The organism is Rhizobium sp. USDA 3886, assembly GCF_056279785.1.
Genome location: NZ_JBWCDC010000001.1, coordinates 3,162,844 through 3,219,790 on the forward strand (window position 1 = coordinate 3,162,844; position 56,947 = coordinate 3,219,790).

Annotated in this window: 51 protein-coding genes, 1 tRNA gene and 4 pseudogenes (1 of these 56 cut by a window edge); 26 read left to right on the top strand and 30 right to left on the bottom strand. The window is 59.4% G+C overall.

Translation table 11 applies throughout. The annotated features are described in order from the left end of the window. Nucleotides 1-184 precede the first annotated feature (184 nt). The 6 genes from ACZ9BX_RS16095 to rsfS all read right to left on the bottom strand — a co-directional run bounded on the left by ACZ9BX_RS16095 (nt 185) and on the right by rsfS (nt 5,941). Nucleotides 185-718, bottom strand: a complete 534-nt coding sequence (locus tag ACZ9BX_RS16095) for an RNA pyrophosphohydrolase (protein ID WP_476218863.1) — start codon at nt 716-718, stop codon at nt 185-187. A gap of 11 nt (nt 719-729) precedes the next feature. After that, nucleotides 730-1,923, bottom strand: a complete 1,194-nt coding sequence (locus tag ACZ9BX_RS16100) for a divergent polysaccharide deacetylase family protein (RefSeq protein WP_132562096.1) — start codon at nt 1,921-1,923, stop codon at nt 730-732. Between the two features lie 79 nt (nt 1,924-2,002). Next, the gene (locus ACZ9BX_RS16105; protein WP_027512208.1) at nt 2,003-3,325 is read right to left on the bottom strand and encodes a S41 family peptidase; all 1,323 of its coding nucleotides are present in this window, start codon (nt 3,323-3,325) and stop codon (nt 2,003-2,005) included. Next, complete coding sequence (locus ACZ9BX_RS16110) at nt 3,315-4,727, bottom strand: murein hydrolase activator EnvC family protein (protein WP_476220042.1); 1,413 nt, start codon at nt 4,725-4,727, stop codon at nt 3,315-3,317. Before ACZ9BX_RS16110 ends, ACZ9BX_RS16105 begins: the two co-directional genes overlap by 11 nt. A 141-nt stretch (nt 4,728-4,868) precedes the next feature. Next, nucleotides 4,869-5,351: a 23S rRNA (pseudouridine(1915)-N(3))-methyltransferase RlmH gene (gene rlmH, locus ACZ9BX_RS16115; protein WP_476218864.1), complete on the bottom strand. Its 483-nt coding sequence runs from the start codon at nt 5,349-5,351 to the stop codon at nt 4,869-4,871. 116 nt (nt 5,352-5,467) lie between these two features. Further along, the gene (rsfS, locus tag ACZ9BX_RS16120; protein WP_086997271.1) at nt 5,468-5,941 is read right to left on the bottom strand and encodes a ribosome silencing factor; all 474 of its coding nucleotides are present in this window, start codon (nt 5,939-5,941) and stop codon (nt 5,468-5,470) included. Between the two features lie 174 nt (nt 5,942-6,115). Here rsfS and ACZ9BX_RS16125 point away from each other — a divergent pair, with 174 nt between their 5' ends. Then, nucleotides 6,116-6,493 (top strand): winged helix-turn-helix domain-containing protein, encoded by a 378-nt coding sequence (locus ACZ9BX_RS16125; protein ID WP_086997268.1) that lies wholly within the window; start codon nt 6,116-6,118, stop codon nt 6,491-6,493. Here the strand turns inward: ACZ9BX_RS16125 and modC are convergent, their stop codons facing one another. The 5 genes from modC to ACZ9BX_RS16150 all read right to left on the bottom strand — a co-directional run bounded on the left by modC (nt 6,494) and on the right by ACZ9BX_RS16150 (nt 10,517). Continuing rightward, entirely contained in the window at nt 6,494-7,558 is a 1,065-nt protein-coding gene (gene modC, locus ACZ9BX_RS16130; RefSeq protein ID WP_476218865.1) for a molybdenum ABC transporter ATP-binding protein, read from the bottom strand. Further along, entirely contained in the window at nt 7,558-8,256 is a 699-nt protein-coding gene (gene modB / locus ACZ9BX_RS16135) for a molybdate ABC transporter permease subunit (RefSeq protein ID WP_476218866.1), read from the bottom strand. Before modB ends, modC begins: the two co-directional genes overlap by 1 nt. 50 nt (nt 8,257-8,306) lie before the next feature. Further along, entirely contained in the window at nt 8,307-9,098 is a 792-nt protein-coding gene (gene modA / locus ACZ9BX_RS16140; protein ID WP_476218867.1) for a molybdate ABC transporter substrate-binding protein, read from the bottom strand. Between the two features lie 232 nt (nt 9,099-9,330). Further along, nucleotides 9,331-9,747 (bottom strand): GlcG/HbpS family heme-binding protein, encoded by a 417-nt coding sequence (locus tag ACZ9BX_RS16145; RefSeq protein WP_476218868.1) that lies wholly within the window; start codon nt 9,745-9,747, stop codon nt 9,331-9,333. A gap of 71 nt (nt 9,748-9,818) precedes the next feature. After that, nucleotides 9,819-10,517 carry a type 1 glutamine amidotransferase domain-containing protein gene (locus tag ACZ9BX_RS16150; RefSeq protein WP_476218869.1) on the bottom strand — a complete coding sequence of 233 codons (699 nt, stop codon included), beginning with the start codon at nt 10,515-10,517 and terminating at the stop codon, nt 9,819-9,821. 167 nt (nt 10,518-10,684) lie between these two features. Here ACZ9BX_RS16150 and ACZ9BX_RS16155 point away from each other — a divergent pair, with 167 nt between their 5' ends. Together ACZ9BX_RS16155 and ACZ9BX_RS16160 are read left to right on the top strand one after the other, a co-directional pair. Beyond that, nucleotides 10,685-11,596: a LysR family transcriptional regulator gene (locus ACZ9BX_RS16155; RefSeq protein WP_476220044.1), complete on the top strand. Its 912-nt coding sequence runs from the start codon at nt 10,685-10,687 to the stop codon at nt 11,594-11,596. A gap of 275 nt (nt 11,597-11,871) precedes the next feature. Next, the gene (locus ACZ9BX_RS16160) at nt 11,872-14,034 is read left to right on the top strand and encodes an adenylate/guanylate cyclase domain-containing protein (RefSeq protein ID WP_476218870.1); all 2,163 of its coding nucleotides are present in this window, start codon (nt 11,872-11,874) and stop codon (nt 14,032-14,034) included. A gap of 39 nt (nt 14,035-14,073) precedes the next feature. On the opposite strand, the gene ACZ9BX_RS16165 is transcribed toward ACZ9BX_RS16160, so the two are convergent. Together ACZ9BX_RS16165 and ACZ9BX_RS16170 are read right to left on the bottom strand one after the other, a co-directional pair. Continuing rightward, complete coding sequence (locus ACZ9BX_RS16165; RefSeq protein ID WP_476218872.1) at nt 14,074-14,586, bottom strand: YHS domain-containing (seleno)protein; 513 nt, start codon at nt 14,584-14,586, stop codon at nt 14,074-14,076. A gap of 14 nt (nt 14,587-14,600) precedes the next feature. Then, on the bottom strand, nt 14,601-15,188 hold the full coding sequence (locus ACZ9BX_RS16170; RefSeq protein WP_476218874.1) for an ankyrin repeat domain-containing protein: 588 nt from the start codon (nt 15,186-15,188) through the stop codon (nt 14,601-14,603). A 400-nt stretch (nt 15,189-15,588) separates the two neighbouring features. On the opposite strand from ACZ9BX_RS16170, the gene ACZ9BX_RS16175 reads away from it, so the two are divergent. Continuing rightward, a complete protein-coding gene (locus ACZ9BX_RS16175; protein WP_476218875.1) occupies nt 15,589-17,445 on the top strand; it encodes a TPR end-of-group domain-containing protein in 1,857 nt (618 codons plus the stop codon). Nucleotides 17,446-18,252: 807 nt separating this feature from the next. Then, the gene (locus ACZ9BX_RS16180) at nt 18,253-19,977 is read left to right on the top strand and encodes an adenylate/guanylate cyclase domain-containing protein (RefSeq protein ID WP_476218877.1); all 1,725 of its coding nucleotides are present in this window, start codon (nt 18,253-18,255) and stop codon (nt 19,975-19,977) included. 204 nt (nt 19,978-20,181) lie between these two features. On the opposite strand, the pseudogene ACZ9BX_RS16185 reads toward ACZ9BX_RS16180, so the two are convergent. The 8 genes and pseudogenes from ACZ9BX_RS16185 to obgE form a co-directional block, all read right to left on the bottom strand. Then, nucleotides 20,182-20,476: pseudogene (locus ACZ9BX_RS16185) on the bottom strand (tyrosine-type recombinase/integrase); the annotation flags it as partial. Nucleotides 20,477-20,488: 12 nt separating this feature from the next. Beyond that, nucleotides 20,489-21,352 carry a ferritin-like domain-containing protein gene (locus tag ACZ9BX_RS16190; RefSeq protein ID WP_476218878.1) on the bottom strand — a complete coding sequence of 288 codons (864 nt, stop codon included), beginning with the start codon at nt 21,350-21,352 and terminating at the stop codon, nt 20,489-20,491. Nucleotides 21,353-21,510: 158 nt separating this feature from the next. Next, nucleotides 21,511-22,233 (bottom strand): RNA polymerase sigma factor, encoded by a 723-nt coding sequence (locus ACZ9BX_RS16195; protein WP_476218880.1) that lies wholly within the window; start codon nt 22,231-22,233, stop codon nt 21,511-21,513. A gap of 477 nt (nt 22,234-22,710) precedes the next feature. Then, nucleotides 22,711-22,836, bottom strand: a pseudogene (locus tag ACZ9BX_RS16200) (AAA family ATPase); the annotation flags it as partial. Nucleotides 22,837-23,309: 473 nt separating this feature from the next. Beyond that, entirely contained in the window at nt 23,310-23,957 is a 648-nt protein-coding gene (locus ACZ9BX_RS16205; RefSeq protein ID WP_476218882.1) for a nicotinate-nucleotide adenylyltransferase, read from the bottom strand. After that, on the bottom strand, nt 23,932-25,215 hold the full coding sequence (locus ACZ9BX_RS16210) for a glutamate-5-semialdehyde dehydrogenase (RefSeq protein ID WP_476218884.1): 1,284 nt from the start codon (nt 25,213-25,215) through the stop codon (nt 23,932-23,934). Before ACZ9BX_RS16210 ends, ACZ9BX_RS16205 begins: the two co-directional genes overlap by 26 nt. After that, nucleotides 25,208-26,377, bottom strand: a complete 1,170-nt coding sequence (proB, locus tag ACZ9BX_RS16215) for a glutamate 5-kinase (RefSeq protein ID WP_476218886.1) — start codon at nt 26,375-26,377, stop codon at nt 25,208-25,210. The genes ACZ9BX_RS16210 and proB overlap by 8 nt, the downstream gene beginning before the upstream one ends. Continuing rightward, nucleotides 26,364-27,443 (bottom strand): GTPase ObgE, encoded by a 1,080-nt coding sequence (gene obgE, locus ACZ9BX_RS16220; RefSeq protein ID WP_476218888.1) that lies wholly within the window; start codon nt 27,441-27,443, stop codon nt 26,364-26,366. Before obgE ends, proB begins: the two co-directional genes overlap by 14 nt. A gap of 83 nt (nt 27,444-27,526) precedes the next feature. On the opposite strand from obgE, the gene ACZ9BX_RS16225 reads away from it, so the two are divergent. Continuing rightward, the gene (locus ACZ9BX_RS16225; RefSeq protein ID WP_476218890.1) at nt 27,527-28,390 is read left to right on the top strand and encodes an endonuclease/exonuclease/phosphatase family protein; all 864 of its coding nucleotides are present in this window, start codon (nt 27,527-27,529) and stop codon (nt 28,388-28,390) included. A gap of 40 nt (nt 28,391-28,430) precedes the next feature. Here the strand turns inward: ACZ9BX_RS16225 and ACZ9BX_RS16230 are convergent, their stop codons facing one another. The 4 genes from ACZ9BX_RS16230 to rplU all read right to left on the bottom strand — a co-directional run bounded on the left by ACZ9BX_RS16230 (nt 28,431) and on the right by rplU (nt 30,396). Then, nucleotides 28,431-29,018: a GNAT family N-acetyltransferase gene (locus tag ACZ9BX_RS16230; protein ID WP_476218892.1), complete on the bottom strand. Its 588-nt coding sequence runs from the start codon at nt 29,016-29,018 to the stop codon at nt 28,431-28,433. After that, on the bottom strand, nt 29,018-29,650 hold the full coding sequence (locus tag ACZ9BX_RS16235) for a GNAT family N-acetyltransferase (protein ID WP_027513706.1): 633 nt from the start codon (nt 29,648-29,650) through the stop codon (nt 29,018-29,020). The genes ACZ9BX_RS16230 and ACZ9BX_RS16235 overlap by 1 nt, the downstream gene beginning before the upstream one ends. Nucleotides 29,651-29,774: 124 nt before the next feature. Then, on the bottom strand, nt 29,775-30,044 hold the full coding sequence (gene rpmA, locus ACZ9BX_RS16240) for a 50S ribosomal protein L27 (protein ID WP_027513707.1): 270 nt from the start codon (nt 30,042-30,044) through the stop codon (nt 29,775-29,777). Nucleotides 30,045-30,078: 34 nt separating this feature from the next. Then, a complete protein-coding gene (gene rplU, locus ACZ9BX_RS16245; protein WP_027513708.1) occupies nt 30,079-30,396 on the bottom strand; it encodes a 50S ribosomal protein L21 in 318 nt (105 codons plus the stop codon). Nucleotides 30,397-30,698: 302 nt separating this feature from the next. Between rplU and ACZ9BX_RS16250 the strand changes: the two genes are divergently transcribed. Then, nucleotides 30,699-30,788: transfer RNA gene (locus tag ACZ9BX_RS16250), tRNA-Ser, on the top strand. Between the two features lie 434 nt (nt 30,789-31,222). Continuing rightward, on the top strand, nt 31,223-32,149 hold the full coding sequence (locus ACZ9BX_RS16255; protein ID WP_476218896.1) for an HD-GYP domain-containing protein: 927 nt from the start codon (nt 31,223-31,225) through the stop codon (nt 32,147-32,149). A 316-nt stretch (nt 32,150-32,465) separates the two neighbouring features. On the opposite strand, the pseudogene ACZ9BX_RS16260 reads toward ACZ9BX_RS16255, so the two are convergent. Beyond that, a pseudogene (locus tag ACZ9BX_RS16260) lies at nt 32,466-32,602 on the bottom strand (IS481 family transposase); the annotation flags it as partial. 577 nt (nt 32,603-33,179) lie between these two features. Between ACZ9BX_RS16260 and ACZ9BX_RS16265 the strand changes: the two are divergent. Together ACZ9BX_RS16265 and ACZ9BX_RS16270 are read left to right on the top strand one after the other, a co-directional pair. Next, nucleotides 33,180-34,127 carry a complex I NDUFA9 subunit family protein gene (locus ACZ9BX_RS16265; RefSeq protein ID WP_476218898.1) on the top strand — a complete coding sequence of 316 codons (948 nt, stop codon included), beginning with the start codon at nt 33,180-33,182 and terminating at the stop codon, nt 34,125-34,127. A gap of 6 nt (nt 34,128-34,133) precedes the next feature. Continuing rightward, a pseudogene (locus tag ACZ9BX_RS16270) lies at nt 34,134-34,436 on the top strand (NAD-dependent formate dehydrogenase); the annotation flags it as partial. Nucleotides 34,437-34,484: 48 nt separating this feature from the next. Here the strand turns inward: ACZ9BX_RS16270 and ACZ9BX_RS16275 are convergent. From ACZ9BX_RS16275 to ACZ9BX_RS16285, 3 genes are all read right to left on the bottom strand, one after another. Next, a complete protein-coding gene (locus tag ACZ9BX_RS16275; RefSeq protein WP_476218900.1) occupies nt 34,485-35,309 on the bottom strand; it encodes an alpha/beta hydrolase in 825 nt (274 codons plus the stop codon). 459 nt (nt 35,310-35,768) lie between these two features. Then, on the bottom strand, nt 35,769-37,205 hold the full coding sequence (locus ACZ9BX_RS16280) for a DUF6880 family protein (RefSeq protein WP_476218902.1): 1,437 nt from the start codon (nt 37,203-37,205) through the stop codon (nt 35,769-35,771). Nucleotides 37,206-37,384: 179 nt separating this feature from the next. Further along, complete coding sequence (locus ACZ9BX_RS16285) at nt 37,385-38,122, bottom strand: NYN domain-containing protein (protein ID WP_476220045.1); 738 nt, start codon at nt 38,120-38,122, stop codon at nt 37,385-37,387. 397 nt (nt 38,123-38,519) lie between these two features. On the opposite strand from ACZ9BX_RS16285, the gene ACZ9BX_RS16290 reads away from it, so the two are divergent. The 3 genes from ACZ9BX_RS16290 (at nt 38,520) to ACZ9BX_RS16300 (ending at nt 42,150) form a co-directional block, all read left to right on the top strand. Then, a complete protein-coding gene (locus ACZ9BX_RS16290) occupies nt 38,520-39,431 on the top strand; it encodes a nucleotidyltransferase and HEPN domain-containing protein (protein ID WP_476218904.1) in 912 nt (303 codons plus the stop codon). A 210-nt stretch (nt 39,432-39,641) separates the two neighbouring features. After that, on the top strand, nt 39,642-40,622 hold the full coding sequence (gene galE, locus ACZ9BX_RS16295; RefSeq protein ID WP_476218906.1) for a UDP-glucose 4-epimerase GalE: 981 nt from the start codon (nt 39,642-39,644) through the stop codon (nt 40,620-40,622). Nucleotides 40,623-40,632: 10 nt separating this feature from the next. Continuing rightward, a complete protein-coding gene (locus tag ACZ9BX_RS16300) occupies nt 40,633-42,150 on the top strand; it encodes an alkaline phosphatase family protein (protein WP_476218908.1) in 1,518 nt (505 codons plus the stop codon). A gap of 4 nt (nt 42,151-42,154) precedes the next feature. Here the strand turns inward: ACZ9BX_RS16300 and ACZ9BX_RS16305 are convergent, their stop codons facing one another. Beyond that, nucleotides 42,155-42,664 carry a DUF1993 domain-containing protein gene (locus tag ACZ9BX_RS16305; RefSeq protein WP_476218910.1) on the bottom strand — a complete coding sequence of 170 codons (510 nt, stop codon included), beginning with the start codon at nt 42,662-42,664 and terminating at the stop codon, nt 42,155-42,157. On the opposite strand from ACZ9BX_RS16305, the gene ACZ9BX_RS16310 reads away from it, so the two are divergent. The 13 genes from ACZ9BX_RS16310 to ACZ9BX_RS16370 form a co-directional block, all read left to right on the top strand. Continuing rightward, nucleotides 42,657-42,980: a hypothetical protein gene (locus ACZ9BX_RS16310; RefSeq protein ID WP_476218911.1), complete on the top strand. Its 324-nt coding sequence runs from the start codon at nt 42,657-42,659 to the stop codon at nt 42,978-42,980. The genes ACZ9BX_RS16305 and ACZ9BX_RS16310 overlap by 8 nt on opposite strands. Before the next feature lies 1 nt (nt 42,981). Further along, complete coding sequence (locus tag ACZ9BX_RS16315; protein WP_476218912.1) at nt 42,982-43,911, top strand: sugar ABC transporter substrate-binding protein; 930 nt, start codon at nt 42,982-42,984, stop codon at nt 43,909-43,911. A gap of 77 nt (nt 43,912-43,988) precedes the next feature. Further along, nucleotides 43,989-45,530: a sugar ABC transporter ATP-binding protein gene (locus ACZ9BX_RS16320; RefSeq protein ID WP_476218913.1), complete on the top strand. Its 1,542-nt coding sequence runs from the start codon at nt 43,989-43,991 to the stop codon at nt 45,528-45,530. A gap of 36 nt (nt 45,531-45,566) precedes the next feature. Then, nucleotides 45,567-46,592, top strand: coding sequence for an ABC transporter permease (locus ACZ9BX_RS16325; protein WP_087002729.1), 1,026 nt, complete (start codon nt 45,567-45,569; stop codon nt 46,590-46,592). Nucleotides 46,593-46,742: 150 nt separating this feature from the next. Continuing rightward, nucleotides 46,743-47,801 (top strand): dipeptidase, encoded by a 1,059-nt coding sequence (locus ACZ9BX_RS16330; protein ID WP_476218915.1) that lies wholly within the window; start codon nt 46,743-46,745, stop codon nt 47,799-47,801. Nucleotides 47,802-47,847: 46 nt separating this feature from the next. Further along, a complete protein-coding gene (locus ACZ9BX_RS16335; RefSeq protein WP_476218916.1) occupies nt 47,848-49,491 on the top strand; it encodes an ABC transporter substrate-binding protein in 1,644 nt (547 codons plus the stop codon). Between the two features lie 18 nt (nt 49,492-49,509). Further along, a complete protein-coding gene (locus tag ACZ9BX_RS16340; RefSeq protein WP_476218918.1) occupies nt 49,510-50,577 on the top strand; it encodes an ABC transporter permease in 1,068 nt (355 codons plus the stop codon). Beyond that, nucleotides 50,574-51,509 (top strand): ABC transporter permease, encoded by a 936-nt coding sequence (locus ACZ9BX_RS16345; protein WP_132562186.1) that lies wholly within the window; start codon nt 50,574-50,576, stop codon nt 51,507-51,509. Before ACZ9BX_RS16340 ends, ACZ9BX_RS16345 begins: the two co-directional genes overlap by 4 nt. Beyond that, nucleotides 51,506-52,339 carry an ABC transporter ATP-binding protein gene (locus ACZ9BX_RS16350; RefSeq protein WP_476218919.1) on the top strand — a complete coding sequence of 278 codons (834 nt, stop codon included), beginning with the start codon at nt 51,506-51,508 and terminating at the stop codon, nt 52,337-52,339. Before ACZ9BX_RS16345 ends, ACZ9BX_RS16350 begins: the two co-directional genes overlap by 4 nt. Then, nucleotides 52,336-53,085, top strand: coding sequence for an ABC transporter ATP-binding protein (locus ACZ9BX_RS16355; protein ID WP_476218920.1), 750 nt, complete (start codon nt 52,336-52,338; stop codon nt 53,083-53,085). The genes ACZ9BX_RS16350 and ACZ9BX_RS16355 overlap by 4 nt, the downstream gene beginning before the upstream one ends. A 160-nt stretch (nt 53,086-53,245) precedes the next feature. Continuing rightward, a complete protein-coding gene (locus tag ACZ9BX_RS16360; protein WP_027512034.1) occupies nt 53,246-53,434 on the top strand; it encodes a hypothetical protein in 189 nt (62 codons plus the stop codon). A 137-nt stretch (nt 53,435-53,571) separates the two neighbouring features. Next, entirely contained in the window at nt 53,572-53,736 is a 165-nt protein-coding gene (locus ACZ9BX_RS16365) for a hypothetical protein (RefSeq protein ID WP_476218921.1), read from the top strand. Nucleotides 53,737-54,172: 436 nt separating this feature from the next. After that, nucleotides 54,173-56,947, top strand: the 5' portion of a protein-coding gene (locus ACZ9BX_RS16370; protein WP_476218923.1) for a glycoside hydrolase family 94 protein. It continues 5,742 nt past the right edge of the window; only the first 2,775 of its 8,517 coding nucleotides appear in the window; it begins with the start codon at nt 54,173-54,175; the stop codon falls past the right edge of the window.

The window sequence follows — 56,947 nt, forward strand, 5'->3', positions numbered from 1 at the left end:
AAAAGGGAGGCGTCGGGAGGCGAAGCAGGACTGCCGTTGAAGGGCTTACCGGTGGCTATCCTGTTTTCTTCAAATTTCCGAGCTTGAACAGGAAAGGCCAAAATCATCGACGGTAAGCCTTGGGCGTCCTCGGTTGTTCGGGGACCGGCAAATTGGATCTGGACCCGAGAGACTGCTGCCGCCGTCAGTCCGCCGCTCGCAGGTCGGCCAAGTGGCTGAATTCCGATACGACCCGGTCGTAGACGCCGCGTTTGAAGGGCACGATCAGCCCAGGCAGCTCGTGCATGGATTTCCACTCCCAGGCATCAAACTCTGGCTCGTGGCCGCCGGGCGGCGGGTTGATGGCGATTTCGCTTTCGTCGCCTTCGAAGCGAAAGGCGAACCAGCGTTGCGTCTGGCCGCGAAACTTCCCCTTGAGGCCGATGCCGATCAGCTGCGGCGGCAGATCATAGTTGATCCAATCCCTGGCCTCTGCGAGCAAGGTCACCGTTCTGATGCCGGTTTCCTCGTACAGTTCGCGGTATGCGGCTTCGAGCGGATCTTCGCCCTTGTCGATACCGCCTTGCGGCATCTGCCATAGCTGAGGCGAGCCATCATATTCGGAATTGCCATCCGGAATGCGCCGCCCCGCCCACACGAGCCCATTGCGGTTGAGGATCATCACACCGACGCAGGGACGGTAAGGAAGGTCTTCGGCTTTGACTATCGCCTGATTCACGTGGGTGCTCCTCAAGGATTTTTAGGGTCTGTAGCAAGAGCAGCAACACCGACGATCTCAATGCCGCGCATGCCCGCCTCTTCGCTCCATTTGGAAATTGCGTCAATACTCTCGTCGAAAGCCGACGCAACGCCAATTGCCTGGCCGTTCCGCTTGGCAATGCGCTCGAGCTCGTCAAGCTTCTTCAGGATTGAATTGACATCAACCTGACCGTCGAGCTGCAGATCCGCAAAGGCATAGGGAAGCTCTGTTCCCTTCGCCACAGCTTCCGTCTTTGATTGCGCGGAAGAACCGTCGTCGAGAAACAGCAAGCCGCGCTTGCTGATATCGCGCATCACCGGCTCCATGGCATCGGGATTTGAGAGGAAGCGTCCGCCCAGGTAGTTCATGATTCCCGTATAATTGGTGATTTCGGCCATCGCGCGATGCAGGTTTTCGATGTTCTTTCCCGGTGACTTCGAAATCAGCAGCGTTTCCGGGCCGGGATTGTTCGCCGGGTAATCGAAGGGCTCCAGTGGAACTTGCATGAGGATCTCATGACCGTCGCGGCGCGCTTCCTGCATCCAGCGCTGCAGGCTGTTGCCGCTCGCGGCGAATGCGAGGGTGACTTCCTCCGGAAGTTTCTTGATGGCGCGCTGCGTACCCGTCTGACTGAGACCGAGACCGCTGACCACGATCGCCACACGGGTGCCGCGTGCGCCGGACCATGGACGCGCATACTGATCCATCGGGCGACGGCCATCCGGCCCGATGATGGGTAGGCGGCCAAAAGGGCCGTCCTCCAGAAGGCTCTCATTCGGCATCGCTGCCATGCGCGGATCCTGGCCGACCTGCATGGCGTCCACTAGAACCGGGCCGTTGTCATCGCGTGGCCGCGGGCTGTATTTGGTCACAACAGAGCCGTCCCCGGTCACCATCTGCTCGACATTCGCACCCGAATGCGGATCGGAGCGAGGCATGCCATTTGCGGCCTGGCTCTGCGTCGGGAGTTTCTGGACGGCATCCGTTGGAGGTGACGCCGCTGGATCGGCCAGAGGCGGCTTTGTCCGCTGAAGGCCATCGTCACTGAGCATCGTGTAGAGAGAAAAGCCGCCGATCGTGATCAGGCAGAGGCTAGCGGCAATCCGGCCGATCCGCAGGACATTCGGCCGCTTTCGGCCAGCCTTGCGGTTCTGGCCCAATGGTGCATGCAAATCCGTTCCCAATTTCCTCGCCCGCTCCAAAACCGGGAAGCAGCAAAAAATCAGGCCGGATCAAAAATCCGGCCTGATGACCTATGAAAGTTTACTTGGCGGAAACCGCCTTGTCCGGATTCGGGGGGAAGGCCGGGTCGGTCTTCTTGCCGCGAAGCAGGTCGAGCGCAAAATTCAACTGCACGTCGTTCTTCGGATCCGGGGGAACATAGGCAACAGAACCGGAGCCTTCATCGGTCTCGCTCTGACCCTTGATATGGCCGCGCAGGCTGGATTCGCCCTCGGTTGCCATCTTGTCCTTCAGATCGTCCGGCAGCGGCTCTTCGACCTTGATGTCCGGCGTAATGCCGGTGCCCTGAATCGAGCGGCCCGACGGTGTGTAGTAGAGCGCGGTTGTCAAGCGGAGTGCGCCGTTTTCGCCAAGCGGAATGATCGTCTGGACGGAGCCCTTGCCGAAGGACCGCGTGCCGAGAACAGTCGCGCGGCGCAGATCCTGCAGGGCACCGGCGACGATTTCCGAAGCGGAGGCCGAGCCGCCGTTGACGAGCACGATCACCGGCTTGCCATCCGTGAGATCACCCGGGCCGGCATTGAAGCGGCGGGTTTCGTCCGGATTGCGGCCGCGGGTCGAGACCACCTCGCCGCGCTGCAGCAGAGCGTCAGAAACCTTGATTGCCTGATCAAGCAGACCGCCGGGGTTGAGGCGCAGGTCGAGTACGTAGCCCTTCAGCTTGTCGGCAGGAACCGTCGCCTTGATCTTGGCGATCGCCCTTTCGAGGTCCGGGTAGGTCTTTTCGGTGAACGAGATGACCCGGAGATAGCCGACATCATCCTCGACACGAGACTTGACGGCCTGTACGGCGACGATGTCGCGAACGATCGTCAATTCGATCGGCTTATCCGCACCTTTGCGGATGAGCGTGAGCTTGATCGGGGTGTTGACGGCGCCCCGCATCTTTTCGACAGCTTCTTCGAGCTTCAATCCACGGACGGACTGGCCGTCGATCTCGGAAATATAATCGCCCGCAAGAACGCCTGCCTTGGCGGCGGGCGTATCGTCGATCGGCGTGATAACCTTGACGAGTTCGTCTTCCATCGTCACTTCGATGCCGAGACCGCCGAACTCACCTTTCGTCTGGGTGCTCATGTCCTCGGCATCCTTGGCATTCATATAGCTCGAATGCGGATCGAGGGACGAAAGCATGCCATTGATGGCATTTTCGATGAGTTTGTCTTCCGCCGGCGGCGTGACGTATTGGGCGCGGACGCGCTCGAAGACGTCGCCAAACACGGAGAGTTCCTTGTAGGTGGATGCTCCGGCCGCTTCGGCCGGCACCCCAGCTGCATAAATAACGCCCATGGCGGTCGCACCCATCAATGCGCCGACCAGAACAAGAGAAGCCCTACGAATCATTGCGTGCCTTTCCAGTGTCTTTGGCGGACCACCACGGTCGGGAATCGACCGGTTTTCCGTCTTTTCGAAATTCAATGTAAAGCGTTGGGCGGTTGGTTTCCAGCGCCAATGCTGTCGCGCTCGCGACTCTTTTTGCACCCATCACCGCAAGCGGCTCACCGGCAAAAACGAATTTTCCCTGGCGGGTGCTGATCAGGTCCATTCCAGAGAGAACCAAGTGGTATCCGCCGCCTGCATCGAGGATGATCATCTGGCCATAGCTGCGGAAGGCGCCGGCAAAAACCACCAGTCCGTCTGCCGGCGCGGTCACCACAGTATCCGGATTGGTGGCCAGCGTCATTCCCATGGCCTCGTGTCCAGTGCCATCGGCGTCGCCAAATTGGCGCAGAATATCGCCCGCCACGGGCAGCTCCAATTTCGCCTTCAATTCTCCGAACGGATATGCGGGCGCAATGCGGTTTTTATCAGGCACGCCGCTCTCGGCCAGGGCCCTAGCCTGAGCTCGCTGCTCGTCCGTGAGGAGTTTCCGGTTCTCTTCCTCACGGCGGGCTGCTTCAGCGGCCTCGCGTACAGAGGAAATCTCGGATTCCATCGAAGTCACAAGGCCTTCGAGCGTTGTCGCCTTGGCCGCCAGCTCCTCAGAGCGTCTCTTCTCCGCTTCGAGATCCGTAGCATTGCTACGGCTCAATTTATCATTTTCGGCGAGGAGCAGATCCATATGCCGCTCTTCCTCGATGCTGTTCGTCATCGTAGCGGTAAGATTTGCCTTTTCCTCGGCACTTGCTGCCTGCAAGGCTGCGAGATTGGCCAGATCTCCGGCAAGCTTATCAGTCTCCCTGCGCATGCCGGGCACGACGGCACCTAGCAGGATTGCGCTGCGCACCGAGGCAAGCGCATCGTCCGGTGTCACAAGGAGAGCGGGCGGCGGATTGCGGCCCATGCGCTGAAGGGCGGCGAGCACTTCAGCAAGCAGGCCGCGGCGCTCATGAAGCGAGCGGTGGATAGCGTCTTCCTTGACACCGAGATCGGCGAGCTTCTTCTCGCTTTCGAGGATCTGCGTTTCGAGCGTCTTGCGCCGTGCGGCGGAATCGATCAGCGCCTGGCGGATACTCGTGCTGCTTTTGTCCAGATTCGCAATGCTCTTCTGCAGCGCGATCACTTTATCTGACGAAAGATTGATCGTTCTTGATAAGGCCTCGAGTTGGGTGCGGGTCTCGTCACGTTTTTTTGCGAGTTCTGCGGCCGGGTCTGGCAACGGCTTAATCGCATCGGCGGGCTGTTCAGGTGCTCCGGCCGCCGCCGGCGCCGGTGTGTTCTGGGCGAAGGCGCCTGCTCCGCCAAAATCGAACTGGACGAAAATCGCCGTCACGCAGAAGCCAGCCGCGAATGCGGGTAGGATCAGTCGCTTTCGCTTGCGGGCAGTTCTCGTCATGCGGGTTCAGGGGTAACTTTCAAATCGCGCGGAGACTAGGCTGATTTGGCGTCATTTGCCAGAAAGATTGGTGGATAGGGCCGCACGTGGCAAAACACGGCTGCGTGACCATCAGGCACGGTGATAGGGGTGACCGGAGAGGATAGTGACGGCACGGTAGAGCTGTTCGGCGATGAGCGTTCTCACCAACTGATGCGGCCAAGTCATCTTGCCGAGGCACAGCGTCATGTCGGCACGGTCGTAAAGCGCGGGATCAAGGCCGTCGGCACCGCCGATGGCAATTATCAGATCCCGTTTTCCCTGGTCGCGATAGTTGCCGAGGACGTTTGCAAAGGCTTCGCTATCCAACGCCTTGCCGCGCTCATCGAGAAGAAGGAGAACACTGCCTTCGGCCAGCGTCTTTTGCAGCATGGCGGCCTCCTCCCGTTTGCGCGTTTCTGCATTCGAGGCGCGGCTCTCGGCAACCTCGGCCACGCGTGAGAATTCGAGACCAACCACGGGACCAGCCTTGGCAAAACGGTCAAAATAGCGGGCCGCAAGATCCTTCTCGGGGCCGGATTTGAGCCGCCCCACTGCAAAAAGACCAACCCGCATTCACCCGCTCCCGTCATGCGCCGCGAAGGCACAGTACCGGCTCTCTCGGCCGGGCTCTCATGTTTCCGGCCTGTTCAAATGCCGCGTCTCAGACGCCGGACAACCCGGACCGCCTATCAGTGCCGCGTTTCTTCGTCCATATCCGGCGCTGCCCACATCTTTTCGATGTTGTAAAACTCGCGGATTTCGGGGCGGAAGACGTGCACGATGATATCACCGGTGTCGATCAGGACCCAATCACCGCCCTCCTTGCCCTCGACGCGGGCTGTACCGAAGCCCTCGTCTTTCAAGTCGGTGAGCAGGTGATCCGAGATCGCCAGGACATGGCGGTTCGATCGGCCGGAGACGACGACCATATAGTCGCCCAGCGCAGATTTCCCGGTAATGTCGATGGTGACGATATCTTCGGCTTTGGAGTCCTCAAGGCTCGTGAGGACAGCTTGCAGAGCGCGGGCGGCGGCATCGGCGCCACGTTCCAGGCTCTTCGGGACAACGGCGAGCGTTCTTCCCTTGGCGTGTACTGTTGTCAGTGCTTTTCCTTTCCTGCAATAAACAACATGCGCATCACTGATTTGGGCGAACCAAATCATGGTTAAGATAGGCACTAAACCGTTAATCTTTCAAGACACGAGCCGGTTATTCATTTCGCGATGACTTAGATTCGCGTTCAAGATTTAATATTGTTACCGGCAGCGAAGGCGGCTGTGTACAGCGCCAACGGCCAAGCGTAAAGTGTCCGCGATTTTCCGTAACCGCAGAACTGCATGGACAGCGCCGCCAGACATCAACTCGTTCCCATCCTGCGCATCAGCTTTCCGCATGAGGATCGCCTGGGTCGCGGCAAGATGGAACTCCTCGAGCACATCCGCGAAACCGGCTCGATTTCGGCAGCCGGCAGAGCGATGGATATGTCTTACCGGCGCGCGTGGTTGCTTGTCAGCGACATGAATCGCATGTTCAAGGTGCCGGTGGTCGAATCCCAGCGTGGCGGCCAAAGGGGCGGCGGCGCCGCACTGACGCCATTTGGCGAGGAGTTGCTGTCGCGCTTCCGGCATATGGAGGAGGCCGTGCGAACAGCTCTTGCGGGTGATCTTGCCTGGCTGGAGGGCAACCGCAGTCAGGCAGAGGCGGTTAGGAAATAGTCAAGGCTGCAGCGCAACAGTCTTGATGACAGCAAAGACAGGCTTGTCGGATGCCAGATCGAGCCTCTCAGCGGAGAGTGCCGTGATGCGCGACAGGATGATATCGCCGCCGCAGTCGATCTGCACCTCGACCGTTCCGTCTTCCGCAGGCGATATCTGCCGTATGATACCGTCGATAATATTCAACGCGCTTAAACCTTCCGGCCTGACCGTCGCCAGCATGACATCTCGGGAAGGAATGTGGACGCGAACGCGCTTGCCCGCCGATACCGTAGCGCCCGGGACATAAAGGTGCGATCCTTTTAATACGAGCGTCGCAAGGCGATGCTTTTCATCGAGGCTTTCGACAATGCCTTCGAGAAGCGCACCCGCTTCGCGCCGGTCCTCGGCCGCCGAAGGACGGCTTAGCACATCGGTTACGCTGCCTGCCGCCTCAACCTTGCCTTCTCGCATCACGACGACCTGATTGGCAAGGCGTGCCACTTCGGAGATCGAATGGCTGACATATACGATCGGGATCTGTGTCTCATCACGCAGGCGTTCGAGATAGGGCAGGATCTCGGCTTTGCGGGCGTCATCAAGCGCTGCGAGCGGTTCGTCCATCAGCAAAAGACGCGGAGAGGAAAGCAGCGCGCGGCCGATCGCCACACGTTGCTTTTCTCCGCCTGAGAGGTTGGAAGGGCTTCGGTCGAGCAGGTTTTCAATGCCAAGCAGATCCACGATATGGTCAAAGCTGCCGGTCCGCGAAGCCTTCGGCGCGAACCAGCTTCCATAACAGAGATTCTTGCGAACGCTCAAGTGCGGAAACAGTCTTCCGTCCTGGAAGACATAGCCGAAACGGCGGCGATGTCGGGGGACGAAGATGCCTTTCGCCGTATCGGTCAGCGGCATCCCGTCGAGGATGACCCGGCCTTCATTCGGCCGGACCAGGCCGGCAATGATGCGGATCATCGAGGTCTTGCCCGAGCCGGACCGGCCGAAGAGGGCCGTCACACCGACTTCGGAGGTAAAAGCGGCGTCAAGGGCGAAGGTGCCGAAGCGGTGTCTGGTTTCGATAGTGAGCATCACTCCGGATCGATCCTCCGGCCCGCAAGATGCGCCATGAATTCAGATGCCAGCAGTGCTGCCATTGAGATGACGATGGCAACCAAGGTAAGACGCATGGCGCCGGCGTCGCCGCCAGGAACCTGGGTGAACGTATAGATGGCGGCAGACAGCGTCTGCGTCTCACCCGGGATGTTCGAAACGAAGGTGATAGTCGCGCCGAATTCGCCCATGGCCTTGGCAAAGGCTAAGATCATTCCGACGATGATCCCGGGCAGTGTCAGCGGCAGGGTGACGGTCAGGAACACCCAGAGCGGGCTTGCGCCGAGGGTGCCTGCCGCTTCCTCGATCCTGCGGTCGATCGCCTCGATCGAAAGCCGGATGCTTCGGACCATCAGCGGGAACCCCATAACGCCGCAGGCGAGCGCTGCGCCCGTCCAGCGGAAGGAAAAGACAATCCCGAAATACTGATCCAGCAAGCTGCCGATCGGTCCGCTGCGGCCGAAGAGGATTAGAAGAATGAAGCCGGTCACGACCGGCGGCAGGATCAGCGGCAGATGAATTATGCCATTGAGGACCGATTTGCCATAGAAGCGGCCGCGGGCAAGAAGCAGCGCGACCGCGATGCCGAACGGCAAGCTTGCGAACATGGCGACAACGGAAACGCGCAGGCTGAGCAAGATCGCCGTCCACTCATCATTGCTCAGGCCAAAATCCAAGTTGGGTGTCTCCGATAGGTCTCAGCGAAACTGCAGGATAAAATCCCGCTTCACTTTAAAATCGCAAAGCCCTGCGCAGTAAAGAAGGGTGCGGCCTTATCCGACTTTAGAAACTCGAGATAGGCAACGGCATCCACGTTCCTGCTGCCGGCAAGTAGCGCAATAGGATAAATGATCGGCGGATGCGAATCGGCCGGAAACGTGCCGACGATTGCGACGCCTTTATCGGCTGCGGCATCTGTCTGATAGACAATGCCATAGGGCGCTTCGCCACGGGAGACGAGGGCAAGAGCGGCACGCACGCTTTCTACACCGGCAATCTTCGATTCCACCGATGTCCAGACGCCGAGCTTTTCGAGCGCGGCTTTGCCGTATTTGCCGGCGGGGACGGATTTCACCTCTCCCATGGCGAGCCTGCCATCGCCAAGAAGACCGGAAAGATCGAACCCCGGCTTGACACTGACCTGCTTTGCCTTGTCGGCGGCAGTCACCAGCACGATGCGGTTGCCAAGCAAGTTTGCGCGAGTGTCTTCCTTGATCATGCCTTTCTTGGCGACGTAGTCCATCCAGTCGCGGTCGGCAGAGATAAAGATATCGGCTGGTGCACCATTTTCGATCTGCTTGGCGAGCGCGGAGCTCGCTGCATAGGAAGCGACGGCTTCCTTCCCGCTTTCTTTTGTCCAAGCTGCGTTTGCGGCATCAAGGGTATTCTTGAGGCTCGCCGCCGCAAAGACGACAACCTTATCCGCAGCGCTTGCCGACTGCGGCAGCCCTGCGGTGCCAATCCAGGCCGCAGAGATCATCCCGATTATGCGCTTCATCCATTCCCGACGATTATGCATGCTTCACTCCACAGTCCGAAATATCGAGATGAATATATCGATATAGATGGGATTGGCTATCGATATGTTTTCAAAAATATATTGCACAGGTGCGATAAACTGTTGTCGTTTGCCGAGCACGCACGACGCCGTTGACCGGATATCCAGTCTTCGAGCGCGGCAAGCGGTTGGTTTGATGACTGAGCGGGGGGCGCGTCAGGCTCTGTTTCGGCAACAGGCGCTCGTCGGAAAATTATGAGGAGGCTGCCGAGCCGGCCTCGGCGATGGAGATGTCTTCAGCCACCGTCCCGCCGCTCACGCCAATTGCGCCGATCGTCCGCCCTTCAAATCGGATGGGAATGCCGCCTCCAAAAATCACGACCCTTCCACCATGAGAATGCTGGATGCCGTAGAGTTCGGCGCCAGGCTGGGCCAGTGCGCTGAGCGCGTCCGTCCGGTTGTTGAAGATGTGAGCGGTGAAGGCCTTGTCGATGGCAAGCGCCGCTGACCCCGCCATCGCCCCGTCCTGGCGAACAAAGGACAGCAGATGCCCAGACGAGTCGACGACCGCGATTGAGCAGGGAACATCCAGCGCGCGGGCGGCGGCGATGGACCTCTCGATCATCTGTTGGGCGTCCGACAGCGATATCGTCGAATTGAGGGAGGACATGACAAACTCCGGTGCCGAAGGGGATCTGCCGCCGATGCTAGTCGTCAGCAGATCCCGATGTTCCAGGCCGCTCAGGCGGTCTTCGTCTTCATCTGGCTCAAAGCAGCGATAAGCGCCTCCGCGGCCTCGCCCGATGACGCCGGGTTCTGACCGGTGATCAGCTGGCCATCGACGACTGTGTGCACGCCCCAGTCCTTGACCTTGGAGAAGACCGCACCGAGGCTGATGAGCTCGTCCTCGACCAGGAACGGCACGACCTTCGTGAGACCGACAGCCTCTTCCTCGCTGTTGGTGAAGCCGGTGACGTAACGTCCTTGAACAAACGGAGTGCCGTCGGGATTGGACACGCGATGCAGGACGCCCGGTGCATGGCAAACGAGAGCGATCGTCTTGCCGGCCGCGATGAAGGATTCGATCAGCTTGATCGAATTCGGATCCTCGGCCAGATCCCACAGCGGGCCGTGGCCGCCGGGGTAGAAGACCGTATCGAAGTCCTTCTGGTCGACGCTGTCCAGGCGCACAGTTTCTGCGAGCTGCGCCTTGGCAACCTCGTCAGCGCTGAAGCGCCGCGTAAGGTCTGTCTGGAACATCGGCTCGTCGCTCTTCGGGTCGAGAGGCGGCTGGCCGCCCTTCGGCGAGGCGAGGGTGATCTCGGCACCGGCGTCCTTGAAGACGTAATACGGCGCTGCCAGTTCCTCGAGCCAGAAGCCGGTCTTCTTGCCGGTATCACCGAGAGTGTCGTGGGAGGTAAGTACCATGAGGACTTTCATTGTCGGATCCTTTCGTCAGATGAGGGCGCGCCATGAGGCGTCGTTGCCGGTTGATTTGGAGCTCGATCAGCCGCAGCGGCCTGTCGATGAGCTGATAATGGCACCTGCCCACATATTTCAGAAATTTACTTCTTTGATTTCGGATATTCATGTCGGATTATATCTCGATGAGATACGACATGAACCTGCTCCCGGTATTCCTGGCCCTGATGGAGGAGCGGAGCGTGACACGGGCAGCAGCGCGACTGGGCATCACCCAGCCGGCGCTGTCCAATTCGTTGAACCGTCTGCGCGACACCCTGCGGGATCCGCTGTTCATCCGGGAAAGGTACGGCATAAAACCGACGCTACTGGCCGAGGAGATCGCTCCAACAATCGAAGCAGCGCTGGCACAACTGGACGATCTCATTTTGAACCAGCAGGAGTTTCAGCCGGCAAACGCCGAACGACTGTTCACGCTTGCTCCTAACAGCTACGTCGAGCTTGTGTTGATGCCGGCCCTCGTCGCGAGGACGCGTGAGCTAGCGCCGGGGATCAAGCTCCGCATGACAGCATTTGGCAACGATCTCGCCGAGACCGGCGTCATTTCCGGTACCACGGCCATAGTGCTTGGCCGGATCGTCGATCCGCCGCAAAACCTTGTCGTTCAGCATCTTATGGACGATGGCCTCGCCTGCGTGGTGCGCAAGGACCATCCCGACGTTCGAGACCGTATTTCCAAAGAACAATATGAGGGGCTCAAGCACGTGAACGTGCTCCCACCGGGCCGGCTGCGCGCAGGCCTCTTCCAGGCATTGGGGCAACAAAACCTCAAGCGAGAGGTTGCCGTTTCTGTCACGCACTTCCTTGCCGTGCCTGAGATGCTTGCCGTCACGGACTACTGCGCAACGCTGCCGAGTCTGATCTGTCGGAGCCTTATGCGGGATTCGCGCATGAAGGTACTGCCCACGCCCGTCGACCTCGGTACTTTTCCAGTGCAGATGGCTTGGCACGTTCGCTACCGTAACGACCCGGCCCACAGGTGGTTGCGGTCGATGATCGGCGAACTGGCAAAAGAAATGACTGCGGAACAGACCTAAGATGGCTTTCTCGTATGCGTGTTGATGTCCGCAAAGGGCCGGAGAACGAACCCGCTGCGGGGGGCGTCCGCGGTTGAGGTAGTGGTCAGGATCCGATCGTCATGCTCGCCTTGAGCGTCGCCCGGCAAACGGCAGCGCTGACCACTACGTCCGCTAGTATCAACCTACAAACCGCGTCAATCTTTCAGCTCAATCTTCGGCGCACTCGCGTTTGCCAATGGTTCGGCGTAACCTTGCGTGGTTAGCCGTGTGGTCGCTCTCACGAAGGACTAGGTATGGAGCGTCGGCTCGCCGCCGTCGTAATCGCGGACGTCGTGGGCTATGGCCGCCTGAGCCAAGCCGACGAGGAAGGCACGCGTGCCCGCTTCCAAGCCGATCTGCGCGAGGTCTTCGAGCCGAGAATCGCCGCGCACCATGGCCGGCTGGTCAAGACCATGGGCGACGGGCTGCTGGTGGAATTCCACAGCGTGGTCGATGCGGTGCGCTGCGCGGTTGAGGTTCAGCGCGCCAAGTCCGAGCGCGACGTCGGCGTTGCGGCCGACCGTCGGCTTGCGTTTCGCATCGGCATCAATCTTGGCGACGTGATCGTAGAGGGCGACGACATCCACGGCGAGGGCGTGATCATTGCCGACCGATTGCAGACGATCGCCGATCCCAGCGGCGTGATGATCTCTGGCACCGCCTTCGATCAGGCCATTCACAAGGCCGATGTGGGCTTTGCCTATCTCGGTGAGCAACGCGTCAAGAACATCGCCGATCCGGTGCGCGTCTATCGCGTCCTACTCGATGCTGGGGCAGCGGGAAGAGTTGTCGGGACAACGCGCAAGGCGGGCGCTCGGCTCCTGATCTTGGCAGTGGCTGGAGCGGTGTTGACCGCCGCCGTCGCGATGCTCGTGGTCTGGCAGATGTCTATGCCGCCTGAGCGGCCGTCTGTCGCCGTCCTGCCGTTTGCAAACCTGAGCGGCGACTCCGAACAGGAATACTTCGCCGACGGGATCACTGACGATCTCATCACCGACCTCGCCAAGCTGTCGGGACTGGTCGTCATCGCTCGCAATTCTGTCTTCACCTATAAGGGCCGGCCGGTCGCCGTGCAGGACATAGCGCGCGACCTCGGTGTCCGCTATGTGGTGGAAGGCAGCGTCCGGCGAAGCGGCGACCGGATCCATGTCAATGCTAAGCTCATCGATACGGCGACCGGCGACCATCTGGTGGCCGAGGAGTTCGACCGCAACGCCTCGGATGTCTTCGCCGTGGAGGACGAAGTAGTCCGCCATATCGTCGAGGCTCTCGGGGTGCAGTCGACGGCGTCGGAGCAAGGTCAGTTGGCGCGGCCGCCGACCGCGAACCTCGAAGCCTATGACTACTATCTCCGCGGCGAGCAGGCGGAGAGAACCGGCCTGCTGCGGGAAGCGTTGCAGCTCTACGCGAAAGCGACCACGCTCGATCCCTCCTTCGCCGAGGCGCATGCGGCGGATGCGCGCACCGCGGTCTATGTGTGGCGCCTCGACTATGACAACGTTCTGCCGGGCCCCGTGGCTAGGAGACGGGCGTATGAGAAGGCCGGAAGCGCGCTGGAGCTGAACCCGGAATCCTCGCGGCCCTATGCCATCCTCGCCATTCTTCAGGTCGTGGATCGCCGATACGAGGAGGCACTCGCTTCCGCCGGGCGGGCCGTGGCGCTGGGGCCCAGCGACGCCGAGGCCCATGCGGCGCTGAGCCTCGTCCTCACTTTCGCCGGCCGCCACGCCGAGGCTGTCGCTGCAATCGAGACCGCGCAGCGGCTCAACCCCAGCCTCTCGACGAGCGAACGGCTGGTCGCGGGACTGGCGTTCCTATTGCATGGGGATTACGCCCGGGCGATTGAAACGCTGAAGCGCGCCCGCGCCGAGGCGCCGCGCCTCATCGATGTTCATGCCTTACTCGCCGCAGCCTACGCTCGCGCCGGTCGTTTGAGCGAAGCCCGCGACGCGGCGGGGGAAGCCCGCCGTACCGTCCCCGTCACTTCCGTCGAGACCTGGCGCGTTCTTTATGCCCATTTTCGCAATGGTCAGGACCTCGAGCGCGTCCTCGAAGCCATGCGCGACGCCGGCCTTCCCGAATGGCCCTTCGACTTCCGCGGCGAGGATCGCAACAGGCTGAGTGGGGCGGATATCTCCCGCCTGGCCTTCGGGCGGACGTGGCAGGGACAGACAGGCGCGGGCGATCCGGCTCTCCTGCAACTTGGCGGCGATGGCAAGACGGCTTTCCGGACCCCGACACAGATCGCAACCGGGACCGCCTTCGTCGATCGGGACATGCTGTGCGAGCAGAGCGAGAACGTGTTACTCGGGCGGCCCCGCTGCGGCCCGGTTTATCGGCGAACCCATGACCCGGGCAAACCCGAATACACCTATGTCAACGCGTTCACGCTCTTCCATTTTTCGCCCGTCGAATAGGTCCGCTGCCCGTCTCGACGTGGCACCTCGATCTGCGCATCACTGGAACCCGTCCTGCTCCAGCTGGGTCTCGACGGCGGGCCAATTCGCCTCGGCCTTTGCCAAGAGGTCGCTCGGGCGGGCCTTGAACTCGGCCATGAATTCCTTGCCGTAAGCCAGGTACAGCTTACCGCCGATGATCGCCCACGCTTCCGGATCGAGATTGATCGTGGCACCATTGTTAGCCACTTCCCCGATGCAGTAGCCCCCGTATTGTGGCGCATACTTGGTAGGTTCACCGATGAAGAGCTCACGGTGCTTGCTGCTGGCGAACTGCCACGGCGTCCCCAGCCAGTCGTAGGAGAACTCCTCGGAGCCCTTCATCGCCCGGCCTTCGGTGAAGTAGGCAACCGGGTCGTAGCCCATGATCGCGACACCGCCGAAATAGCCGGTATTGACCTGGTCGGCGGCGAGGGCAGGAACGCAACTGACCATCAAGGCGATCGAGAATGTCGCTCCAAATGCTGATCCTCGAGTCGGGGTCACGCCGTACTTTTGGATTGCTTCGCACATATTCCGTCCTCCGTTCAGTCACTCATCTCGATGCACAACGAGGCGCCTATCATCTCGGCGGGCGGGCAGGTCGCGCCGTGGCGCTTGAGCACCCGTATAATGTCTCTATGACCCTTGAAGCCAGCGCGCGTCACCGGCGTGTACCCGTGAAGACTCTCCGGCCGGCTGACATCGGCGCCGCGGGCGATCAGCAGCTCAAGCATGGCGACGCGGTTCTCTTCTACGGCGACCATCAGCGGTGTCACGCCCGCCTTGTTGGCAGCATCTTCGAGAACAGCGCCCTTGCCCAACAGCAGTTCTGCGATCCGCACGCTGCCCGAATACGCCGCCGCATGGAGCGGCGTGAAGCCCCCGGCGTTGCGCGCCATCACGTCGGCGCGTTTGCTGAGCAGCAGTTCCGCGACCGCCGGCTGATCGCTCAGCGACGCAGCGATCAGCGGCGTGGCTTGGTCGCGATCACGGCTGTCGACCTCGGCTCCGCTCGCCAGCAGGCGCTCGACTCTGGCCGTGTCGCCGGCCTTCACGGCGTCAAACAAGGACTCACCCGCGACGACACTCGCCGACGCGAGTAAGACAGCCACCACACACAGGATTCGAAACATGGCTGCGCCCTCGAAAGGCTAAATAGTTTACACCTCGGGCCTGCTTAGTGAAAGCGGCGATCGATTGGTTCTGGGTCAGCGCTCAAACATCAAAGTCCGTCGTCAGCAAGGCAGGCTGAATGACTGATATTAGGCCGTAAGCGGACGCTCGGTAAATAATCGTAGAAAAAACCTTAGGCTGCGGCGATGCTTTGACGCGCGGGCTGGAATGACAGCGAGGCTCTGACCGCGTTGGATCAATTCATCGATTCCGCGATCAGCTCTCTGACTCACCTCGTCTGCACGTCAGTTGAATGCCTTCTTCTTTCGAATACTACGAGGACCGGATTTAGTATGATGCCGCTGCTGTGAGAACCTGCTACCCTGCTTCGTCTTCGTCGCAAGAATAGGATGCCCGCGCATGGAACGGAGACTTAGCGCAATACTTGCTGCCGATGTGGTCGGTTACAGCCGGCTCATGGGTCTCGACGAGGGCGGCACGCTTTCGGCGCTCAAGACACATCGGCGAGAGCTGGTCGATGGCAAGATCGCCGAGCACCAGGGCCGGATCGTGAAACTCACAGGCGACGGCATGTTGGTCGAATTCCAGAGCGTGGTGAACGCAGTCGCCTGCGCGATCGACATCCAGCTCAGGATGCGCGAGCGCAACGCCGACGTGCAAGAGGAGAGCCGCATCGAATTTCGCATAGGCATCAATCTTGGCGATATTATCTGCGATGACAACGACATCTATGGCGACGGCGTCAATGTAGCGGCGCGTATTGAAAGCATCGCCCGGCCCGGAGGCGTCGCAATCTCCGGCACGGTTCGCGACCATCTCGGCAAGAATCTTGATCTCGATTTCGAGGACACGGGGGAACACGAGCTCAAGAACATCGACCGGCCGGTCAGAGTCTACCACGTCGCACTCGCCGCGCCGTTCCGCTTCGAAAATAGCGCGGCGGCAGCATCGCCTGAGAGGCGCGAGAAGGAACGACCTTCAATCGCTGTCCTGCCGTTCACAAATATGAGCGGCGACCCCGAGCAGGAGTATTTCTCCGACGGAATTACCGAAGACATCATTACCGACCTGTCGAAAATCTCTGGCCTCCACGTCCTCGCTCGCAACACGGTATTCACCTACAAAGGCAAGTCGGTGAAGGTGCAGCAAGTGGCACGGGAACTCGGCGTCAAATTCGTGCTTGAGGGGAGCGTCCGCAAGGCCGGTCAGCGCGTCCGCATCACGGGACAGCTTATAGACGGGGCGGATGGCGGTCACGTCTGGGCCGACCGATACGACCGTGAGCTCACCGACATCTTCGCCATCCAGGACGAGATCACTCACACCATTGTCGATCAGCTCAAGGTCAAGCTGCTGCCGGCCGAAAAGGAGGCGATCAAGGCGGCTCCCACTGAGAACGTAGAGGCATATACGTACTATCTGAGGGGGAGAGAGTTTTTCCACAGAACGTCCAAGACCTACTATGTGCTGGCGAGGCGGATGTTCGGCAAGGCGATCGAGCTCGACCCTCTTTATGCGCGCGCATATGCGGGCATCGCCGATTGCGACTCCTTTCTTTTCCTCAATTATGACGAGAAGGTCTCGCTGGAGGGAATCCTCGCCAACAGCGGCAAGGCGCTCGATATCGAAAGTGGGCTGGCCGAAGCACACGCGTCGCGTGGTCTCGCTCTCTCGGTCGGCCAAAGATATGAGGAGGCCGAAAAGGAGTTCGAACAGGCTATCGCAAGTGATCCCAATCTGTTCGAAGCGCATTATTTCTTCGCGCGCGCCTGCTATGCGCAAGGCAAGCTCACGCAGGCTGCCCACCATTACGAGCGGGCCGCCGAGATCAAGCCCGATGACTACCAATCCGTCATCCTGCTTATTCAAGTTTATCATTCTCTGGGGCGGCCAGAAGACGAAAGGGATGCGGCTCGCAGAGGCGTCGAACGCGCCGAGCGCGAATTGGCGAAGTACCCTGAGAACCCCCGGCCAGCCTATCTCGGCGCAAATGCCCTCGCCTTTCTGGGGGAGACCGAACGCGCGAAGGAATGGTCCGCGCGTGCACTGGCAATCGATCCAGACGATATCCTGACGCAGTACAACATCGCCTGCCTCTGCTGCTTTTTAGGCGAACTCGATCGTGCGCTCGATCTGCTGGAACGCCTGCTGCCTCATGCTAACCACGAGACCAAGGCGTGGGTGAAGCAGGACTCCGACTTTGCTCCGCTGCGCGGGCATCCGCGGTGGCAGCGCGTATTGGAGCTGGCAGCTTAGCCATCGAGCCCTGCCTCACAGCGATGAGCGGCCACAGCCTCCCCTTTGCGGCACGCTCTCAGGGGAGGATGAATAACCGCTAAGCATGCATGTGGCGACGTTTGTGCGAGTCGCGGTCAGGGACCATTCAGGGTCAGGGCTTCCCCTTCAACTCCTCCGACGGAACGGCAGATAAGGGTCGGCTCCGGCCGCTCGGTCTTGATCGCTTTAACGACCGCTTCGAGGTGCATTTATCGGATAGCTGCCGCTCAGCAACCGACCTCAAAGCAGTCGCCGAACGAAGGCATGGGGAACATCTCGAACTGGCCCGAAGCCGCCCTTCATCAGCCCATTTTCGCTGCCCCACAGTCGACGTTCACCGCAACCAGCGTTCCTGACCCTGCTCGGACCTTCCCATTGGACGAGCCCACTGCAACAATCCTATCCCATTCTGGACATTCCGCCGCTCTTGCGGTTCGACAACAGTTTTTTCGCCGACAACGTGGCGCCACGCGGCAAATCGGATTCGGTGGTCGTGAACGGTCGGGCGCTTTGGAGCGGGCAGGGGGCAGTTCCGCCTTCTGTGGCGGGCGTTGGAGGGGTCGCTCCGATGTTGGCTCCGGGCCGCTGATCAGAGGCCCTAGTGGTCAGGGATAAAAGGTCCGCGGCCCGTCGGTGCTCAACGCGAAGTCGTGACCGTGAAGCGGTCATTCGGCGGACTGCGGATTAGCCCGGAAGCTCCAGCTATGTTAGAGTTCCGGCGATCGCATCGCCAGAGTTGAGCGCATTTGGCGCGGCACTCTTGGCCATGACGCCACCCATGGTGCTATGGAACGCAAGCTTGCAGCCATTGTCGCCGCCGACGTCGTAGCTTACTCGGCCCTGATGGAGGCGGACGAGGGAGGGACCTTCGAACGGCTCAGGGCCAGCCGCAAGGAGCTGTTCGAGCCCGAGATCAACAACCATCACGGGCGCATCTTCAAGCTGATGGGCGACGGTTTACTGGCGGAATTCGGCAGTGCAGTCGATGCTGTCGAGTGTGCGGTGACCCTTCAACGCGGCATGGTGGAGCGCAACGCAAGCGTCCCCGACAGCGAGCGCTTCGAGGTCCGCGTCGGGATCAATCTGGGAGAAGTGATCGTCGAAGGGGACGATCGCTACGGCGAGGGTGTCAATGTCGCCGCTCGCCTGCAGCAGCTCGCTGATCCCGGCGGCATCTGCGTTTCAGAGAAGGTGTCCAAGGAGGTCGAGAAGAAGCTGGCGGTTGAGTTCGAACCCATGGGCGGGCAGCGGGTGAAGAATATAGCCGAGCCAATACACTGCTATCGCGTGAACTTGCAGTCGGCGAGAGCCACTTCGGCCGGTCGACCGATATCGCTGGAACTGCCCGACAGGGCGGCCGTCGCGGTCTTACCGTTCACCAACATGAGCAGCGATCCGGAGCAGGAGTACTTCGCCGAGGGATTGGCTGAAGACCTGATCACCGACCTTTCAAAGGTGCCCGGCCTTCTGGTGATCGCGCGCAACTCCTCGTTTGTCTACAAGGGAAGGTCGGTCGACGTCCGATCGATCGCGAAGGATCTTGGCGTCCGCTATGTTGTCGAAGGCAGCGTGCGGAAGGCGGCGGCGCGTGTCAGAATCAACGCGCAGCTTATCGATGCGCGCGAGAATGCGCATGTCTGGGCCGACCGCTTCGACGGCGAACTAGCTGATGTCTTCGCGTTGCAGGACGAGGTTGTTGGTAAGATTGTTAGTGCGCTTTCCAGCTCGGTCCTCTCGGCGTGCCCGATGCCGCCCCGGCAGAGGACGTCGAATCTCGAAGCGTACGAGCTTCTGGTGCGCGGGCGGGCACTGGTGACCGAGTCCCCAGAGGCGAACAAGACCGCGCGTCCGCTCCTCGAAAGAGCGATCCAACTCGATCCGGGCTTTGCGGAGGCGCATGCCTGGCTGGCGATGTCACACGTCTTTGGTTGGATGCACTGGGGAGAGACTGAGGAGCACCGTTCACTTGGTCGAGCGGAGGCTGAGCGGGCTGTGTCGCTTGATCCAGGGAACGCCGCGGCGCACTCGATCCTAGGTTATGTTTTGCACTTCGACTTTAAAGCAGATGAGGCAGCGGTGGAATTTGCGACAGCGCTGAGGATCGACCCCAATCACGCTGACGCTTGGATGTTTCTCGGTGAATCGAAGGCGCACCTCGGTAACGCAGGCGAGGGCATCGAGTGTATGCAGAATGCCTTTCGGCTGGACCCCTATCCACCCGGACGATACTATTGGGTACGCGGATACCTGGAATATGCGGCGCGCCGATACGAGGATGCGGTCGATACCCTCCGGCATGAAACGACCTACCGGACAGGGTCGCGGCGGATTTTGGCCGCCGCACTTGCACAGCTTGGCCGGACGGACGAGGCCAAGAAGGAAGCACGACAATTCCTCGCCGCCAACCCGCATTTTTCTATACGGCAATGGGCGAGGACTCAGCCGTTCTGCCGCGACGCGGATCGCCAGCATTTCGTTGATGGCTACCTCATGGCGGGTCTACCGGAATGACTCTCCGGTCCGTGCGAATGCCCGTTTCTGGCACGCGCAGGAGTCGTTAGTTCGTGGGCGAGCGAGCGGGTTCGTTCGTTGGCGCAAACTGCTCGTTCCAACAAGCAAGACGAACGACTGTCTTCCACCCATGCCGGAGGTGGCGAGCAAGGCGGTAGCGCTGAGAAGCGGCCATCCACCATCGTCGAATGGCCGCACCCGATTTCAGACTTCAGTTCGTTCGGCCAAGAGCAAAGTATCCTCGACGTCAACGCCGAGGAAACGCACGATGTTCTCGATCTTGGTATGCCCACGTACAATCTGTACAGCGCGTAGGTTTCCGGTAGCCTTGTAGATCATCGAGGCTTTCGTTCGCCGTAGCGAGTGTGTGCCATATTCCGCTCGTCGAAGACCAATCGCAGTAACCCATTCATCGACAAGTCGGGCGTATTGCCTCGTGCTGTGCGTGGTTGATCCGGCTCGGGAACGCATGATCGTCGACGGTGCCGCCACGCCTCTCGTCGTAACTGGCTCAGGTGGTCTTGAGCGTGCCGTTCATCCCTTCCGGATAGAAGCCGCCCTTGCTCACTCCGTCCTTGTCGGTGAGGTAGACGATCCGGAGCACCTCCTGCGGCGTTCTGGTGAACGCGATCGCATCGGGCGTCGAGGGAACGATGTTGGCTTTTCCGTCCCCCTGGATCCCCTGGTCCTTATCGTCTGATCCGTCGATTTTGTCTCGGGCATCGGAGACAGCGTTGGCGGCCTTCCAGGCTTCCTCTCCCTTTCGGTATAGCGTAGATCGCGCCATTCCCATGTGATAGGCCTCGACCGCCAGGATGCCTGCGGCTGCGGCGAGGAAGTCCTTGTTTTTCAGAACTGTCGCCGCACCGGCATAGGCGGTGACGCCGACATCCTCGAACAACATCCCGCCGAGAACGAAGTTCGTCTCGTTGCCGAAGGGGTCGAAGTCCGGCCCGAGGCCCGCTGCTTCCGCGACGGTTTTGAAGCCCGCACCGAAATCGATGGCCGGCCGGTCAACCGCGTTGGTTCCGAGCGTCTTGCGGTAGAAGCGGACGTGCGCGAGTTCGTTTTCCGCGACTTCCTGCATGAATTCGCCGATGGCGGGCGTCTCGAACGAGACTTGCTTTCCACCAACGACGTCGCCGGGTTTCGAACCGGCATCGGCTGCGTCGATGCCCATTCCGGTGGTGCCGCGGAGGTAGTATTCAGCCTCCATATATTCGAGGTTGAGCGCAAAGCGGAAAATGTCCTCGTCCGATATGTCCTGTGCCAATACCGGAGAAGGCCGCGCGATTCCGCCGAGTGCCGCTCCGGCACCGAGTACGATAAGTCCCTGAAGCGACTGACGCCGGGATAGGTGAAGTGCGCCCTGCATGGCGGTCTCCTATGTTTGTTGATTCAACACCGCTGTCAGCACCGCGGCACCGAATGCATTTGCCTGACGATTAGATGGTCCGGGCCGCCAAAATATTCCCGTGTCCCGCTACAAAGGCCCTGCGAAAGGAGCCGGCGTAATCTCGGCGTGGACGGCGTCTACGTGCGCGCAGTCGCCGCGTTCAACAGATGAGTATCGTTTCGAACCAGGCGGATTGCGAGCCGATCGAGGACTGCTTGCGCGAGGCGGTCACAACGAGCGCCAGCGAAGAGAAACGTATCCGTGAACACGGTGGCGAGCTTGTCCCGCAGCGCCTCGCGGAGCAGCCGGCGTGCGCGATAAAGACGGGTGCTCACTGTCTGAGGTCGCAATGCCAAAAGAAAAGCCGTTTCCTCAATGCTCATTTCCTCGACGTCCCGCATGACAAAGACGATGCGAAAGGGCTCTGGCAAGTCACCGACGGCTCGCTCCAGGAGGCCGCGGATTTCAGCGAGAGCGGCCGCCTCTTCGGGATCAGGCTTGTGTGCGCTGAACGGAGCGACCATGCCTTCGATGGCTTTCGCGTCTACGGTGGGTCGCCTTTTCCGGCGGCGTCCCAGCGCCTCGTTCAGCGCGATCCGGGTGAGCCAGGTCGACAGCCGCGCCTCCGCGCGGAATTCGGCCAGATGGGTGAAGGCGTGGATATAGGTCTCCTGAAGTACGTCCTCCGCCTCGGTGTCGTCATTCAGGACGGCGCAGGCGACGCGGTAAAGCCGCTGATTGTGACGCTTGATGATTAGCCAGAATGCGGCGGGGTCAAGCTGTCGCGCGTGTTCAACCAGCCCCGCGTCGTCAAGATCCTCGATTCTCACTGCCTCGGTGGATTCGCTCGGGTTCATCATAGGCGCTCCAGATGCATCAGCTTACTATGAGATAAGCGTCTTCCGGCTTGTCGGTCTGCGGCCAGGTGGAGACTTGGGACTCTAGCGGACCAGAGGTCTGCTGACCAAGTTTTTCCCAACGCGGGCCGAAGTCGCGCCCAGCCTCACCTTCACGCCGCGGCCCGCATCGAAAAACCTTGAGCAAACCTGCCGCGTCGCCGGTGCACCGCGATCTCCGCTTCGGCGCTTTGTGCCAACGAGCGTCGTGTCACACTTACCTGCCAACTGTGATCATGAGCATACCGTGACGCGGTATTCGACGGATCAACAGAACCCTGCATCAATTGGGACGCAGCTGGATCTGGGAAATTCTTTCATATCCCGGCGCGGCTGGGATTTATGTGGAACGTTCGTCGATGCTGGTGGCAGCGGTGCAAGCTGCGGTCAATGCCAGTTGAAATTTCCGCAGAACAGAAGTGCCGAAGTAAAATTCCCCAATTATGCCGCTCCGGACGACGTGGAGAATTGGGTATTTTTCGGCGGTCTCCCGCGTGGGCGTTGCGGCGGAGCGAAGTACGGCGGGGTGATCAAAGCCTTCGATCGCACGTGTTCAGGCATCATTTGCCGTGTCGGAGGGCAGTGTAGCGGAATATTTTGCGGTGGCAGTAAGGGCAGTTTTGCAGCCGACGATGGCAGATTCATACAACGAAATCAGAAACCGACGGGCAATCTTTCGTGGCAATCGACAACTGTCCGCCGCGAAAATATTCGCGGGATGTGCCACGAACTGATGATCAGCGCATTGTGAACGTCTTTTCGGAGTGTTTTCTAAGGTCACCCCTTTGCAAAATGCCGTAAAAAGCGGCGCATATCAGGAGAAGCCTTGCGCGCATTGCATTGCTGCAATGCAATATACGGTATTCCAGTTTTTCGAAGTTATGGTAAAACATATCTATCGAACACGGCGATCTCCTCCTCCCAAAGCCGTTAGATATGGATCGGCAACACTCCTCCTCCCAGTTGTCGGTCGAGTTTACAAAGCCCGACGGATCCTCCCCCGTCGGGCTTTTCATTTATCAGCCTTCCTGAAACTGCGGCTACTCGGCGCCTTTGCGAATAGCGGTCGAACTCAATGCCGAGCGCGGGCCGTGGATGAAGGTCCAGGCAGGCGCGGTTTTTTTCCAGAGCACGCGGGCATCGTCCTCATCGATACGGGCGAAATTGAAAGTCTTCGCCATATTCGACGAGAGATAGGAAAGCGTTGCGCCGGGTCGATCGATGACGGCGATCGGGAAGGTGCGGGCGATTTCTTTCCACTTCTGCCATTTGTGGAAGGCCTGCAGGCTATCGGCACCCATAATCCAGATGAAATGGATATTCGGATTGCGTGCCTTTACCCTGGCGAGTGTGTTTGCCGTGTAACTGACGCCGAATGCCTGTTCGAATGCAGTCACCTTGATATGCGGATCGGTTGTGATCGCTTCGCTGAGTGCGATGCGCTCGGCAAGCGGCGCAAGATGGTTGCGGTCCTTCAGTGGATTGCCGGGCGTTACCATCCACCAAAGTTGGTCGAGGCCGAGGCGCCGTATGGCAATCTCCGCAACCAGCGCATGCCCCTGATGCGGTGGATTGAAGGAACCACCAAACAGACCGACGACCATGCCGCGTTCGGTGTGCGGCATGCGGAGGTAGCGACGGTCTATGTCGTCTGTCGTCACGTCAGGGCCGCGTTTGTCCGGTGCCACGCACGCGGTATTTGAAGGAGGTAAGCTGCTCGACACCAACAGGACCGCGGGCATGCATCTTGCCCGTCGCAATGCCGATTTCCGCACCCATGCCAAACTCGCCGCCGTCCGCGAATTGTGTAGAAGCGTTGTGCAGCAGGATGGCTGAATCGATTTCGGTGAAGAATCGCTCGACGACAGCCGGATCTTCCGCGATCACGGCTTCCGTATGGTTCGAGGAATACTTCTGGATATGTGCGATCGCGCCGGAAATGCCGTCCACAACGGCAACGGAAATGACCGCATCGAGATACTCGGTCGACCAATCTTCCTCAGTCGCCGGCTTCATTCCTGGAGCGACCTTCAACACGGTGGCGGATGCGCGGATTTCGCACCCGGCCCCAGTCAGCGCTTCCAGTAGCGGCGTCAGGTGCGTGCCAATCGCAGCGCCATCGACAAGCAGGGTTTCCACGGCACCGCAGATGCCAGTGCGGCGCATCTTGGCGTTGACGATGATCTGCTTTGCCATTTCGATATCGGCCGACTTGTCGACGTAGATGTGGCAGAGGCCTTCGAGATGGGCAAAGACCGGTACGCGGGCTTCGTTCTGCACGCGGGCGACGAGGCTCTTGCCGCCGCGCGGCACGATGACGTCGATTGCACCTTCCAAGCCCCGCAGCATGGCGCCGACGGCGGCACGGTCCGAAACCGGAACGAGCTGTATGGCATGCTCCGGGAGACCTGCCGCCTTTAGCCCTTTAACGAGGCAGGCATGGATAGCTTGCGATGAACGGCGCGAATCCGAGCCGCACCGCAGGATCACAGCATTGCCTGCCTTCAGGCAAAGCGCACCGGCATCTGCCGTCACATTCGGCCGGCTTTCGAAGATGACGCCGATGACGCCGAGGGGTGTGCGGACCCGCTCGATCTTCAGTCCGTTTGGCCGATCCCAGGCGGCGATCACTTCGCCAACCGGATCTTTCAGAGCAGCAATGGCGCGGATGCCTTCTGCCATTTCGCTGATGCGCTGGTCGTTCAGCGTCAAGCGGTCGATGAAGGAGGCAAGCATATCGGTGCCGGCGACGTCGTGCAGATCCTTGGCGTTTTCGGCAAGGATGTGCTCCTTGCTTGCGAGGATCGCGTCGGCCATCGCATTCAGCGCCTTGTCCTTGGCTTCGGTGGACGCAAAACCCAACGGTCGTGCCGCAGCCTTGGCCTTGCGGCCGATGTCGTTCATCAGCGCGTCAATGTCAGGGCTTTGTGCAACAGTCTCAAGCATGGGCCGCGTCCTTCTTCTGCCTTTCCGATTTCGAATTTACCTGTGACGTCATCACCATATCGTCGCGATGGATCATGGCGGTACGGCCGGGATAACCGAGGATCGCTTCGATCTCTGCCGATTTGCGGCCAACGATCTGGCGGGCGTCTTCTGCGTCGTAGCTGACGAGGCCGCGGGCGATCTCGCGCCCAGAAGGGCCGATGATTGCCACAGTGTCCCCTCGGCTAAAAAGCCCGATCACCTTGCGAACGCCGGCGGGAAGCAGGCTTTTGCCGGCACCGAGCGCCGTCACGGCGCCGTCGTCGACATGCAGTTCTCCAGCTGGCTGCAACTGACCTGCGATCCAGGTCTTGCGCGCTGTCACGGGGGTGCCGGACGGTGCGAACCAGGAGGAACGTGCGCCGTTCGAAATGGCGGATAGCGGGCTATCCGTTTTGCCGGAAGCGATGATCATTGCGCAGCCCGACGTCGTTGCGATCTTGCCAGCGTCGATCTTCGTGCGCATGCCGCCGCGCGACAGCTCCGAAGCGGCGCCGCCTGCCATGGCCTCGATCTCGGGGGTGATCTCGGCGATCGTCTCGAGGAATTCTGCATCCGGATCAAGGTGTGGCGGCGCAGTATAAAGTCCGTCGATATCGGATAGAAGGATCAGCAGATCGGCGCCCGTCATCGTTGCCACACGGGCGGCGAGGCGGTCATTGTCGCCGTACCGGATTTCGCTGGTTGCAACCGTGTCGTTCTCGTTGATGATCGGAACGGCACCGATCTTCAGGAGCTGGTTGATGGTGGCGCGAGCATTGAGATAACGGCGACGCTCCTCCGTATCCCCGAGGGTCAGCAGGATCTGGCCCGCCACGATCTCATCCCGCGACAGGCTTTCCGACCAGGCGCGTGCGAGCGAAATCTGGCCGACGGCTGCGGCCGCCTGGCTTTCCTCCAATTTCAGTGCGCCAGAAGGCAGATCCAGCACAGAGCGGCCGAGCGCGATAGCGCCCGAGGAAACGACAAGCACATCCGCGCCTCTTGCCTTCAATGCAGCGATATCGGCGCACATTGCATCTAGCCACGCGTTTTTGAGCCCGGTCTTGCGGTCAACAAGGAGGGCTGAGCCGATCTTGATGACGATGCGGCGGTAGCGATCGAGCGGCTTACGCGTCGTCATCCATTCTGTCCTCGTCGGTCGCGATCATGTCGCGATGCCGCAGCTTCGGCGCTTTGGCCGGCTTCTTGCCGTCCGCATTCGCTTCGACAATGATGTCGCGCAGAGCTCGCAGAACCTCGGTCATGCCCTTGCCCGTTGCCGCCGAAATCTGGAACGGCGTCTTGCCGCAAGCCTTGGCGAGCTCCTTCGTCTTCTTCTTCAGCGCCGCGTCGTCGAGTACGTCGATTTGTGCGAGCGCAACGATTTCCGCTTTGTCGGTCAGTTCGTTACCATAGGCCTCAAGCTCGTTCTTCACGGTCGTATAGGCTTTGCCGACCTTTTCCTCCTGCGCCGAGACCAGATGCAGCAGCACGCGAGTACGCTCGACATGGCCGAGGAACCGGTCGCCGATGCCAATGCCCTCATGCGCGCCTTCGATCAGTCCCGGAATGTCCGCCAGGATGAATTCCTGTCCGTCGATCGTTGCCACGCCGAGGTTCGGATGCAGGGTCGTGAAGGGATAGTTGGCGATCTTCGGCCGCGCGCGGGTGACTGCCGCCAGGAAAGTGGACTTTCCGGCATTGGGAAGGCCGACGAGCCCGGCGTCCGCGATCAGCTTCAGATGCAGCCAGATCGTCTTTTCCTCGCCAGGCAGACCGGGATTTGCCCAATCCGGTGCCTGATTGACCGAGGACTTGAAATGCGAATTCCCAAAGCCGCCGTTGCCGCCGGCGGCAAGCCGGAAACGCTGTCCTTCTTCCGTCAGGTCGCAGATCAGCGTTTCCTGGTCTTCTTCCAGGACCTGTGTTCCGACCGGGACCTTGAGCGTCACGTCTGCGCCATTGGCGCCGGTGCGGTTTTTGCCCATGCCGTGCGTGCCGATCTGGGCCTTGAAATGCTGCTGGTAGCGGAAATCGATCAGCGTGTTGAGGCCGTTGACGGCTTCAATCCAGACATCGCCGCCGCGGCCGCCATCGCCGCCGTCCGGTCCGCCGAACTCGATGAATTTCTCGCGCCGGAACGAGACGCTGCCTGCGCCGCCGTCACCAGACCGAATATAGACCTTTGCTTCATCGAGAAATTTCATTTTACTTCCATCATCGGTGGCTTTTACACGCCCCATCCTGCCGCTTTCGATATAGGCGGTTCAAGCCGAGGTCAAAGATTATCGTGAAGTTTGCGAGCTATAACATACAGTACGGCTTCGGTCTTGATGGGATTTATGATCTCGGCCGTATCGCGGAGAGCCTCGAGGGTGCGGATATCATCGCGCTTCAGGAGGTGACCAGAGGCTTCGCACGAAACGATTTTGCCGACATGGTGGCCGATCTTGCGGCCTTCTTTCCCGACCATTTCTGGGTCTATGGTCCGGCCTGCGATCTGCACGTCGAGGTGGGCGAAGATGATTTTCCGCCGCGCGGCACGCGCTTCCAGTTCGGCAACATGATCCTTTCGCGTTGGCCGATTTTGTCGACGCGCACCCTGCTTCTGCCTCGCAGCCGCACTCTTTCGAAATTCAACCTGCAGCGTGGGGCGACCGAGGCCGTCATAGATATGCCGCAAGGCGCGCGTCGGGTCTATTCCGTTCATCTCGATCACGTTTCGCCCGACGAGCGTATATGCCAACTCGCCCACTTGAACGAGCGTATCAATGCGTTTCCCTTCGAAGGTGGATCGCTCACGGGTGCCAGCGAATTCGAGATTGCGGATCTGCCGCTTCCGGAAGACTACGTCATCCTGGGCGACTTCAACATGGTGCCGGAATCTGCGGAATACTGCTCGTTTGTTGGAATGGACGACAGATATTACGGACGCGTGCCGCGCGTCGGAACACCTGTCGATGCGCTGGCCGCGCTCGAAGGCTACATGCCCGGAAGCTATAGTTGGATGGATCCGGAGAACCACGGAAAGCGTATGCATCTTGACTACTGCTTCGTCAGTTGCGGCCTGCAGAGCCGCTTGAAATCCGCCCATGTGGATACGGATTCGGTGGGTTCCGATCATTTTCCCCTCTGGGTCGAGATCGGCGGATAGGAAAACGCCGCAGCGCGGAGGCTGCGGCGTTTTTGTCTCGTCAGGCAACCTTCGTGATCTGTAGGGCGCCGGGCTGAAGCACGGTTTCGACATGCGACACCATGGTGTTGCGGGCGAAACTGTAGATCTCCGCGCATCCTGTCATCCGGAAGCCGAGCTTCTCCTGCAATCTCAGCGAGGCTGGATTATCCGCGAACACGCCCGAGTGAACCGCCGTATCCGGCATCCTCCGGGAGAAGCGCTCCAGCACCGCTGCGACAGCTTCGCTCATATAGCCGCGTCGCCAAAAGTAGCGGTTCAGCCAGTAGCCAAGGTGCCAGCGGCCGTGGCGAAGTTCGACGGAGACGACGCCGATATGCGCGTCGTCTCCGTCGGTGACCGCCAAGTGCCAATCCGGCAGACTGCCGGACGTCACGGGAACCAGCCAATCAAGTGCGTCCTGCCTGTCATAGGGCGCGGGCACGCGGGCAAGCATCCGAGTGATTGCGAAGTCGGACAGCGATTCCGCAATCGCATTCGCATCGGCCAACCTGTGCGGGCGGAGCGTCAGCCGGGGCGTGGTGACGACCGCCACGCGCCCGGGCGTCACTTGCTTGCTCTTGGGTTGCTGCAAGATGGCGGCGCTCATCACAGGCTCCCCCAACTTCTCAGCGACATCCAGGTCTTCCGGTCGAGCCGGTACCATTCCACGGGCACGTTGCTGCCGAGCGCCAGAGACGCGGCAAGTCCTGAGCCCTGGAACTGGAAGCCGCACTTCTGGATAACCCGCCGCGACGCGATGTTCATCACCCGGCAACGGGCATCGATCTGATCGACATTGTCGCGTGTGCGAAAGACCATGTCGACCAGCGCGTGGCATGCTTCGGTCGTATAGCCCTGGCCCCAATAGGGTTCGCCGAGCCAGTAGCCGATTTCGACGGTGCGTTCGTCGACTTGCGGCTCGACGCCGCAGCACCCCATGAAGGCGCCGTTTTCAGCTTTGGTGATGGCATAGACGCACTTGCCAATCTCGCCATTCTTCGTCCGACGCACGAAGTCGGCGGCATCATTGGCGGTATAGGGGTGCGGCATGCGCGATACCATTGTGGCGACTTTGGCGTTGTTGGCGAGATGGGAAAGGGCGTCAATGTCTTCCTCGTGGGGCGCGCGCATGACGAGCCTTTCCGATAACAAGACAGGGCAATCGGTCCTTAACCGCTCCGGCCTCAGCCGTTCTTGGGGTGACCGTGGTTGGTCAACCCTTATCAGTTCGCCTTGCATGTTCAGTCCTCCTTATGGACAAAGAAAAAGGGGAGATGGCGCCCCATCTCCCCTGTTTTCTGGACTGAACCTGGTACGGCCAGCCGGGTCGATGAGACGCCGGCTGTTTTTGAGCGCTACCGGCTTATTCCGCTGCTTCCGCTTTCGGCATTACAGACACGTACACGCGACCATTGGCCTTCGTTCGGTAGTCCACATTGCCTGCCGTAAGCGCAAAAATGGTGTGGTCCTTCCCGAGGCCGACATTGGCGCCCGGATGCCACTGCGTACCGCGCTGACGCACGATAATGTTGCCTGCGATGACGGTTTCGCCGCCGAACTTCTTCACGCCAAGGCGCTTGGATTCGGAATCACGACCGTTGCGTGACGAACCGCCAGCTTTTTTGTGTGCCATTGGAGTTCTCCTTTAAACCTTTAGTCCCGTGATCTTAATTGGCAGCCACGATGTCCGTGATGCGGACGACCGTGTGATGCTGGCGGTGGCCGCGCGAACGCTTCGAGTTCTGACGGCGGCGCTTCTTGAAGGCGATAACCTTCTTGCCGCGGTTGTGCTCGACCACTTCGGCCTTGACGGAAGCGCCCTTGACGAAGGGAGCACCAATCGCAGCGTCGGCGCCTTCGCCGATTACGAGGACTTCGGTGAATTCGATGGAATCGCCAGCGGTGGCTTCAAGCTTCTCGATGGTCAGCACGTCGTTGGCTGCCACACGGTACTGCTTACCGCCGGTCTTGATGACTGCGAACATTTTTGATCCTTTCATGTTCGATCCGGCTCTCCCCGCAAACTGCAGGTGGCCGTCTTTTTATCAGTCGAAATTAAGCAGGATTTCAGGGCGCTCGCCCGGAACTCTGTCTGCCGGTGAAACCCCGCGCGAGCGCGAGGCTGGCAAGGCACGGACTACTCCACACCTAATTCCGTGAGCGAGATACCCGAGTGTCAAAAAGCTGTCAAGGCAAAAGGATGAAAAGCTTTACAATTTCGTCTTGCCAGTCCGCCTTTTGATCGCTATGAGACAGCCCGCGCGAAACAAGCGCCAACCAGCACCGCGGAGAGGTGGCAGAGTGGTTGAATGCACCGCACTCGAAATGCGGCATGCCTGCAAGGGCATCGGGGGTTCGAATCCCCCCCTCTCCGCCAGATTTCTTTGAGTTTCAGATAGATAGTCTTATTTCCCTGGCTCTGAATGCGGAACTGCAAGGCGCGCGGTCACGACAATCACAGGGCCACGCTGACGGCGCTCCCGTGTTAGGTAGCCGCTATGCATCAGCTGTGACGCGATTCAGCCGAAGCTCTCGACTACCCTCTCCATCCCGGCCGAGACCTCGTCAGGTCATCGCGGTTCGTTACAGGCTTGATCTCAACACGGGCATCACACGCAGGGCTATGTTGAACCGGAAAAGCCTGCCGTTCTCAATCAACCGCGATTTGCCTCGGGCGCTGATCTCGGACACACAGGTAGGCGCTTGTCATCCAAGCAACGCAGTAGCGGTTCGAAGCACGTAACGCTTTTATTAGATATTAGATATACGCATATAAGGAGAAGTATTAGCAGACGTGAGGAGTCGCTAATCGTGGTTCTGCGTATTCCAAAATCCTTGCTTCGCAAAGGAATGTATATTGAAGCCGTAGAATGCGCTGACTTGGAGTTCTCCGGGCGTCGCTTCCTGCTTGAAACGGATTCCGCCTTGCATTCCATACTCGCCTCTTCGGCGGAATACGTTCTGATCAACCGTGCAAAAAGCATTGTCGATTGCGGCTTGCCTGCTTGTCGCCAGCCGGACGAACACGTCCAGCCCAAGTCTCTGCGTGAACCAGACCAACGCACACGGATCCGGCATGCGGTATCTCAAGTAACCGCGACTTTGCGGGACGGTTTTGACGAGATCAAATCAGGCAAGTTCGATATCGATCGATTCGCCCCCGCCGTCAGGAGCATCACCGCTTCCTTAGTCGCCTCGCCCCATGTGTTGGTCGAGGTCACGCGGCTAAAGACCAAGGATGAGGGAACCTATATCCACTCGCTCGCGGTCAGCGGGCTCATGACGGGGCTCGGCCACCTGTCGGACCTTGAAGAGGAAACGACAAGGGAATTAACCATAGCCGGGCTGTTGCATGATCTTGGCAAGTTGCTGATACCCAACGCTATCCTCAACAAGGGCGGACAACTGACAGACGCCGAGCGGCATATAATGCGCACCCATCCCGAGCATGGCTACCTGCTCCTTAAGCAGCATCCGGGGGTATCTGACTTGATTCTCGAAATCTGCCGATTTCACCACGAAGCCCTTGACGGAAGCGGCTACCCGCTTGGCCTTCGAGCTGATCGACTGAGTTTACCTGTTCGCATATGCACCGTATGCGACGTGTTTGACGCCCTTACGAGCGTCCGCCCCTACAAGCGCGCATGGACCAGCACAGAAGCCCTGAAGTGGATGTTCGATCGGGGACATCTCTTCGACAGGAGACTGGTCCTTCGGCTCGGAAGCCTGCTTAACTAAGTGCAGTTTGGTCTGATGGTTTGCCGAGGAGAGAACCCGTTCCAGGAGTTCGAAAGTCGGATCCGGCTCGCCGAGCAGTGAATAAAGGCATGCGACATTTAATAGGTGAGCGTGCCGGGGCAATCCTTGGCTCCCCTCCAGGGGCGTCCCACGCGTGACCTTCAACATCCGCTGGAGATCACATGGCGACGATCAGAAAACTAAGAGGGCGCCTGGCCAGTGCAGATGCAGATGATCCTTCGTTACTGTCCTGCCGCCGTCCAGAATCCGGTCTTCTTCGCGTGCTTGCCCCTGAGATCTGCGACAGAGCCGGGATGTGCCGGTAAGGACGTCGCGAGCGATCCGTCAGTCCCTCCAGAACTCGCGGCACAGAGCCGCTACCTTCTCGCCATCCAGAACCCGGGCAACGAATTTGAGACGCTCGTCCATGAGATTGCACTCCTGCCAAGGCACCTTTGCTCTCCTTGCAAAGGCCGAAAGTGTAGCCCATGTCATTCGGAATGAAGTGTCACTCATTCTCGGGAAGGGCAGTGCAGCGATTGTTTCTCTAGATTTTTTGTTCTGTGGTGCCGCAGCCCATCGGCTGGCCCTTCGGAGCAACTTTCTTTAGAAATCCGTCAGAAAACTACCTGTTCTGGAGCTTTCAGGTTCGAAGCGGAGCGGCAGCTTCGCGCCGCATCCGGACCTTGGGGATGCCGCGAAGGTCACCTCTCGACCCGAAGGGTCCGTTTGTCGCACGGTCATCCGCGTGACGCCATGACCCTGAGCCGACCTCCATCGATCCCTTTCATTGCGATTGGGGACCGTTCGCGGAACGGATGCCAATTGGAAACGTTTCCTCGCCTCTACCTCGAATGCCTGCCTGCGATCGGCCGTAGAATGGGATGCTTCCGTATGGTTCGGCAGCCAGCGAGGACTCGTGGAACCAGAAAGTCTCATTCCGCGAGCGGGATCAAGAGCTGAGGCGGGTATTCTGGTAAACGCGGAGAACGCGACGATGCGTCGCTAGGTGATGGTCTCAGAGAGCAAGATGACTAACCAACCTGGTCGAAATGATTTAGCCGGCAAAAACATTGTGACAGTGTTCGGCGGAACGGGCTTCCTCGGGCGGCGGATCGTAACCAGGCTTCTGGACAAGGCTGTTGATGTGCGTTCCGTCTCGCGCCATCCGCACAAATATAAGTTGGACAATGTGTCCGGTCAGAGGCCATCTCAGGAGATCGAGGCGGACATACTCGATTCATCCTCGATCGCCGCTGCCGTGGCTGGATCTCGCGCGGTTGTGAATGCGGTCAGCCTTTATGTCGAGCGCGGTGAGCACACCTTCGAGCGTGTCCATGTAGAAGCCGCGGCCGATCTGGCGACCGCTTCACGGGATGCAGGCGTCGAGATGTTCGTCCAGATTTCGGGCATTGGATCGGATCCGAAATCCCGTTCGAATTACATCCGGGCCCGGGGCCGCGGCGAGGAGGTGGTGAAGGCGGCGTTTCCAGGCGCGGTGATCGTCCGTCCCTCTGTAATGGCGGGACCCGACGACGCGTTCATCACAACGATCGCGAGGCTGGTGCGCATCCTCCCGATCTATCCGCTGTTTGGAGAAGGCGGCACTCGGTTGCAGCCGGTTTATGTCGAGGACGTGGCGGAAGCCGTGAGCCGCTTGGCCTCAGGACAGTATTCCACGGATGCTTCGATCTTCGAGTGCGCCGGTCCGCGCATTTATTCGTATCGGGAACTCGTCCAGGAGATCGCCACTCAACTCAACGCGCGAAGCAGGCTTGTACCCGTGCCATTCGCAGTATGGAGCATAGTGGCGACTGCTGCGGAGTTTCTTCCCGCCGTTTCCCTAACGCGCAACCAAGTCGATCTCATGCGGCGTGACAATGTCGCGGCAAACGATCTTCCGGGCCTTGAAGAACTGGGCATCCAATCCCGCGGCATCGAGGAACTCGTCCATATGATTATTGAGCACGAGGCTTGAGCCGGAGCCTCGCGACTGGCCGGTTATGCGGGGGATGTCTAGTTTCCGCAACCGTCGCCGCAAGAACATCCGCGGCGGACCATGCCCCATCACGGGATGACGCCGCACATTTCCGGAACCTCGTTGTCCGCGCAGGCGCGGTGCGCGGCCGGAACGCGGGAGATTCTCGAATGCTGGTTCGCGCGGCCCATTCTCGAGGAATACCTGATCGTCGACGGAGGACGGCTCGCCGACGCCGGCGCACATTCCTATAGTGCCGGTGATGTAACGGGCGGGTCCGAAGAAGCGGCCCGCTTCAAGAACAAATGATCTCGGCGGGCTGAGCTAGACACAACGGCGAAATGGCAGCCAAAGCAATCACGGGGCGGCCCTGGTGATGTCTCTTTTCAGCGCCTCCACGAAGCGGATGACCTGGCCAATCGTGTCGTCGTACCAAATATCATTGTGACCAGAGCCGTCATAAATCCGCATCTGCTTTGGCTCGGGAGCGATGCAATATAGCGCTTCGCCCGAAGACAGCGGGATGATATCGTCACGCCGGCCGTGGATGAACAGCTTCGGTTGCCTCAGCTTCGCTATTCTGAGGTCCGAGCGGAAGGGATCCTTGACAAGAAGCGCAACCGGAACGAACGGGTAGTACGTCTGTGCGAGCGACAGGACCGACAGGTAGGCGGACACCAGGATGACGGCCGCAGCCGGCCTTTGTGCCGCCGTGTTGATGGCGACGCCGCTGCCCAGAGACTGGCCCAGCACAACGATCTGGCCTTCAGTGCGTATAAAAAGCCAATCGAACGCGGCGATGCCGTCGGTCAGAAGCCCGTCCTCGCTCGGCGAGCCGGTCGATCCCGGATAGCCGCGATAGGAAATCGCCAGCAGGCCAATGCCCCGCGCCGCCAACGCCTGGGCGAGGAAGCCGTAGTTGCTGGCCCGATCAGCATTTCCGAGAAAGAAGAGCACTGACGGCTTGCCGGACTCGCCCCGGCGGTAGAGTCCGTGAAGGGTCTCTCCGTCGGGCGTCCTGATAAAGATGCTCTCGCCCCAGCGCGCGCGCTCTGGAGCAAGTGTAGGGCTGGCGCCCGGATAGAGGAGGGCGCGCTGTGAAAGATACATCAGGCCGACAAGCGACACATACGCGAAGGCCGCCATCAGCGGCAAGATCAGCACGAGTTTGGTGACGCTCACGACAACATGTCCAAACGTAGGTCCGTCGAATGTCCAGAACCTCTTCCGGCAAAGCCATCCCGTTCCCGAATGAGGCGGAACCGCGCGGCGGACTTGACCCCTGAATGGAAGGGCACAAATATACGGTAGCACCCAGAGCCTGGCGATGCAGAGATTATTTGACGTTTCAGTGGCGGAAATAGTCGGGTGCGTCGGACCGAAACAGGGTTTTCACAGATTGCAGCTTGTGAGCGGGTTGACCCTCCGGCTCGCGTCAATCGCGTCTGTTAACTTGCCGCCATGGCCTTCTCGCGCGAAGGCGAAAGGAGCTCAGGCTTTCGCCAAAGCTTTGATGCGCCGGGATAGTCCTTGGCTCACCTCCCGGGGGGCGTCTGCGCGGGATCATCAACAGCTGTTGGAGATCACATGGCGACAATCAGAAAACTAAGAGGGCGCCTGGCCAGTGTAGATGGTCCGTCGTTACTGTCCTGCCGCCGTCCAGAATCCGGTCTTCTTCGCGTGCTTGCCCCTCAGATGTGCAACATAGCCGGGATGTGACGCAAAGGTGTCGAAGTCGCTAATCTTCATCGACAGTCGCTCACATTCGATGAGATGTCTCGCGGCATAGCGATAGCGACTGGATTTCGCTCGATCGAGCGTAAAGTCAATCATAGCCCGCAGGACGATGGTTGCTGCCAATGGATATTTCTCCTGCAGATGCTCGGACGCCGGTGTCAGCAGTTCGTAGCGATCGCCATCAAGTTCGGCTGCACGCGCGCGAACGAGCGTCGCAGCCTTGTCGAGAGCCCGCCATGACACCAGGAAGGCGAGCGCCTGATGGACATCCTGGAAGCGGCTCACATAGTCGAAGGCGTTCTCTTCTGCTTCGAGATCATCGAAATCCGGTAGGCGCTTCAGAAAAGCTCGCAGGTGCCGCTCGTTCAGCGATTGTTCGAAGCACTGCCAGCGAAAGGCCTGCGCTTCGTCCCTCCGGCTGAGAGCTTCAAGCACATCGAGGCGGGCCTCTTCCCACTCGAACGGGGATGGTCTGCCCTCCATCTCAACGCGATTGATGGCATCCCATGCCTCTCGGGCCCGGTCCGCCTTCAGCAGACGCTGAGCGATTTCTGCCGCAATCATCGGCACGGATCTCGCCTGCTCGCTCTGCTGCGCGATGAACGCATCAACGTCGCCCTGGGCATCGGCGATCTGCTCCAATGCTGACCTGATGGTTCTATCGCGATGGCGGAGATTGAATTCATCTTCGTAATCCGGGCCACTGCTTCCCCAACCGATCACGAGACGGCCTGCCTCAGCCGGCGTATCAACCGGCGTTCTTGCCCAATCGTCGAACAACGACTTCAGCCGGTCGAGGCCTTCCGCACCCAGCGCCGGCGACAGGTTCTCGATCAGGCGATCATACTGTCCGTAGCCATTATCCTGCAGCGCGCGGAAGGTTTGTTCGCCGAGCAGGTGCGGGTCCGGTTTCGCCGCGCTCGCTATCGTGCCCAGATCAACGCAGGCCTGATGAAAGACGTCCATGATTGTGCCGTTGCCATCGTCGCATCGCTCGAAAATCGAACGCGCCAAGTTCATGAAGCGCCACATCACCTCCAGCGCCTCGTTCGGATCGCTGCTGGCGATCGTATCAACGATCACGTGTCGCTGCGTCTCCAGATCGCTCTTCAAGGCCTTCACCCGGCGCCAGTTGATCATGGAGCGGGAGCGCTCGATCGATGAAAGCCGCTTCGTTACTTCCCTTGCAACTTCAGCACTGCTCTGCTTTCCGGCGAGCTCGATCCGCAGCCGGCGTTTGGTCGCGGCGCTGCCTGTGCTGATCTCGATCAGCAACTCGGCCAGCCTCTCGGCGCCAAGCACTTCCAGGTTCTTGGCGTTCAGCGTCGTTTTCGGTGCCATTCATTTTTCCAGGTTTTCAGTCGTTGAGAACCATATATGCCGGTAGCATTCAGGGCGACACGGGTTGAACTTTACATCGACAACCGTCCGTAGACGAAACATCGATGCGTGCCGGGATAATCCCTGGCGTCATCAGCGCGCTTCTGTGAGTCAACCAATAGCTTCTGGACACGGCTCACCTACTTCTTGGACGCAGCTTGTTTAATCCGGATCCGCAAATGCCCGCCCTGGGGCTGTTCGACGTCGAACGCGTTTGTTTTGCGCACGAGGTCACTGAGCTTTCGAAAGCCATATGTTCGCGGATCGAAGTCGGACGCCAGGTTGGCAAGTTGAGTGCCAACGGCCCCCAGAGGCACCCACCCATCCTCGCTCTCGATCTGGGCAATGACCTTGTTGATGACAGGCGTGGCGGCGCTGGGAGGTTGGAGAGACTTCTGTGATTGGACCGGCTCATTGCCGTTTGGTGTAGCGGCCGGCAGTAGGTTCTCCGTGTAGATAAATCTACGGCAAGCCTGCCGGAAGCTCTCCGGCGTCTTCTGCTCTCCGAAACCGAAGACATCCACGCCTTGTTCGCGAATCCGAGCAGCGAGACGCGTGAAGTCGCTATCTGATGATACAAGGCAGAACCCATCGAAGCGGCCGCTGTGAAGAAGGTCCATAGCGTCGATAACGAGAGTAATATCGGACGCGTTCTTGCCAGTGGTGTAAGCGAATTGTTGTTGAGGGATGATCGCATGTCTTGCCAGGACGTCGATCCAGGCCTTCGAGCGAGCGCTTGCGAAGTCGCCATATATCCGCCGGACGCTCGCCTCGCCGATCTTGGCGATTTCTTCGAACAGGCCGTCGACAATCTTGGCGGAAGCGTTGTCGGCGTCGATTAAGACAGCAAGTCGAGGGGAACGAGGTTCAGCTGGCATCGTTCTATCTCCGTAGCTTTGCCTTATTAGTTTCCAAAGTCTCTCGGGCCCAAGGAGCCCACAGCTCGATCGGCGGTAACCAGAACCAACCGCCGTTATCGTCACCGACGACTTCCGATTTGCCAACAGCGGCGCACGCTGCGGTGAGCAGACAAATCCAGGCTGCCCTCCTCTCATGGTCTTTCTCGATCATGATGGAGTTGAGGAGTTCTTGGTTCGACCACCCAACGATGGCCATCACGTCGCCGATGGCGCCACTATCGACAGCGTGATCAAAGAGCCAGTCAAACTTCTTGCGCTTACCCGCCGCTGGCATTGCGAAGCGTAGATTTGATGGGTGCCAAACTACAGTTTCCAGTAGTAGACGGCGAATCGTCTTTGGCCTATCGATGAACCCATGCGATCGTCCCTGGAACATCTGCCGGAAGAAAAGCAGCGCGAGCTTGCTCGCATCGTTGCGATCATCCATGAGGAGTTCGCCGACGCGCTGTCAGGGACGTCGGCCGCCTTCAAGAAGCGCGGCCGGATCTTAAAGATTCTGCTTTTTGGTTCGTATAGCCGCGGCACCTGGGTCGACGAGCCGCACACGATGAAGGGCTACCGCTCCGACTACGACATCCTGGTGCTGGTCAATTCCAAGCAGCTGGCGGAACCGCAGTACTGGGACAAAACCACCGACCGGCTGATGTGGGACAAAAACGTGAAGACGCCGGTCGGGCTGATCGTCCATGGCGCCAGGGAGGTGAACAACTTTCTGGCCGACGGCCAGTATTTCTTCGTCGACATCCTGCGCGAGGGCATCGTGCTCTACGAGCTCGACGACCGGCCGCTGGCCGAGCCTAGGAAGCTCTCGGCGGTCGATGTGTACAGGGTGGCGAAGGAGCATTTCGCGAATAAGTTTCCCTCAGCATTGAGCTTTCTGGATACCACTCAGTATCTGCTTGGGAAAGACCAACTCAGTCACGCGGCATTCGAACTACACCAGTCCGTCGAGTCGGCGTACTCCGCATTGCTCCTCACGCTGACCAACTACAGCCCGCCATCGCACAATCTGAAATTCCTGCGAGGACTGGCTGAAGACCAGGACCGCCGGCTCATTGACGCCTGGCCGCGCGATCAGCACCGCTACACCGCCTGGTACAACATTCTCAACGAAGCCTACGTCAAGGCGCGATACTCGAAACACTTCGAGATCACCGAAGAAGCGCTAGCCTGGCTGCTTGAGCGAACGGAACACCTTCACCGGCTCGTCGAGGCCATTTGTAAGGAGCATCTGGCGGAACTCGAGCGGGCAAGCGGCGACAATTGACAGTCACCTTCTGGTCTCGGTTGGTTCGCGACCGGGCGTGGGTAGTAGCGCTGCCTGAGAAAAATTTACGCCGCTATTTATCCGGCACCGCAGTGCTTTTGCGGATATCAGTATGGTGCGCTGCAGCACGTTTTGCGGATTCCTTCTTTTTCTTGCCGTCGATCTCCTCTAAGTCTTGTCGTACCCGATGTGGCAACAAAGGTGATATATATGGCAGGTGAAACTGTTCTCGTGGTCGGCGGAGCCGGCTATATCGGCTCTCATACGTGCCTCGATCTGGCGAACAAGGGTTACAAACCCGTCGTCTTCGACAATTTCTCGAATGGTCATCGCGAATTCGTAAGGTGGGGTCCCGCCGAGGAAGGCGATATTCGCGATCGCGCCCGGCTCGAGGAGGTGCTGGCCAAGCACAAGCCTTCGGCGATTTTGCATTTTGCAGCGCTGATCGAAGTCGGCGAATCGGTGAAGGATCCTGTTTCCTTCTACGAGAACAATGTTATCGGGACGTTGACCCTGCTTTCGGCCGCGCAGGCCGCAGGCATCAAGACTTTCGTCTTCTCATCCACCTGCGCGACATATGGGCTGCCGCAGAGCGTGCCGCTTGACGAGACGCACCGGCAGGTGCCGATTAATCCCTACGGGCGGACGAAGTACATCGTCGAGCAGGCGCTCGCCGATTATGACCAGTACAAGGGTCTCCGTTCCGTGATCCTGCGGTATTTCAATGCGGCGGGCGCGGATTTCGAAGGACGGATCGGCGAATGGCATCAGCCGGAAACGCATGCCATTCCGCTTGCAATCGACGCGGCACTTGGCCGCCGGCAGGGTTTCAAGGTCTTCGGCAGCGACTACGAGACACGCGATGGCACCTGCGTGCGCGACTATATCCACGTGCTCGATCTGGCGGATGCGCATGTGCGCGCCGTCGAATATCTCTTGAGGGGCGGCGATTCCGTTGCGCTGAACCTCGGGACGGGGACGGGCACGACGGTCAAGGAGTTGCTCGGGGCGATCGAAGACGTGTCGAAGCGGCCTTTCCCGGTCGAATATATCGGGCGCCGGGAAGGCGATTCGCACACACTCGTTGCCAATAACGACAAGGCCCGCGATGTGCTGGGCTGGGTACCGGAATATGATCTTTCGCAGATCATCCAGTCGGCCTGGAACTGGCATTCCAGATCCAATCACTGAGGCGGCTTTCATGAAGCGGCCGAACGTCCTTCTGATCACCGCGGATCAATGGCGCGGTGATTGCCTTTCGGCCGCCGGCCACGGCTGTGTAAGGACGCCGAATGTCGATGCGCTGGCAAGGGAGGGCGTGCTTTTTCGCAATCACTTCGCCGGCGCGGCACCCTGTTCGCCGGCGCGGGCGACGCTTTATACCGGCCTTTACCAGATGAACCACCGGGTTTGCCGGAACGGCTCGCCGCTCGACCGCCGCTTCGACAACCTGGCGCTGGCGGCAAGGCGCGCCGGCTATGACCCTACGCTGTTCGGCTATACCGATACCGCGCCTGACCCGCGCGAACTTGATAGGAACGACCCGCACCTTCAGACCTACGAAGGTCTGCTGCCAGGGTTTACCGCGCGCCAGCTCCTGCCCGAGCATGAGAAGCAGTGGCTTTCCTGGTTGCGCTCACGCGGGCATCGCGATGCAGTCAGCCGGCACATCCATGTTCCGCCTGGTGCCGCTCGCGGCGAAATTTCGGCGGAACCGACCGCGTATTCCAGGGATGAAACACAGACTGCGTTTCTTGCAGGGGAATTCATTCGCTGGCTTAGCGAACAGGATGCGCCATGGTTTGCGCATGTCTCCTTCCTGCGGCCGCATCCGCCATTTTCGGTGCCTGAGCCCTTCGGCAGCATGTTCAAACCAGACGATGGACCGGAATTTTCACGGGCGAAAAGCCATAAGATCGAAGAGGCGCTGCATCCTTATCTTGGCTATTCGATGCCGAAGAACGACAAGGGCAGCTTTATATATGGCGCCGAAGGTTCGGTCAGCGACTGGAGAGCCGAGGATTTCGCGGCGATTCGGGCGATTTATTACGGGATGATTGCCGAGGTGGATGCGCAGCTCGGCCGGATCTGGCAGGGGCTGAAGGATGCCAGTGTGTGGGACGATACGATCGTCATCTTCACCTCCGACCATGCCGAGATGATGGGCGATCACTGGACACTTGGCAAAGGCGGTTTTTTTGACGGCAGCTATCACATTCCCCTGGTGATCCGCGACCCAAAGGCGCCGGTAAGAGGTCATGTGGTCGAGCGCTTCACGAGTGCGGCGGATATCTTTCCGACACTTTGCGACAGCTTGGGCGTCGAGATAGCCAACCATGTCGACGGCCGCTCATTGCGCTCGTTCATCGATCATGGAGATCCGATCGACTGGCGGGAGGCGGCATTCTGGGAATTTGATTTCCGCGACATCGCCAATGGCGAAGCGGAGCGCCACTTCGGTCTGACATCGAACCAGTGCAATCTCGCGGTGATCCGGAACGAGCGATTCAAATATGTGCATTTTGCCGCCCTGCCGCCGCTGCTCTTCGATCTCAAGGCCGATCCGATGGAGCTTAACAACGTCGCTCCCGATCCAGCCTACGCGGCAACGCGCCTGGAGTGCGCCGAGAGGTTGTTATCGCTCCGGGCGCGGCACCTCGACCAGACGCTTGCCTATACGGAACTGACGGAAAAAGGGCCGGTCACGCGCCGGCCCTGATGGTTCACGAGAAGCGACCGAGATAATCAATCTTGCCGACCGGTGCGCCCTGATTGCGCAGGATCGCGTGTGCCGTCGCGACGTGAAAATAGAAGTTCGGCAGTGCAAAGGTCGTGACATATTCATCGCCGCGGAAGGTCATCTTGTTTCCGCCGGGCGCAATCGTCACTTCATTCGTCTCGGTGCCTTCGAACGCTTCCGGCGATATCGTCGCGAGATAGGCCTCGGTCTTGACGATGCGCTCGCGAAGTTCGGCGATCGTCGTTTCGCTGTCGTCGAATTTCGGCGCCTCGGTGGCGGTCAGGCGGGCGACTGCCAGCTTGGCGCTGTCGCTCGCGCGTTGATATTGGCCGGACAGCGGCAGCATATCGGGTGCAAGCCTGGCGGCGACCAGTTCATTCGGATCAATCCCCTTCTCGTTTGCATAAGCCTCGGCCTTGTCGAGGTAGTTTTTCAGTGTCGCAAGCCCGCGCTGAAACACCGGAACGGTCAGGCGGTACATCGAAATGGACATGGCTTCTCCTTGGGGATTTTTTGTGGGCGCAGCGGTTTCTATCGTTACGTCCGCACATTTAGGCGCGCAGCGTGACGATTTCATCGGCCTGTCCGCCCGTCGCGGCTTTCTATCTTCATTTCCTCAAAAAGAGTTGACGCCGCGTGCAGAAAATGGAATGAATATTCCGCAAGACAAATTCTACGGTTTGTTTGTTCCGTTTTGGACGGGAACTGCGCAACGGGAGTGGCAGCGCGACATATTACGGCTTTTGGGCAGCGCCCAAAGCTCCGGCGTGAGGAGGGTGCAGCCGGACACCGTTTTGTGGAGGAAATAAAATGAGAAAGTTTATCCTGGGCACTGCGATGGCGCTCGTCATGTCGACGGCTGCTCACGCAGAAACCGTTGGCGTTTCCATGGCGCTCTTCGACGACAACTTCCTGACCGTTCTGCGCAATGGCATGCAGGATTACGCCAAGACGCTGGATGGCGTGACGCTGCAGGTTGAAGACGCACAGAACGACGTCGCCAAGCAGCAGAGCCAGATCCAGAACTTCATCGCATCCAAGGTCGACGCCATCATCGTCAACCCGGTGGACACCGATGCCACCACCGCCATGTCGAAAATTGCCGCCGATGCCGGAATTCCACTCGTCTACGTGAACCGCGAGCCAGTGAATGTCGATACGCTTCCGGACAAGCAGGCGTTCGTTGCTTCCAACGAACAGGAGTCCGGCACGCTGGAAACCAAGGAAGTTTGCCGCCTTCTCGGTGGCAAGGGCAAGGCTATCATCATGATGGGCGAGCTTTCCAACCAAGCTGCCCGCATGCGCACCAAGGACGTTCATGACGTCGTCGCGACCGACGAATGCAAGGGCATCGAGATCGTCGAAGAGCAAACGGCCAACTGGTCCCGCACCCAGGGATCCGACCTGATGACCAATTGGCTCTCCAGCGGCATTGAGTTCGATGCCGTCATCTCGAACAATGACGAAATGGCAATCGGTGCGATCCAGGCGCTCAAGGCTGCCGGCAAGGATTTGAGCAAGGTCGTCATCGGCGGCGTCGATGCCACACAGGATGCGCTCGCCGCCATGCAGGCCGGCGACCTCGACGTGACAGTGTTCCAGGACGCTGCCGGTCAGGGTAAGGGCTCTCTTGATGCGGCTCTGAAGCTCGCCAAGGGCGAAAAGATAGAGAAGAAGGTCTATATTCCCTTCCAGCTCGTCACGCCGGAAAACGTCAAAGACTTCGTTGCCAAGAACTGAGGCGAAGAAATCGCGGATGTGGACCAAACGGCCCGCATCCGTTTCGTCCGTCGTCGGATATCCGGAGAGGAGATGAGATGGCTGTGAGCCCTTCCACTATGGCCGCTGTTCGTGCAAGCGGAGCCGTCCCGAACGCGGAATATCTCCTGAGCGCCGAAGGCATCCGCAAGGAATTTCCCGGTGTGGTCGCACTCGATGATGTTCAGTTCCGGCTGAAGCGCGGCTCCGTGCACGCGCTGATGGGCGAGAACGGCGCCGGCAAATCGACACTGATGAAGATCCTGGCTGGCATCTATACGCCGGACAAGGGTGACGTGCGCCTGAAGGGCGTGGAAATCCAGCTCAAGTCGCCGCTCGACGCGCTGGAAAACGGCATCGCCATGATCCATCAGGAACTGAACCTGATGCCTTTCATGACGGTTGCCGAAAACATCTGGATCCGCCGCGAGCCCAAGAACCGGTTCGGCTTCGTCGACCATGGCGAAATGTACCGGATGACTGAAGAGCTTTTCCAGCGGCTCAATATAACCATCGATCCTGATATCGAGGTTCGCCACCTCTCGGTCGCAAGCCGTCAGATGGTCGAGATCGCCAAGGCGGTTTCCTATAACTCCGACGTGCTCATCATGGATGAGCCGACATCGGCGCTCACCGAGCGCGAAGTGGCACATCTTTTTGAGATCATCCGCGGCCTGAAGGTGCACGGTATCGGTATCGTCTACATTACCCACAAGATGAACGAGCTGTTCGAGATCGCCGACGAGTTTTCTGTATTCCGCGACGGCAAATATATCGGCACGCACGCATCAACTGATGTGACGCGCAACGACATCATTCGGATGATGGTCGGCCGCGAGATCACGCAGATGTTTCCGAAGGAAGAGGTTCCAATCGGCGACGTGGTGCTTTCGGTCAAGAATCTGACTCTCAACAAGGTCTTCCATGATGTTTCGTTCGACGTTCACGCGGGCGAGATCCTCGGCGTTGCAGGCCTTGTGGGCTCAGGCCGTTCGAATGTCGCCGAGACGCTGTTCGGTGTGACGCCGGCAAGCTCCGGCACGATCGAGCTTTTCGGTAAGAAGGTCGATATCAGTTCGCCGACCGAAGCGATCAGAAATCACATGGCGTTCCTCACGGAGGACCGCAAAGATACCGGCTGTCTGCTGATCCTCAATGTGCTCGAGAACATGCAGATCGCAGTGCTGCAGGACAAATTCGTCAGGGGCGGCTTCGTGCAGGAAGGCGCGATAGAAGCGACATGCGAGGACATGGCGCGCAGGCTGCGTGTCAAGACGCCGAACCTCGACGAGCGCATCGAGAATTTGTCGGGAGGCAACCAGCAGAAGGTACTGATCGGACGCTGGCTGCTGACCAACCCGCGTATCCTTATTCTCGACGAACCGACGCGCGGCATCGATGTCGGCGCCAAGGCGGAGATTCACAAGCTCGTGACGGAGATGGCCCGCAACGGCGTCGCGGTCATCATGATTTCGTCGGAGATGCCGGAGGTTCTCGGCATGAGTGACCGCATCATGGTCATGCATGAGGGACGGGTGACCGGTTTTCTCAATCGCGACGAAGCAACACAGGTCAAGGTGATGGAGCTCGCCGCGCAGTGATCTGCGGCCCAAGCAATCGCCGGAGGGAGGTTTGACATGAATACTGAGGCAGCCGAAAGCCAGGCCCCGCTCGCAACACGGACGAGGCGTCACCGCGTGCCGCCGGAACTCAGTATCTTCCTGGTGCTGATCGGTATCGCGCTCGTTTACGAAATTCTCGGCTGGATTTTCGTCGGCCAGAGTTTCTTGATGAACCCGCAGCGCCTGACGATCATGATCTTGCAGGTGTCGGTGATCGGCATCATTTCGGTCGGTGTCACGCAGGTGATCATCACCGGCGGCATCGATCTCTCATCCGGTTCCGTCGTCGGTATGACGGCAATGATTGCGGCGAGCTTTGCTCAGGCATCGACATGGCCACGTGCGCTCTATCCAGGCCTGACCGACATGCCGTTTTTCGTGCCGATCGGCGTCGGCCTGCTGATCGGCCTCCTGGCCGGCTACATCAACGGACAGTTGATCGCCAAGACAAAGATTCCGCCCTTCATCGCTACGCTCGGGATGATGGTCTCGGCGCGCGGTATTTCCAAATGGTATACGAAGGGCCAGCCGGTATCAGGGCTTACGGATCAGTTCAATTTCATCGGTACGGGCATCTGGCCGGTCATCGTGTTCCTTGTTGTGGCACTGATCTTCCACATCGCCCTTCGCTATACGCGCTACGGCAAGTTTACGTATGCGATCGGTGCGAATGTGCAGGCGGCGCGTGTTTCTGGTATCAATGTCGAAGCGCACCTGATCAAGGTCTACGCGATCGCCGGCCTTTTGGCAGGTCTCGCCGGCGTCGTCACGGCAGCTCGTGCTCAAACGGCACAGGCCGGCATGGGCGTGATGTACGAACTCGATGCGATCGCTGCAGCCGTTATCGGAGGCGCGTCGCTCACGGGCGGTGTCGGCCGCATCACTGGTACGGTGATCGGCACGGTTATTCTCGGCGTGATGACGTCGGGCTTCACCTTCCTGCGCGTGGATGCCTATTACCAGGAGATCGTCAAAGGCTTGATCATCGTGGCGGCCGTCATCGTTGACGTCTACCGGCAGAAGAAGCGGACAAAGCATTAATCAGGAATGGGGCCTTCGGGCCCCGTTTTCGTTTCAAGCCCAGGCATTTACCCATCGGCATAAATTTCTGAGAAGGGGGCTGGTCAATTCTGCCAGCTTTTCTATTCTGCACGCTTGTCATTTGCTCGGCGGGGCAGAGCAGGAAAACAGATGCAGCTTGTATTTGATGGCCACAATGACGTTCTCCTCAGGCTTTGGACACATGAAAGGGATGGCAACGATTCGGTTGCCGAATTTCTGAACGGAACGACGTCAGGCCATATCGACGGACCGCGCGCCCGGCAGGGTGGTCTCGCCGGCGGCCTCTGCGCCATCTACGTGCCCTCTGGCGATCTCGTCTTCGCCGATCCCGATCGGAACGGACATTACGCAACGCCGCTGGCGGCACCTCTCGACCGGCTGCCGTCGCTCGGCATTGCGACCGAGATGGCGGCCATCGCACTGCGTCTCGACAAGGCGGGCGCCTGGCGTCTCTGCCGGACAGTGAAGGACATTCGCAACGCCATGGCGAGCGGTATCTTTGCCGCGGTCATGCATATGGAAGGCTGCGAGGCGATCGGGCCTGATCTTGCGGCGCTCGAGGTCTTTCATGCGGCGGGCTTACGCTCTCTGGGACCTGTCTGGAGCAGGCATAATGTCTTCGGGTACGGCGTGCCCTTCGCCTTTCCGATGTTGCCGGATACGGCGCCGGGGCTGACTGGTGCCGGCTTTGAGCTGGTGCGCGAATGCAATCGCCTGGGCATCATGATCGATCTGTCCCACATAACGGAACAAGGCTTCTGGGACGTCGCGAAGACGACAGATCAACCGCTGGTCGCTACGCATTCGAACGTGCATGCGCTGACGCCGGTGGCGCGCAATCTGACGGATAAGCAGCTTGATGCAATTAGGGAGAGCAATGGGCTTATCGGTCTCAATTACGCGACTGCGATGTTGAGGCCCGATGGCCGCTCCGAGGGCGACACACCAATCAGCGACATGATCCGCCATATCAACTATCTCGTCGACCGCGTCGGGATCGATTGCGTTGCGCTAGGGTCCGATTTCGATGGCGCGACAATTCCGGACGAAATAGGCGACGCGGCTGGCAACCAGAAGCTGATTGCCGCTCTCCGGGACGTTGGATATGGTGAGGTGGACTTACGGAAACTCGCCAGCGAGAACTGGCTTCGCATCCTGGCTTCGGCGTGGGGGGAGAAGAACGTCTGAGCCAAAATACCGCTTTGCAATCAATCAAGAACAAGGGAACAGACCGATGATGATTTCCAAACTCAGCCGCAATTTTCGTGCCCTTTCCGCGGGGGCTGCGCTTTCGCTGCTCATGCTAACGGCGCCTGGCGCATATGCCGAGACGCCGAAGGATACGCTCGTCGAAGGTTTCGCCATCGACGACATTATTACCATGGATCCGGGCGAGGCTTTCGAGCTTTCGACGGCGGAAATGACCACCAATACCTATAGCCTGCTGGTTCGCCTCGACCTGGACGACACGTCGAAGGTCAAAGGCGATCTCGCCGAAAGCTGGAGCGTCTCGGATGACGGCCTGACCTATACGTTCAAGCTGAAGCCCGGACTGAAGTTCGCCTCCGGCAATCCGATCACGGCCGAGGACGTTGCCTGGTCCTTCGAGCGCGCCGTCAAACTCGACAAAAGCCCGGCATTCATCCTGACGCAGTTCGGTCTGACTGGTGACAACGTCACCGAAAAGGCCAAGGCGGCGGACGAAAATACTTTCGTCTTCACGGTCGACAAGGCCTATGCACCCAGTTTCGTGCTCAATTGCCTGACGGCGACAGTTGCCTCCGTGGTCGACAAGAAGCTCGTGATGGAACACATCAAGCCGATGACGCCGAGCGCGGAATACAAGTATGACAACGACTTCGGCAATGAATGGCTGAAGACCGGCTATGCCGGGTCCGGTGCCTACAAGCTGCGCGAATGGCGCGCCAACGAAGTCGTCGTGCTGGAGCGCAACGACAATTACTACGGCGACAAGGCGAAGCTGAACCGCGTCATTTATCGCTACATGAAGGAAAGCGCCGCGCAACGTCTGGCGCTGGAGGCGGGCGACATCGATATCGCGCGCAACCTCGAGCCAGGCGATCTCGAGGCTGTTTCGAAGAACGCCGACCTTGCGGCGACGAGCGCACCGAAAGGCACGATCTATTACGTCAGCCTCAACCTCAAGAACGAGAACCTGAAGAAACCGGAGGTGCAGCAGGCCTTCAAGTATCTCGTCGATTATGACGCGATCAGCTCGACCCTTATCAAGGGCATCGGCGAAATCCACCAGACCTTCTTGCCGAAGGGCCAGCTTGGCGCGATTGACGAAAATCCATTCAAGCTTGACGTTGCCAAGGCCAAGGAATTGCTGGCAAAAGCCGGCCTTCCGGATGGCTTCTCCGTGACGATGGACGTGCGCAACACGCAGCCGGTCACGGGCATTGCCGAATCCATGCAGCAGACGCTGGCGCAAGCCGGCGTGAAGCTCGAAATCATTCCGGGCGATGGTAAGCAAACGCTGACAAAATATCGTGCCCGCACACATGACATGTATATCGGCCAATGGGGTTCCGACTATTTCGACCCGAACTCGAATGCGGATACATTCACGGCGAACCCCGACAATTCGGATGCGGGCACAAACAAGACGCTTGCGTGGCGCAATGCCTTCGAAACGCCGGAACTCGACAAGCAAGCCAAAGCCGCGCTGCTTGAGCGCGATAGCGCCAAGCGTGCTGCGATATATCAGGACATTCAGAAGAAGTACCTTGAGAACAGCCCCTTCGTCTTTATCTTCCAGCAGATCGAAGTCGCCGGCTATCGTAAGAACCTGAAGGACTTCAAACTCGGACCGAGCTTCGACACGAACTTCGTCGGTCCGATTGCCAAGGAATAATCCGGCAGGATTCGTTCGTTGAGCATTCTGGAAACAAAAATGGAGGCGCGGCCCGCAAAGGGCCGTGCCGCTCCTCTCGCGAAAGCAATCGGGCGTTTCCTGGTTGCTGCCGTGACGACCTATCTCGGACTTCTGGCCGTCACCTTTTTCATCGGCCGTGTCGTGCCGATCGATCCGGTTCTTGCGATCCTGGGCGACCGCGCGCCGACGCATGTCGTTGAGCGCGTGCGTGAAGAGCTCGGCTTCAATCTGCCGCTCTATCAGCAATTCTTCATCTATATCAAAGGTATCCTTTCCGGTGAGTTCGGCAATTCGGTTCTGACTACCAATCCGGTGATGACCGATATCCGGCGCGTCTTTCCGGCGACGATCGAGCTTGCGACCCTCGGCACCATCATCGGTGCCGTGATCGGCATTCCGCTGGGCGTGCTTGCAGCCGTCCGGCGCGGCAGCTTTGCCGACCAGATTGTGCGTGTCGTCGGGCTTGTCGGCTATTCCGTGCCGATCTTCTGGCTGGCGCTGATTTCGCTCGTCATATTTTATGCGCAGCTGCGCTGGGTGGCCTTTCCGGGGCGCATCGACATCGTCTTTGAATATACGTTCACGCCCATTACCGGCTTCTATCTGATCGACAGCATCTGGCAGAGGCAGTGGGATGTATTTTATGACGTCTTCCGGCACATTATCTTGCCGGCATCGCTGCTCGGCTATTTCTCGCTCGCCTATATCAGCCGCATGACGCGCAGCTTCATGCTGAACGAACTCAGCCAGGAATATATCGTTGCTGCACGCGCCAAGGGGCTTTCGGAAACCCGCGTGATCTGGGGCCATGCATTGCGTAATGCAGCGGTGCCGCTCGTGACTGTGATCGCACTTTCCTATGCCGGTCTACTCGAGGGCTCAGTGTTGACAGAAACCGTTTTCTCCTGGCCCGGCATTGGCCTTTACATTACCAATTCGCTTCAGAACGCCGACATGAACGCCGTCCTCGGCGGCACGATCGTCATCGGCACGGTCTTCATAGGCATCAACCTTCTGTCCGATCTCCTCTATCGGACGCTCGATCCAAGGACGCGAAGCCGATGACAGTTCCGGCCAGCCAGCCAGCGCCGATGAGCCGCCGCGAGTGGCTGCTTTCCGATCGTCCGCAATCGCGCATGCAAGCCCGTCTCGGGCGGGCCTATGTGACCTGGCGGCAGTTCAGTGCGAACAGGCTTGCCGTCCTTGGTCTCATTATCATTGTCGCGCTGCTGCTCGTTGCCGCCTTCGCTGATCTGTTGGCCACGCATTCGCCGGTGGTCGGCGACCTAAAGAATGCGCGACTTCTGCCGCCGGGTACCGGCGAGTATCTGCTCGGCACGGACGACCAGGGTCGCGATATCCTTTCGCGCCTGATCTACGGGTCGCGGCTGACGCTGTTCGTCGTCGTGCTCGTAGCGATCATCTCGGCGCCGATTGGACTGATTGTCGGCACGGTCTCCGGCTATGCCGGCGGATGGGTGGATGCAGTGTTAATGCGTATCACCGACATCTTCCTGGCGTTCCCGAAGCTGGTGCTGGCTCTTGCCTTTGTCGCCGCGCTCGGGCCGGGCATCCAAAATGCGATCATCGCGATTGCAATCACGTCCTGGCCTCCTTACGCCCGCATCGCCCGGGCGGAAACGCTGACGGTGCGGCGCTCGGATTACATCTCGGCCGTCAGGCTGATGGGTGCATCACCGGTCCGCATCATCATCCGGCATGTCATGCCGCTCTGCCTCTCGTCGCTGATCGTTCGCGTAACGCTCGACATGGCTGGTATTATCCTGACGGCTGCCGGTCTCGGCTTTCTCGGTCTCGGCGCGCAGCCGCCACTGCCGGAATGGGGTGCGATGATCGCCTCGGGTCGCCGTTTCATTCTCGATCAATGGTGGGTCGCAGCCATGCCGGGTATTGCGATTCTCATCGTCAGCCTCGGTTTCAACCTGCTTGGCGACGGCCTGCGCGATGCGCTCGATCCCAAGGAGACCGACCAGTGACCGCTTTGCTGACGGTTGACAATCTAAAGGTCAGCTACCCGACGCGCACCGGCGTGATCGAAGCTGTTCGCGGCGTTTCCTTCACACTGGTCAAGGAACGCCTCGGCATTGTCGGGGAGTCCGGATCCGGCAAGTCGCAGACCGGCCGCGCGATCATGGGGCTCACGCCGAAGCATGGCATCGTCACGGCCGACAGGCTCAACTTCGCCGGCATCGATCTGCTCCAGGCTTCAGCGAAAGAACGGCGGCTTCTGCGCGGCAAGCGCATCGCCATGGTGTTGCAGGATCCGAAATATTCACTCGATCCGGTGATGTCGATCGGCCGGCAGATCTGCGAGACGCTGAGAACGCATGAGAAGGTGGGCAAGGCCGAGGCGACCGAACGGGCGCTTGCCATGCTGGAGGCGGTGCAGATCCGCGATCCGAAGCGTGTCTTCGATCTCTACCCGCATGAGGTCTCAGGCGGCATGGGCCAGCGTGCAATGATCGCCATGATGCTGATTGCCGGGCCGGAACTGCTCATCGCAGACGAGCCGACCTCGGCGCTCGACGTCACCGTGCAACTCGACGTGTTGAAGATCCTGGACAAGCTGGTTTCCGAGCGCGGCATGGGGCTTATCTTCGTGTCGCATGATCTGCGCCTTGTTTCCTCGTTCTGCGACCGCGTCATCGTGATGTATGCCGGAAAGATCGTTGAAGAGCTTAGGGCTTCCGACCTCAAAAATGCGCAGCACCCCTATACGCAAGGACTTTTGAATTGCATGCCGCAAATCGGCGAAGATCGCCATCCGCTGCCGGTGCTCGACCGCAAGCCGGAGTGGGCTGCATGAGTGCGGCGCTTTCGGTCGAGAATCTCAGCGTCATCTATGACGATTTTCATGCGCTTCAGGATGTCAGCATCGCGGTCGCATCCGGCGGCTCCTTCGGGCTGGTTGGGGAATCGGGTTCCGGCAAGTCGACGCTGCTTCGTGCGGTAGCGGGCCTTGCGCCCGTCAAGGGTGGCGCAATTCGCGTTCATGATCAGCTGCTGCAGGGTTCAAAACGCAGCAAGGCCTTCTATCGAAATGTCCAGATGGTGTTCCAGGACCCTTATGGCTCGCTGCACCCACGGCAGACGATCGACCGGCTGCTGCTCGAGCCATTGGCAATTCACGGGATCGCCGACAGCGAGAAGCGCATCGAACGGGCACTGGACGAGGTCGGCCTTGGAAACGGCTTCCGCTTTCGCTATCCGCACCAGCTTTCAGGCGGCCAGCGGCAGCGCGTGGCGATTGCGCGCGCCCTGATCGTCGAGCCGTCGATCCTGCTGCTCGATGAACCGACGTCGGCGCTCGACGCTTCCGTGCAGGCGGAGGTGCTCAATCTGCTGGAGCAGATCAGGCGTGACCGCAATCTCACCTTTGTCATGGTTAGCCACGACCTTGGTGTCGTCACCCATATGTGCGAACGGCTTGCCGTGATGCGCAACGGTGCCGTCGTCGAGCGGCTGACCTCGGGCCAATTGGCCAGCGCGGAGGTTCACGAGGACTACACGAGAAATTTGATGATCGCGAGCAAAGGCTTCGTCAAAGCCTGAAGCGCAGTTTTTTCAAATATTTGAAATCCCTTCGGGCATCGGTGCGCTAAGGTTAAGCGGCCGTTAAAAGACGACTATTCGACTAGACTATTGACAGCCGATTTTCATCTGTCATGATCATGTTAACGAGTGTTAGCTTTCGTGATCGTGGAGGTGAGGCATGTTCTTTCTCGGCGGAATGACCATGGGATATCTCGATCCTCCGGCCAAGGTTGAGCGGAGCGAGCAGACAACCATCTCCGTTCCTGCTGAAAAAGATCGCCGATTGATCGAGGCTTCCTCGGGTGCCCAGAGAGAGGAAAACGCGATCGAGCGTTCGTTGATCTGGGCATGGCGCACGCTTTGCTGAGCCGTCTGCGGGGCGTGGGTCAGATTTTCTATCCCTCGCCCTCTGGACGGAAATTTATCTCTACCTAGCTTATAGAGAATATAGGAATGTCGGTGCCGGCTGATCGCCGCATCCACAAGAAGAGACGGAGGCAACACATGGCAGACTTGGGTATCTCGCATACTCACGCGAACCATTATGGTTCCGTACCGGCCAGGAAGCCGGCCTCAACGCGCCAGAAGCTTCATTTTGCGCTCAATGCCGCGCTGTTTGCCGCGGCGTTCGCGTTCGTTACAGCTTTGGTCTGCGGCGTTATCAGCTGATGGAGCTTTCGTGCTGACATATGTCGGCACGCAATGAACTTCCTTTTCAAATCGCTGGTTGAAGCAAGAGCTTCGGCCAATCACAATAGCGGTCCAATCATGTTATAGATCCGGTGCCTGAGGGTGCCGGATTTTTCTTTGAACAGCGAAAATCTGCCGAATTGAGATAGGCGAAGCTGCGCAATTCCGTGCCTCTTGACTTGAATTATCCCGATGGTGTCCAACTTTCCCGGATGGTTCTTCGGGGTGGAGGCAAATGGCAGCTATGACCGGCAGAATCGTGCCATAAATCAGGCCTAAACCGTTTCGTATCGAAAATCTGCGGCTTTCGCATCTTCCTGCAAAGGCCCTTGGCCGTTCATGTCGCAGTCATAATTGCCGGTGCAAAAGGCTAGGCAAAATCACCATAACTTAGTTTGGATCCAGAACCGAACCCATGACAATTTCCATTCCGTCTCCAAGCCCATCGCGCGAATCCGAAGTCAAGCACATCGATCACAACGACTCGATCCGCTCGACCTACCTGTCGATCGAAGACATCAAGGCGATGGGTGAATTGGTCGCCCGCAAAGGCGTCGATTCGCTGCCGGCCTTCACCGCCTTCGATTTTTTTGCACGGCATAAGGAGAACGAGAAGGAAATCCTACGCGTGTACCGCACGACCGCGGCCGACGTAGAAGCGGGCGAGACAATCACGCCTGCCGCCGAATGGCTTCTCGATAACCACTATATCGTCGAAGAGGCAATTCAGGAGGTCCGCCGCGACTTCCCGCGGCGCTTCTATCGCGAACTGCCGACCATCAATGTTGATGGCGTGCAGGTACCGCGCACGCTGGTGCTCGCCTGGCTCTATGTCGCTCACACCCACAGCACCGTTTCACAGGAAAGTCTGACGGCGCTTGTCGATGGCTTCCAGTTGGGCGAGACGCTGCGCATCGGTGAGCTCTGGGCTGTCCCGTCCCTCGTCCGCTATGTTCTCGTCGAAAACCTCCGCCGTATTTCCAGCCGCGTTGAGCGTAGCCGGCGCATCCGCCGCCGTGCGAACGAGGCGGCCGATGAACTCGTGCGTTTGGACGATCCGGCGAAGGCTGCGGAATATCTGAGAACGCTGGAGCCGCTTGCCGAGGACAATACCTTCTCGACGCAGTTCCTCTATCGCATGCGCGACGGTTCGCAGGCGTCTAGCCTTGCGATCGCCTGGCTCGATGAGCGTCTGGAAATGCTCGGCCGTGATACCGAAGAAGCGACGATGGCGGAGCATAGCCGCCTGTCCTCCGGCAATGTCACGATGGGCAACATCATCCGGAGCCTTCGCGAGATCGACGACGCGGAATGGTCGGTCTGGGTCGAGCAAGTCAGCCATGTCGACAAGCTGCTCTGGGAGAATTCCGACTACGGCATCCTCGATTCGGGATCACGCAACAAATACCGCAAGCAGATCGAAAAGCTCGCCAAGCGCTCACCGCTGACGGAAATGGAAGTCGCGCAGCTTGCGCTCGACATGACTAACCAGGCGAGGGCGTCGGAGGAGCCGCAACCGCATGAGCCGAACGTCGGCGGCTTCCTTGCCGGCACGCATAGGCCGAAGCTTGAGGAACGTGCCAATTATCGCCCGACCCTCGTCCAGCATTTTGTCCGAACTGTCCGCAGGTTCAACTGGCTGTCGATTGCTGTTCCCGTCATGCTGCTTACGATCATCGCGATGGCGATCGTCGGGCGGCTCATGGCCAATGCCGGCATGGGCACGCTGGAAATCGCCATATTGCTGATCATGTTCTCTCTTCCGGCATCGGAGGGAGCAACCGGTCTTTTCAATACCTTGCTGTCCTTCTTCGTGACGCCGTCGCGGCTTGTCGGCTACGAGTTCAAGGAAGGCATCCCGGAGGATGCGCGCACGCTGCTTGTCGTGCCATGTCTGATTTCGAACCGCGACAGCGTCGATGACCTGGTTCGCAATCTTGAGGTTCACTATCTCGCCAATCCGCGCGGCGAAATCTATTTCGCGCTGCTGAGCGACTGGCCGGACAGCGACGTCGAGGAGACGGCAAACGATCTCGAAGTGCTAGACTACGCCAGGCGCGAAATCGCCAATCTTTCGGCACGTTACGCCTATGACGGCAAAACGCGGTTCTATCTCCTGCATCGCCGCCGTCTCTACAACCCGTCCGAGGGTGTATGGATGGGCTGGGAGCGCAAGCGCGGCAAGCTGCATGAGCTGAACATGCTTTTGCGCGGCGACAGCGACACGACGTATCTGCCGGGCGCCAATATTGCGCCGGCTGGCGTTCAATATGTTATGACGCTCGATTCCGACACGCGCCTGATGCGCGATGCCGTGACCAAGCTTGTCGGCAAGCTCTACCATCCGATCAACCGTCCGGTGATCAATCCGAAGAGCGGCCGCGTCGAAAGCGGCTATGGCGTATTGCAGCCGCGCGTGACCCCGTCGCTGACGACCGGAAAGGACGCCTCGGTCTTCCAGCGCGTCTTCTCCATCAATCGCGGTCTCGACCCTTATGTCTTCACCGTTTCCGATGTCTACCAAGACCTCGCGGGCGAAGGCACGTTCACCGGCAAGGGCCTTTACCATGTCGATGCTTTTGAGACTTCGCTCAGGGGCCGTATCGATGAGAATTCGGTGTTGAGCCACGACCTTCTCGAAGGCTCGATGGCGCGTTGCGCGCTCGTCACCGATCTGGAGCTCGTCGAAGACTTCCCGATCCGCTACGAAGTCGAGACCTCACGCCAGCATCGCTGGGCACGTGGCGACTGGCAGCTTCTGCCATATATGTTCAATCCGAAATACGGCGTCACCGCTCTCGGGCGCTGGAAGATGTTCGATAATCTGCGCCGCTCGCTGACGCCGATCGCCTGGTTTTTCGCTTCCGTGCTCGGCTGGTATTTCATGGGCCCGCTTGGCGCACTCGTATGGCAGATACTCCTGATCTTCTGCCTCTTCGTTGCACCGACGCTGTCGCTCATCCACGGCATCATCCCGCGCACCAGCGATATCGTCGCACGGGCACATCTCTATACCGTCTGGTCGGATATCCGCGCTGCGAACGCCCAAGTGGCCCTTCGTATCGTCTTCATTGCCGATACGGCTTGCATGATGACCGATGCTATCGGCCGGTCGCTCTATCGTCTTCTCGTCAGCCATAAACTGATGCTGCAATGGCGTACCGCCGCCAGCGTTCAGGCGGGCGGGCAG

What these genes read in the sequence shown, in the direction of transcription:
- ACZ9BX_RS16105 (WP_027512208.1), bottom strand. Translation starts at nt 3,325, where the DNA reads ATGATTCGTAGGGCTTCTCTTGTTCTGGTCGGCGCATTGATGGGTGCG.
- rlmH (WP_476218864.1), bottom strand. Translation starts at nt 5,351, where the DNA reads ATGCGGGTTGGTCTTTTTGCAGTGGGGCGGCTCAAATCCGGCCCCGAG.
- rsfS (WP_086997271.1), bottom strand. Translation starts at nt 5,941, where the DNA reads ATGATTTGGTTCGCCCAAATCAGTGATGCGCATGTTGTTTATTGCAGG.
- ACZ9BX_RS16125 (WP_086997268.1), top strand. Translation starts at nt 6,116, where the DNA reads ATGGACAGCGCCGCCAGACATCAACTCGTTCCCATCCTGCGCATCAGC.
- modC (WP_476218865.1), bottom strand. Translation starts at nt 7,558, where the DNA reads ATGCTCACTATCGAAACCAGACACCGCTTCGGCACCTTCGCCCTTGAC.
- modA (WP_476218867.1), bottom strand. Translation starts at nt 9,098, where the DNA reads ATGCATAATCGTCGGGAATGGATGAAGCGCATAATCGGGATGATCTCT.
- ACZ9BX_RS16145 (WP_476218868.1), bottom strand. Translation starts at nt 9,747, where the DNA reads ATGTCCTCCCTCAATTCGACGATATCGCTGTCGGACGCCCAACAGATG.
- ACZ9BX_RS16150 (WP_476218869.1), bottom strand. Translation starts at nt 10,517, where the DNA reads ATGAAAGTCCTCATGGTACTTACCTCCCACGACACTCTCGGTGATACC.
- ACZ9BX_RS16155 (WP_476220044.1), top strand. Translation starts at nt 10,685, where the DNA reads ATGAGATACGACATGAACCTGCTCCCGGTATTCCTGGCCCTGATGGAG.
- ACZ9BX_RS16160 (WP_476218870.1), top strand. Translation starts at nt 11,872, where the DNA reads ATGGAGCGTCGGCTCGCCGCCGTCGTAATCGCGGACGTCGTGGGCTAT.
- ACZ9BX_RS16165 (WP_476218872.1), bottom strand. Translation starts at nt 14,586, where the DNA reads ATGTGCGAAGCAATCCAAAAGTACGGCGTGACCCCGACTCGAGGATCA.
- ACZ9BX_RS16170 (WP_476218874.1), bottom strand. Translation starts at nt 15,188, where the DNA reads ATGTTTCGAATCCTGTGTGTGGTGGCTGTCTTACTCGCGTCGGCGAGT.
- ACZ9BX_RS16175 (WP_476218875.1), top strand. Translation starts at nt 15,589, where the DNA reads ATGGAACGGAGACTTAGCGCAATACTTGCTGCCGATGTGGTCGGTTAC.
- ACZ9BX_RS16180 (WP_476218877.1), top strand. Translation starts at nt 18,253, where the DNA reads ATGGAACGCAAGCTTGCAGCCATTGTCGCCGCCGACGTCGTAGCTTAC.
- ACZ9BX_RS16190 (WP_476218878.1), bottom strand. Translation starts at nt 21,352, where the DNA reads ATGCAGGGCGCACTTCACCTATCCCGGCGTCAGTCGCTTCAGGGACTT.
- ACZ9BX_RS16195 (WP_476218880.1), bottom strand. Translation starts at nt 22,233, where the DNA reads ATGATGAACCCGAGCGAATCCACCGAGGCAGTGAGAATCGAGGATCTT.
- ACZ9BX_RS16210 (WP_476218884.1), bottom strand. Translation starts at nt 25,215, where the DNA reads ATGCTTGAGACTGTTGCACAAAGCCCTGACATTGACGCGCTGATGAAC.
- proB (WP_476218886.1), bottom strand. Translation starts at nt 26,377, where the DNA reads ATGACGACGCGTAAGCCGCTCGATCGCTACCGCCGCATCGTCATCAAG.
- obgE (WP_476218888.1), bottom strand. Translation starts at nt 27,443, where the DNA reads ATGAAATTTCTCGATGAAGCAAAGGTCTATATTCGGTCTGGTGACGGC.
- ACZ9BX_RS16230 (WP_476218892.1), bottom strand. Translation starts at nt 29,018, where the DNA reads ATGAGCGCCGCCATCTTGCAGCAACCCAAGAGCAAGCAAGTGACGCCC.
- ACZ9BX_RS16235 (WP_027513706.1), bottom strand. Translation starts at nt 29,650, where the DNA reads ATGCAAGGCGAACTGATAAGGGTTGACCAACCACGGTCACCCCAAGAA.
- rpmA (WP_027513707.1), bottom strand. Translation starts at nt 30,044, where the DNA reads ATGGCACACAAAAAAGCTGGCGGTTCGTCACGCAACGGTCGTGATTCC.
- rplU (WP_027513708.1), bottom strand. Translation starts at nt 30,396, where the DNA reads ATGTTCGCAGTCATCAAGACCGGCGGTAAGCAGTACCGTGTGGCAGCC.
- ACZ9BX_RS16265 (WP_476218898.1), top strand. Translation starts at nt 33,180, where the DNA reads ATGACTAACCAACCTGGTCGAAATGATTTAGCCGGCAAAAACATTGTG.
- ACZ9BX_RS16280 (WP_476218902.1), bottom strand. Translation starts at nt 37,205, where the DNA reads ATGGCACCGAAAACGACGCTGAACGCCAAGAACCTGGAAGTGCTTGGC.
- ACZ9BX_RS16285 (WP_476220045.1), bottom strand. Translation starts at nt 38,122, where the DNA reads ATGCCAGCTGAACCTCGTTCCCCTCGACTTGCTGTCTTAATCGACGCC.
- ACZ9BX_RS16290 (WP_476218904.1), top strand. Translation starts at nt 38,520, where the DNA reads ATGCGATCGTCCCTGGAACATCTGCCGGAAGAAAAGCAGCGCGAGCTT.
- galE (WP_476218906.1), top strand. Translation starts at nt 39,642, where the DNA reads ATGGCAGGTGAAACTGTTCTCGTGGTCGGCGGAGCCGGCTATATCGGC.
- ACZ9BX_RS16300 (WP_476218908.1), top strand. Translation starts at nt 40,633, where the DNA reads ATGAAGCGGCCGAACGTCCTTCTGATCACCGCGGATCAATGGCGCGGT.
- ACZ9BX_RS16310 (WP_476218911.1), top strand. Translation starts at nt 42,657, where the DNA reads ATGGACATGGCTTCTCCTTGGGGATTTTTTGTGGGCGCAGCGGTTTCT.
- ACZ9BX_RS16305 (WP_476218910.1), bottom strand. Translation starts at nt 42,664, where the DNA reads ATGTCCATTTCGATGTACCGCCTGACCGTTCCGGTGTTTCAGCGCGGG.
- ACZ9BX_RS16315 (WP_476218912.1), top strand. Translation starts at nt 42,982, where the DNA reads ATGAGAAAGTTTATCCTGGGCACTGCGATGGCGCTCGTCATGTCGACG.
- ACZ9BX_RS16320 (WP_476218913.1), top strand. Translation starts at nt 43,989, where the DNA reads ATGGCTGTGAGCCCTTCCACTATGGCCGCTGTTCGTGCAAGCGGAGCC.
- ACZ9BX_RS16325 (WP_087002729.1), top strand. Translation starts at nt 45,567, where the DNA reads ATGAATACTGAGGCAGCCGAAAGCCAGGCCCCGCTCGCAACACGGACG.
- ACZ9BX_RS16330 (WP_476218915.1), top strand. Translation starts at nt 46,743, where the DNA reads ATGCAGCTTGTATTTGATGGCCACAATGACGTTCTCCTCAGGCTTTGG.
- ACZ9BX_RS16335 (WP_476218916.1), top strand. Translation starts at nt 47,848, where the DNA reads ATGATGATTTCCAAACTCAGCCGCAATTTTCGTGCCCTTTCCGCGGGG.
- ACZ9BX_RS16345 (WP_132562186.1), top strand. Translation starts at nt 50,574, where the DNA reads ATGACAGTTCCGGCCAGCCAGCCAGCGCCGATGAGCCGCCGCGAGTGG.
- ACZ9BX_RS16355 (WP_476218920.1), top strand. Translation starts at nt 52,336, where the DNA reads ATGAGTGCGGCGCTTTCGGTCGAGAATCTCAGCGTCATCTATGACGAT.
- ACZ9BX_RS16360 (WP_027512034.1), top strand. Translation starts at nt 53,246, where the DNA reads ATGTTCTTTCTCGGCGGAATGACCATGGGATATCTCGATCCTCCGGCC.
- ACZ9BX_RS16365 (WP_476218921.1), top strand. Translation starts at nt 53,572, where the DNA reads ATGGCAGACTTGGGTATCTCGCATACTCACGCGAACCATTATGGTTCC.